The organism is Rhodanobacter spathiphylli B39 (assembly GCF_000264295.1).
GTDB lineage: Bacteria > Pseudomonadota > Gammaproteobacteria > Xanthomonadales > Rhodanobacteraceae > Rhodanobacter > Rhodanobacter spathiphylli.
This window is the reverse complement of record NZ_AJXT01000037.1, coordinates 57672-115342: the sequence shown is the minus strand read 5'-3', so window position 1 is coordinate 115342 and position 57671 is coordinate 57672. Positions and strand designations below refer to the sequence as shown.

The 57671-nt window shown below is 68.1% G+C and carries 49 protein-coding genes and 1 pseudogene (2 of these 50 cut by a window edge); 30 read left to right on the top strand and 20 right to left on the bottom strand.

The window, feature by feature from the left end; translation table 11 throughout:
- The 13 genes from UU7_RS12305 to ubiA form a co-directional block, all read left to right on the top strand.
- Positions 1–168, top strand: the 3' end of a protein-coding gene (locus UU7_RS12305; RefSeq protein WP_007808739.1) for a 2-isopropylmalate synthase. The gene continues 1431 nt to the left of window position 1, outside the view; the window shows 168 of its 1599 coding nt (coding positions 1432–1599); its start codon lies beyond the left edge, outside the window; the stop codon is at positions 166–168.
- On the top strand, positions 165–1115 hold the full coding sequence (locus UU7_RS12300) for a branched-chain amino acid transaminase (protein WP_007808737.1): 951 nt from the start codon (positions 165–167) through the stop codon (positions 1113–1115). Before UU7_RS12305 ends, UU7_RS12300 begins: the two co-directional genes overlap by 4 nt.
- A complete protein-coding gene (gene leuC / locus UU7_RS12295; protein ID WP_007808735.1) occupies positions 1115–2524 on the top strand; it encodes a 3-isopropylmalate dehydratase large subunit in 1410 nt (469 codons plus the stop codon). Before UU7_RS12300 ends, leuC begins: the two co-directional genes overlap by 1 nt.
- A 151-nt stretch (positions 2525–2675) precedes the next feature.
- A complete protein-coding gene (gene leuD / locus UU7_RS12290) occupies positions 2676–3257 on the top strand; it encodes a 3-isopropylmalate dehydratase small subunit (RefSeq protein WP_007808733.1) in 582 nt (193 codons plus the stop codon).
- Positions 3254–4432 (top strand): 3-isopropylmalate dehydrogenase, encoded by a 1179-nt coding sequence (leuB, locus tag UU7_RS12285; protein ID WP_007808731.1) that lies wholly within the window; start codon positions 3254–3256, stop codon positions 4430–4432. The genes leuD and leuB overlap by 4 nt, the downstream gene beginning before the upstream one ends.
- A 283-nt stretch (positions 4433–4715) precedes the next feature.
- Positions 4716–6419 carry a dihydroxy-acid dehydratase gene (ilvD, locus tag UU7_RS12280; RefSeq protein WP_007808730.1) on the top strand — a complete coding sequence of 568 codons (1704 nt, stop codon included), beginning with the start codon at positions 4716–4718 and terminating at the stop codon, positions 6417–6419.
- Positions 6416–7426, top strand: a complete 1011-nt coding sequence (ilvC, locus tag UU7_RS12275) for a ketol-acid reductoisomerase (RefSeq protein WP_007808728.1) — start codon at positions 6416–6418, stop codon at positions 7424–7426. Before ilvD ends, ilvC begins: the two co-directional genes overlap by 4 nt.
- Before the next feature lie 180 nt (positions 7427–7606).
- The gene (gene ilvB / locus UU7_RS12270; protein ID WP_007808726.1) at positions 7607–9433 is read left to right on the top strand and encodes a biosynthetic-type acetolactate synthase large subunit; all 1827 of its coding nucleotides are present in this window, start codon (positions 7607–7609) and stop codon (positions 9431–9433) included.
- Positions 9434–9490: 57 nt separating this feature from the next.
- Positions 9491–9739, top strand: coding sequence for an acetolactate synthase small subunit (ilvN, locus tag UU7_RS12265; RefSeq protein WP_007808724.1), 249 nt, complete (start codon positions 9491–9493; stop codon positions 9737–9739).
- On the top strand, positions 9736–11352 hold the full coding sequence (ilvA, locus tag UU7_RS12260; protein ID WP_007808723.1) for a threonine ammonia-lyase, biosynthetic: 1617 nt from the start codon (positions 9736–9738) through the stop codon (positions 11350–11352). The genes ilvN and ilvA overlap by 4 nt, the downstream gene beginning before the upstream one ends.
- Before the next feature lie 200 nt (positions 11353–11552).
- Positions 11553–12791: a hypothetical protein gene (locus UU7_RS12255; protein WP_007808721.1), complete on the top strand. Its 1239-nt coding sequence runs from the start codon at positions 11553–11555 to the stop codon at positions 12789–12791.
- A 3-nt stretch (positions 12792–12794) separates the two neighbouring features.
- Entirely contained in the window at positions 12795–13640 is an 846-nt protein-coding gene (locus UU7_RS12250) for a hypothetical protein (protein ID WP_238530940.1), read from the top strand.
- Positions 13641–13895: 255 nt separating this feature from the next.
- Positions 13896–14825: a 4-hydroxybenzoate octaprenyltransferase gene (gene ubiA / locus UU7_RS12245; protein WP_007808717.1), complete on the top strand. Its 930-nt coding sequence runs from the start codon at positions 13896–13898 to the stop codon at positions 14823–14825.
- A 7-nt stretch (positions 14826–14832) separates the two neighbouring features.
- Here the strand turns inward: ubiA and UU7_RS12240 are convergent, their stop codons facing one another.
- Both UU7_RS12240 and UU7_RS12235 read right to left on the bottom strand, forming a co-directional pair.
- Positions 14833–15540, bottom strand: coding sequence for a ComF family protein (locus UU7_RS12240; protein ID WP_007808715.1), 708 nt, complete (start codon positions 15538–15540; stop codon positions 14833–14835).
- A gap of 8 nt (positions 15541–15548) precedes the next feature.
- Complete coding sequence (locus UU7_RS12235; protein WP_007808713.1) at positions 15549–15755, bottom strand: hypothetical protein; 207 nt, start codon at positions 15753–15755, stop codon at positions 15549–15551.
- A 149-nt stretch (positions 15756–15904) separates the two neighbouring features.
- On the opposite strand from UU7_RS12235, the gene bioB reads away from it, so the two are divergent.
- The 7 genes and pseudogenes from bioB to UU7_RS12205 form a co-directional block, all read left to right on the top strand.
- Positions 15905–16942: a biotin synthase BioB gene (bioB, locus tag UU7_RS12230; RefSeq protein ID WP_007808711.1), complete on the top strand. Its 1038-nt coding sequence runs from the start codon at positions 15905–15907 to the stop codon at positions 16940–16942.
- A 150-nt stretch (positions 16943–17092) separates the two neighbouring features.
- A complete protein-coding gene (gene bioF, locus UU7_RS12225) occupies positions 17093–18304 on the top strand; it encodes an 8-amino-7-oxononanoate synthase (RefSeq protein ID WP_007808709.1) in 1212 nt (403 codons plus the stop codon).
- A 28-nt stretch (positions 18305–18332) separates the two neighbouring features.
- A complete protein-coding gene (locus UU7_RS12220) occupies positions 18333–19328 on the top strand; it encodes a sulfurtransferase (protein WP_007808707.1) in 996 nt (331 codons plus the stop codon).
- A complete protein-coding gene (gene bioH / locus UU7_RS12215; protein ID WP_007808705.1) occupies positions 19325–20098 on the top strand; it encodes a pimeloyl-ACP methyl ester esterase BioH in 774 nt (257 codons plus the stop codon). Before UU7_RS12220 ends, bioH begins: the two co-directional genes overlap by 4 nt.
- A gap of 10 nt (positions 20099–20108) precedes the next feature.
- Positions 20109–20987 carry a malonyl-ACP O-methyltransferase BioC gene (gene bioC, locus UU7_RS12210; protein WP_007808703.1) on the top strand — a complete coding sequence of 293 codons (879 nt, stop codon included), beginning with the start codon at positions 20109–20111 and terminating at the stop codon, positions 20985–20987.
- A 718-nt stretch (positions 20988–21705) separates the two neighbouring features.
- The gene (locus UU7_RS18440) at positions 21706–22398 is read left to right on the top strand and encodes a hypothetical protein (protein WP_157582210.1); all 693 of its coding nucleotides are present in this window, start codon (positions 21706–21708) and stop codon (positions 22396–22398) included.
- A 165-nt stretch (positions 22399–22563) separates the two neighbouring features.
- Positions 22564–22860, top strand: a pseudogene (locus UU7_RS12205) (malonyl-[acyl-carrier protein] O-methyltransferase BioC); the annotation flags it as partial.
- Positions 22861–22908: 48 nt separating this feature from the next.
- Here the strand turns inward: UU7_RS12205 and UU7_RS12200 are convergent.
- Positions 22909–24399: an alpha/beta fold hydrolase gene (locus UU7_RS12200; protein ID WP_007808700.1), complete on the bottom strand. Its 1491-nt coding sequence runs from the start codon at positions 24397–24399 to the stop codon at positions 22909–22911.
- Between the two features lie 93 nt (positions 24400–24492).
- Here UU7_RS12200 and UU7_RS12195 point away from each other — a divergent pair, with 93 nt between their 5' ends.
- The gene (locus tag UU7_RS12195; protein ID WP_162098650.1) at positions 24493–26067 is read left to right on the top strand and encodes a LytTR family DNA-binding domain-containing protein; all 1575 of its coding nucleotides are present in this window, start codon (positions 24493–24495) and stop codon (positions 26065–26067) included.
- Between the two features lie 18 nt (positions 26068–26085).
- Here UU7_RS12195 and UU7_RS12190 read toward each other — a convergent pair whose 3' ends face one another.
- The 7 genes from UU7_RS12190 to UU7_RS12160 form a co-directional block, all read right to left on the bottom strand.
- Positions 26086–27213, bottom strand: a complete 1128-nt coding sequence (locus UU7_RS12190; RefSeq protein ID WP_007808696.1) for an acyltransferase family protein — start codon at positions 27211–27213, stop codon at positions 26086–26088.
- 109 nt (positions 27214–27322) lie between these two features.
- Positions 27323–28066, bottom strand: a complete 744-nt coding sequence (locus UU7_RS12185; protein ID WP_007808695.1) for a LytR/AlgR family response regulator transcription factor — start codon at positions 28064–28066, stop codon at positions 27323–27325.
- Complete coding sequence (locus tag UU7_RS12180) at positions 28063–29130, bottom strand: sensor histidine kinase (RefSeq protein WP_007808694.1); 1068 nt, start codon at positions 29128–29130, stop codon at positions 28063–28065. The genes UU7_RS12185 and UU7_RS12180 overlap by 4 nt, the downstream gene beginning before the upstream one ends.
- A 46-nt stretch (positions 29131–29176) precedes the next feature.
- A complete protein-coding gene (locus tag UU7_RS12175) occupies positions 29177–29683 on the bottom strand; it encodes a hypothetical protein (RefSeq protein WP_007808691.1) in 507 nt (168 codons plus the stop codon).
- Positions 29684–29793: 110 nt separating this feature from the next.
- Positions 29794–30675, bottom strand: coding sequence for a threonine/homoserine exporter RhtA (rhtA, locus tag UU7_RS12170; protein ID WP_040673367.1), 882 nt, complete (start codon positions 30673–30675; stop codon positions 29794–29796).
- Positions 30676–30782: 107 nt separating this feature from the next.
- Positions 30783–31460: a hypothetical protein gene (locus tag UU7_RS12165; protein WP_007808687.1), complete on the bottom strand. Its 678-nt coding sequence runs from the start codon at positions 31458–31460 to the stop codon at positions 30783–30785.
- A 45-nt stretch (positions 31461–31505) separates the two neighbouring features.
- The gene (locus UU7_RS12160) at positions 31506–32093 is read right to left on the bottom strand and encodes a DNA-3-methyladenine glycosylase I (RefSeq protein ID WP_007808684.1); all 588 of its coding nucleotides are present in this window, start codon (positions 32091–32093) and stop codon (positions 31506–31508) included.
- A 79-nt stretch (positions 32094–32172) separates the two neighbouring features.
- Between UU7_RS12160 and UU7_RS12155 the strand changes: the two genes are divergently transcribed.
- Complete coding sequence (locus tag UU7_RS12155; protein ID WP_007808682.1) at positions 32173–33054, top strand: DMT family transporter; 882 nt, start codon at positions 32173–32175, stop codon at positions 33052–33054.
- Here the strand turns inward: UU7_RS12155 and UU7_RS12150 are convergent, their stop codons facing one another.
- Together UU7_RS12150 and UU7_RS12145 are read right to left on the bottom strand one after the other, a co-directional pair.
- Positions 33055–34005 carry a pyridoxal-phosphate dependent enzyme gene (locus tag UU7_RS12150; RefSeq protein ID WP_007808680.1) on the bottom strand — a complete coding sequence of 317 codons (951 nt, stop codon included), beginning with the start codon at positions 34003–34005 and terminating at the stop codon, positions 33055–33057. It lies immediately after the preceding gene.
- Complete coding sequence (locus UU7_RS12145) at positions 34002–35003, bottom strand: aldose 1-epimerase (RefSeq protein ID WP_007808678.1); 1002 nt, start codon at positions 35001–35003, stop codon at positions 34002–34004. Before UU7_RS12145 ends, UU7_RS12150 begins: the two co-directional genes overlap by 4 nt.
- 66 nt (positions 35004–35069) lie before the next feature.
- Here UU7_RS12145 and pepN point away from each other — a divergent pair, with 66 nt between their 5' ends.
- On the top strand, positions 35070–37724 hold the full coding sequence (gene pepN, locus UU7_RS12140) for an aminopeptidase N (RefSeq protein WP_050981450.1): 2655 nt from the start codon (positions 35070–35072) through the stop codon (positions 37722–37724).
- A gap of 92 nt (positions 37725–37816) precedes the next feature.
- Here the strand turns inward: pepN and UU7_RS12135 are convergent, their stop codons facing one another.
- Positions 37817–38002 carry a hypothetical protein gene (locus UU7_RS12135; RefSeq protein WP_007808674.1) on the bottom strand — a complete coding sequence of 62 codons (186 nt, stop codon included), beginning with the start codon at positions 38000–38002 and terminating at the stop codon, positions 37817–37819.
- 606 nt (positions 38003–38608) lie between these two features.
- On the opposite strand from UU7_RS12135, the gene mnmG reads away from it, so the two are divergent.
- The 4 genes from mnmG (at position 38609) to UU7_RS12115 (ending at position 45754) form a co-directional block, all read left to right on the top strand.
- Positions 38609–40486 carry a tRNA uridine-5-carboxymethylaminomethyl(34) synthesis enzyme MnmG gene (gene mnmG / locus UU7_RS12130; protein ID WP_007808672.1) on the top strand — a complete coding sequence of 626 codons (1878 nt, stop codon included), beginning with the start codon at positions 38609–38611 and terminating at the stop codon, positions 40484–40486.
- Between the two features lie 63 nt (positions 40487–40549).
- Positions 40550–41329, top strand: a complete 780-nt coding sequence (locus tag UU7_RS12125) for an RDD family protein (RefSeq protein ID WP_007808670.1) — start codon at positions 40550–40552, stop codon at positions 41327–41329.
- Between the two features lie 151 nt (positions 41330–41480).
- A complete protein-coding gene (locus tag UU7_RS12120) occupies positions 41481–43814 on the top strand; it encodes a Tex family protein (RefSeq protein WP_007808667.1) in 2334 nt (777 codons plus the stop codon).
- A gap of 86 nt (positions 43815–43900) precedes the next feature.
- Positions 43901–45754, top strand: a complete 1854-nt coding sequence (locus UU7_RS12115; RefSeq protein WP_007808665.1) for an autotransporter outer membrane beta-barrel domain-containing protein — start codon at positions 43901–43903, stop codon at positions 45752–45754.
- A 267-nt stretch (positions 45755–46021) separates the two neighbouring features.
- Here UU7_RS12115 and UU7_RS12110 read toward each other — a convergent pair whose 3' ends face one another.
- The 7 genes from UU7_RS12110 to UU7_RS12080 form a co-directional block, all read right to left on the bottom strand.
- Entirely contained in the window at positions 46022–46903 is an 882-nt protein-coding gene (locus UU7_RS12110; RefSeq protein WP_007808664.1) for a YbaY family lipoprotein, read from the bottom strand.
- A gap of 161 nt (positions 46904–47064) precedes the next feature.
- Positions 47065–48348, bottom strand: a complete 1284-nt coding sequence (gene purD / locus UU7_RS12105) for a phosphoribosylamine--glycine ligase (RefSeq protein ID WP_007808663.1) — start codon at positions 48346–48348, stop codon at positions 47065–47067.
- Between the two features lie 80 nt (positions 48349–48428).
- Entirely contained in the window at positions 48429–49802 is a 1374-nt protein-coding gene (locus UU7_RS12100; RefSeq protein WP_007808662.1) for an AMP-binding protein, read from the bottom strand.
- Between the two features lie 133 nt (positions 49803–49935).
- Positions 49936–50508 carry an L-threonylcarbamoyladenylate synthase type 1 TsaC gene (gene tsaC / locus UU7_RS12095; protein ID WP_007808661.1) on the bottom strand — a complete coding sequence of 191 codons (573 nt, stop codon included), beginning with the start codon at positions 50506–50508 and terminating at the stop codon, positions 49936–49938.
- Positions 50509–53022: a DNA topoisomerase I gene (locus tag UU7_RS12090; RefSeq protein ID WP_007808660.1), complete on the bottom strand. Its 2514-nt coding sequence runs from the start codon at positions 53020–53022 to the stop codon at positions 50509–50511.
- A gap of 121 nt (positions 53023–53143) precedes the next feature.
- Positions 53144–54310: a DNA-processing protein DprA gene (gene dprA / locus UU7_RS12085; protein WP_007808659.1), complete on the bottom strand. Its 1167-nt coding sequence runs from the start codon at positions 54308–54310 to the stop codon at positions 53144–53146.
- 80 nt (positions 54311–54390) lie between these two features.
- Complete coding sequence (locus UU7_RS12080) at positions 54391–55512, bottom strand: LysM peptidoglycan-binding domain-containing protein (protein ID WP_007808658.1); 1122 nt, start codon at positions 55510–55512, stop codon at positions 54391–54393.
- A 189-nt stretch (positions 55513–55701) separates the two neighbouring features.
- Here UU7_RS12080 and def point away from each other — a divergent pair, with 189 nt between their 5' ends.
- The 3 genes in view from def to rsmB are tightly spaced (at most 26 nt apart) and all read left to right on the top strand, a layout consistent with a single transcriptional unit that may run on beyond the window.
- On the top strand, positions 55702–56211 hold the full coding sequence (gene def / locus UU7_RS12075; protein WP_007808657.1) for a peptide deformylase: 510 nt from the start codon (positions 55702–55704) through the stop codon (positions 56209–56211).
- A 26-nt stretch (positions 56212–56237) separates the two neighbouring features.
- Entirely contained in the window at positions 56238–57164 is a 927-nt protein-coding gene (gene fmt, locus UU7_RS12070; RefSeq protein ID WP_157582224.1) for a methionyl-tRNA formyltransferase, read from the top strand.
- Positions 57161–57671, top strand: partial view of a 16S rRNA (cytosine(967)-C(5))-methyltransferase RsmB gene (rsmB, locus tag UU7_RS12065; protein ID WP_007808655.1) — the beginning only. Its footprint extends 791 nt past the window's final position; 511 of the gene's 1302 nt are visible here — the first part of the coding sequence; its start codon is at positions 57161–57163; its stop codon lies beyond the right edge, outside the window. Before fmt ends, rsmB begins: the two co-directional genes overlap by 4 nt.

Sequence of the window (57671 nt, the reverse complement as noted above, 5' to 3'; positions counted from 1 at the left end):
GGCCATGCCCAGTTGAGCGCCCGCCATGCCGGACGCGACTGGCGCGGCCACGGCGACAGCACCGACATCGTCGAAGCCGCCGCGCTGGCCGCGCTGCTGATCGTCAATCGCATCGAACAACAGGCGTCCGCCGCCCCCGCCACCCGCAACCTGGGAGCCACCGCATGAACCCTGGCCACACACCTTTCGTCTGGCACAACGGCCGGATCAAGCCGTGGGCCGAGGCCAACGTCCACGTCAGCGCCCACGCGCTGCACTACGGCTCGTCGGTGTTCGAGGGCGAGCGCGTCTACGCCACGCCGCGCGGGCCGGCCTACTTCCGCCTGGCCGAGCACACGCGGCGGCTGTTCGAATCGGCCCGCGTCTACGAGATCGAGGTGGGCTACAGCGAGGACGAGATCAACGCCGCCTGCCTGGAGCTGATCCGCGCCAACGCGATGCCGTCGGCCTACGTGCGGCCGATCGTGTTCCGCGGCGCCGGCGGGCTGGGCGTGCTGGCGAAGGCGGACGCGCCCGTCGACGTGGCGCTGATCGCGCTGAACTGGGGCGCGTACCTGGGCGAGGCGGCCGAGCGCGGCGCCGACGTCTGCGTGTCCTCGTGGAACCGTCCCGCGCCGAACACCATCCCGAGCTGGGCCAAGGCCGGCGGCAATTACCTGTCGAGCCAGCTGATCGGGCTGGAGGCGCGCCGCAACGGCTACGACGAGGGCATCGCGCTGGGCCACAACGGCCTGCTCAGCGAAGGCGCCGGCGAAAATCTCTTAGTGGTGAAGCGCGGCAAGCTGCTCACCCCGCCATCCAGCGCCGGCATCCTGGCCGGCATCACCCGCGACAGCGTGATCACCCTGGCCGCGGACCTGGGCATTGCGGTGGAAGAACGCGAGCTGCCCCGCGAGGCTCTGTATTCCGCCGACGAAGTGTTCATGACCGGCACCGCCGCCGAGATCACCCCGGTGCGTTCGGTCGACCGCAAGGCGATCGGCAAGGGCATGCCCGGGCCGATCACCAAGGCGCTGCAGCAGGCCTTCTTCGGGCTGTTCGACGGCCGCACCGAAGATCGCCACGACTGGTTGAGCCTGGTGCACAACAAAGCTACGGCACAGGAGGCTGCGTAATGGCCGAGACGCTCTTCGAAAAAATCTGGAACGCCCACGTCGTCGCCGCCGAAACCGCGGACACGCCTGCGATCCTCTACGTCGACCTGCACCTGGTGCACGAAGTCACCTCGCCGCAGGCGTTCAGCGAACTGCGCCAGCGCGGGCTGAAGTTGCGCCGGCCCGTTCGCATGCTGGCCACGCTGGATCACTCCACCCCGACCCTGCCGACGAACGACGACGGCAGCCGGCCGTATGCGAACGTCGAGGCGCAGGCCCAGGTCGCGCAACTGGAGGCGAACTGCGGCGAGTTCGGCGTCGAGCTGCACGGCTGGGACAGCGAAGACCGCGGCATCGTGCACGTGATCGGCCCCGAGCTGGGCGCCACGCAGCCCGGCATGACCATCGTCTGCGGTGACAGCCACACTTCCACCCATGGCGCATTTGGAGCCTTGGCGTTCGGCATCGGCACCACCGAGGTGGGCCACGTGATGGCCACGCAATGCCTGCTGCAGCGCCGGCCCAAGACCATGGCGATCCATGTCGACGGCCAGCTGCCGCCGGGCGTGGGCGCCAAGGACCTGATCCTGCACATCATCGGCAGCATCGGCGTCGATGGCGGCACCGGTTACGTGCTGGAGTACCGGGGCGCGGCGATCGAGGCGCTCACGATGGACGAGCGCATGACCGTGTGCAACATGTCGATCGAGGCCGGCGCACGCGCCGGGCTGATCGCCCCGGACGACACCACGTTCGCGTGGCTGAAAGGACGTCCCCGTGCACCGCAGGGCGAAGCGTGGGAGCACGCGGTGGCGCAATGGCGCGCGCTGCGCAGCGACGACGGCGCACGCTACGACCGAGAGGTGCGCATCGACGCCGGCGCGGTGAAACCCACCGTCACCTACGGCACCCATCCCGGCATGGCGATCGCGATGGACGCGCCGGTGCCGGCGGCGACGAATGCGCAGGAACGCCGCGCGCTCGACTACATGCAGAGCCGCCCCGGCCAGCCGATGCAGGGCACGCCGGTGGACGTGGTGTTCATCGGCAGCTGCACCAACTCGCGGTTGTCCGACCTGCGCGAAGCGGCCCGCGTGCTGCGCGGCCGCCGCGTCGCCGACGGCGTGCGCATGCTGGTGGTGCCCGGCTCCGAGGCGGTGCGCCGCGACGCCGAGCGCGAAGGCCTGCACCACCTGTTCACCGCCGCCGGCGCCGAGTGGCGCGTGCCCGGATGCTCGATGTGCATCGCCATGAATGGCGACCTGGCCCAGCCGGGCCAGCTGGTGGTGTCCACCTCCAACCGCAACTTCGAGGGCCGCCAGGGCAAGGGCGCGCGCACCGTGCTGGCGAGCCCGGCGACCGCGGCCGCCAGTGCGGTGGCCGGGCGCATCGCCGATCCACGCGAGTACCTGGTGGAGGTCGCGGCATGAGCTTGAGTACGACCCGCTCCGCTTTGCCCCCTCCCCTGCTTGCAGGGGAGGGTTGGGGTGGGGTCGCTCTTGCGGCAAGAGCGCTACCCCCTCCCAGCCTCGCCCTGCAAGTAGGGGAAGGAGCCAAGGCTGCCAGTTCGAGGAGATCCGAATGAAACCCGTCACCCATATCCAATCCCGCACCGCCGTGCTGCCCGACGAGAACATCGACACCGATCGCATCATCCCGGCGCGCTTCCTGACCACGACTACCCGCGAGGGACTGGGCCAGCTGTGCTTCCACGACTGGCGCTACCAGGCCGATGGCAGCGACAACCTGGCCTTCCCGCTGAACCGGCCGGAGGCGCGCGGCTGCTCGATCCTCGTCGCCGGGCGCAATTTCGGCTGCGGCTCCTCGCGCGAACACGCGCCGTGGGCATTGCTCGATTACGGCATCCGCGCGGTGCTGTGCAGCGAGATCGCGGACATCTTCCGCGGCAACGCGCTGAAGAACGGCCTGCTCGCCATCGTCATCGATGAACTGGAGCACCGCTGGCTGCTCAAGCATCCGGGCATCGAACTGGCGATCGATGTGCGCGAACAGTTCATCGCCCTGCCCGACGGCGGCCGCATCCCGTTCCGCCTGGAGCCGTTCGCGCGGCATTGCCTGCTCAACGGCGTCGACCAGCTCGGCTATCTGCTGCAGCACGAAAAGGCGATCGCCCATTACGAACAACAGGAGCAAGCAGCATGAAGGCACGTATCGTCACACTGCCCGGCGATGGCGTCGGCCCCGAGGTCACCGCCGCCGCGGTGGCCGTGTTGCATGCCGTGGCCGCGCGCTACGGGCACGAGTTCGTCTTCGACGAGCAGCTGATCGGCGGCGGCGCCATCGATGCCACCGGCGAGCCGCTGCCGTCCGCTTCACTGGCGGCGTGCCAGGCCGCCGACGCCGTGCTGCTGGGCGCCGTGGGCGGCCCGAAGTGGTCGGACCCGAACGCGCCGGTGCGACCCGAGCAGGGCCTGCTGGCCTTGCGTGCCGCGCTCGGCGTGTACGCGAACCTGCGGCCGCTGCAGGTGCATCCTTCGCTGGCCAACCTGTCGCCGCTGAAGAACGACCGGCTCCGGCATGTCGACGTGCTGTTCGTGCGCGAGCTTACCGGCGGCATGTACTTCGGCGCACGCACGCGCAGCGCCGACGCCGCCACCGACGAGTGCAGGTACACCGTGGCCGAGATCGAGCGCGTGGTGCGCCGCGCCTTCGAGCTGGCCCGCGATCGCCGCCGCCACGTCACCTCGGTCGACAAGGCCAACGTGCTGGAGACCTCTCGGCTGTGGCGCAGCACGGTGCAGCGCATCGCCGCCGACTACCCCGACGTGAAGCTCGAACACCAGCTGGTCGACTCGATGGCGATGCTGCTGCTGACGCGGCCGAACCGCTACGACGTGGTGGTCACCGAGAACCTGTTCGGCGACATCCTCACCGACGAGGCCGCCGCGCTGGCCGGCTCGCTGGGGCTGCTGCCGTCGGCGTCGCTTGGCGATCGGGCCCCCTCATCCGGCCCTGCGGGCCACCTTCTCCCGGCAACGGGAGAAGGGAGTTCGGTGCGGCCTGCGGCCGCCTCGACCCTCATGGGCCTGTACGAACCGATCCACGGCTCGGCACCCGATATCGCCGGCCAGGGCGTGGCCAATCCGGTCGGCGCGATCCTCTCCGCCGCGCTGCTGCTGCGCCACTCGCTGCAGCTGGAGGCCGAGGCGGTCGCGATCGAGGCGGCAGTGGAGCAGGTGCTGCGGCACGGCCCGCACAGCCGCGACATCGGCGGACAGGCCGGCACTGCCGAGGTGCTCGATGCGGTGCTGGCCGCGATCGAGGATCACGCCGACAACGCCGCCGCGTTCTTCTGCGGAGCGCGCGCATGCGGCTGATGCGCACCCACGCTTTCCCCGGCGGACACAGGGACGTGTCCGCGCTTTCTGCTGCCCCTGGCGTGCCAGCGGCCAGGACGGTTCGTGGTCGCCGTGATGGCGCCGCTCCCTGTCCCGTCCGGCCAACCTCCCTCTGCACGCCGGGGGCGCTTTTTTTCGGACTTCCGCGGTCCAGGCGAGCTCGCTTCGATGAGCTTTACGGCGAGCACCCGCCCCTCATCCGCCCCTTCGGGGCACCTTCTCCCCAGCGGGGAGAAGGGAATTTGTCCTTCGGAGCTTTTCCATGCGCAGTGACTTGATCAAGAGCGGCCCCGACCGCGCTCCCGCCCGCGCGATGCTGCGCGCCACCGGCCTCGACGATGCGGCGATCGCGCGGCCGCTGGTGGCGGTGGTGCACACCTGGTCGAACGTGAGCCCGTGCAACCTCAACCTGCGCGAGCTGGCGGTCGAGGCCGCCGCCGGCATCCGCGCCGCCGGCGGCACGCCGGTGGAGTTCAACACCATCGCGGTCACCGACGGCATCGCGATGGGCACGCCCGGCATGCGTTCGTCGCTGATCAGCCGCGAGGTGATCACCGACTCGATCGAGCTGGCGGTGGACGGCCACTGCCTCGACGCGATGGTGGTGCTGTGCGGCTGCGACAAGACCATTCCCGCCGCGGCGATGGCGATGGCGCGGCTGGATATCCCGGCGGTGGCGCTGTACGGCGGCACCATCGCGCACGGCACCCACGACCACCATCCGATCACCGTGCAGCAGGTGTTCGAGGCGGTCGGAGCGCACGGCGCGGGCAGGATCAGCGACGAGGAGCTGACCGCGGTCGAGCGCGACGCCTGCCCCGGCGCGGGCGCCTGCGGCGGCCAGTTCACCGCCAACACCATGGCGATGGTGCTGACCACGATGGGCCTGTCGCCGGTCGGCTTCAACGACATCCCCGCCACCCATCCGGCCAAGGGCGCGGCGGCGTTCCGCTGCGGCGAACTGGTGATGGAATGCCTGCGCGCGAACCGCACGCCGCGCGCCCTGATCACCCGCACCGCGATGCGCAACGCCGCCCGCATGGTTGCCGCCACCGCGGGCTCCACCAACGCGGTGCTGCACCTGCTGGCGATCGCCCGCGAGGCCGGCGTCGAGTGGACGCTGGAGGACTTCGAGCCGGCCTCGGTGCACACGCCGGTGATCGCCGACCTGCTGCCCGGCGGCCGCTACACCGCGGTCGAGCTGTTCGGCGCCGGTGGCAGCGCGCGGGTGGCGCAGGAGCTGATCGCCGCGGGCATGCTGGAGGACACGCCCACCGTCACCGGCCGCTCGCTGTTCGACGAAGTCACCGCGGCGCCACGCGCCGACACCCAGGACGTGGTGCATCCGGTCAGCGCTCCGCTGAAGCCGCGCGGCGGCTACTCGATCCTGTACGGCAACCTGGCGCCGGAAGGCTGCATCCTGAAGATTCCCGGCAAGAGCGGCAGTTTCGAAGGTACGGCGCGCGTCTTCGAGAGCGAGGAAGAAGCGTTTGCCGCGGTACAGGGCGACCGCATCCGCGCCGGCGACGTGCTGGTGATCCGCAACGAGGGCCCCGCTGGCGGCCCCGGGATGCGCGAGATGCTCGGCGTCACCGCGGCTCTGGTCGGCCGCGGCCTGGGCGATGACGTGGCCTTGATCACCGACGGCCGCTTCTCCGGCGCCACCCACGGTTTCATGGTCGGCCACGTCGCGCCCGAGGCGGCGCGCGGCGGACCGATCGCCCTGCTGCGCGACGGCGATCGCATCGCCATCGATGCCGGCCAGCGCGAACTGCGCACCGACGCCGACCTCGCCGCACGCCGCGCGCACTGGCAGCCACCGGCACCGAAGGTCAGCCGCGGCGCACTGGCCAAGTACGCGCTGCTGGTCGGCTCGGCCTCCGACGGCGCCACCACCCACCCCGACACCCGTGTACCCGACCGCACGCCACGCACTGAAACATCCAACCAGGGAGCTACCGCATGAGCAGCCATTCCATCCTCGCCTCTTCCCGCATCGCCGTGCTCGGCTACGGCAGCCAGGGCCGCGCGCACGCGCTCAACCTGCGCGACTCCGGCCTCGACGTGGTGGTCGGCCTGCGCCCGAACGGCCCCACCTCGCACAAGGCGAAAGCCGACGGCTTCACCGTGCTGGAACCGGCCGAGGCCGTGCGCGGCGCCGACCTGGTCGCCGTGCTGACCCCGGACATGGTGCAGCCGGCGCTGTACCGCGAGGCGATCGAGCCGAACATCAAGTCCGGCGCCGCGCTGCTGTTCGCGCACGGCTTCAACGTGCACTTCGGGCAGATCAATCCGCGCAGCGACATCGACGTGATCCTGGTCGCGCCGAAAGGCCCCGGCGCGCTGGTCCGCACCGAGTACGAACGCGGCCGCGGCGTGCCGTGCATCTGGGCCGTGCACCAAGACGCCAGCGGCCAGGCCGAGGCGAAGACGAAAGCCTACGCCGACGGCATCGGCGGCGGCCGCGCGATGATCATCAAGACCGACTTCAAGGAAGAGACCGAGACCGACCTGTTCGGCGAGCAGGCGGTGCTGTGCGGCGGCGCCAGCGAGCTGGTGATCGCCGGCTTCGAGACGCTGGTCGAGGCCGGCTACCAGCCGGAGATCGCCTACTACGAGGTGATGCACGAGCTGAAGCTGATCGTCGACCTGTTCTACGAGGGTGGCCTCAGCAAGATGCTCGACTTCGTCTCCGAGACTGCGCAGTACGGCGACTACGTCAGCGGCCCGCGGGTCGTCGACGCCGGCGTGAAGGCACGCATGAAGGACGTGCTCACCGACATCCAGGACGGCACCTTCGCCCGCAACTGGACGGCCGAATACGCCGCCGGCCTGCCCAACTACAAGCGCCTGAAGCAGGCCGACCTGGATCACCCGATCGAACAGGTGGGCGCGAAGCTGCGCGCGCGGATGCCGTGGTTGCAGCCGAACACCGCACCCGCCGCCGTCGCGCCGCTGAAGAAGGCCGGCTGAGCCACCTTGCTCCTCCCCCTGCACCGCAGGGGGAGGTTGGGAGGGGGTAACGCTCCTGACTTTGACTTGAAGATCAAGAGCACCCCACCCCGACCCTCCCCCGCTGCGCAGGGGAGGGAGCACGGCATCGAATCTTTGGGGACTTTTCCTGTGAATGCACCCGCACTGCAAGCCGAAACCATGACCGACCGGCATCCGCTGGCCGGCCAGCACATGAGCGGCGCCGAAGTGATCGTGCAGGTACTCGCCGACGAGGGCGTGGGCGTGCTGTTCGGCTATTCCGGCGGCGCGATCCTGCCGGTGTACGACGCGGTATTCCGCTACAACGCCCTGCACCCGCGCGCCGATGGCAGCGAGCCGATGCCGCTGATCGTGCCGGCCAACGAGCAGGGTGCAGGATTCATGGCGGCCGGCTACGCGCGCGCGTCGGGCAAGGTCGGCGTGGCCATCGTCACCTCCGGGCCGGGTGCCACCAACATGGTCACGCCGGTGCGCGACTCGATGGCCGACTCGATCCCGCTGGTGGTGATCTGCGGCCAGGTCGGCACCGCGGCGATCGGCAGCGACGCATTCCAGGAGGCCCCGATCAGCAACATCATGGGCGCCTGCGCCAAGCACGTGTTCCTGGTCACCGACGCGGCGCAACTGGAAGCGACCCTGCGCACCGCATTCACCCTGGCACGCAGCGGCCGGCCCGGCCCGGTGGTAGTGGACGTGCCCAAGGACGTGCAGAACGCCGCGCTCGCCTGGCGCGGCAGCGGCGAGCTGGCGCTGGCCGGCTATCGCGCGCGGCTGCGTGCGGTGGAGCAGTCGGCGCTGGGTGACGCCGAGTGCGCGGCGTTCTTCGCCGCGCTGATGCAGGCGCGGCGGCCGCTGATCTATGCGGGCGGTGGCGTGATCGCGGCGGAGGCCGCCGCTGCGCTGCGCGCCTTCGTCGACGCGTTCGGCCTGCCGGTCACCACCACCCTGATGGGACTGGGCGGCTTCGACAGCACCGACCCGCTGGCGCTGCACCTGCTCGGCATGCACGGCACCGCGTACGCGAACTACGCGGTGGAGGATTGCGACTTCGTGCTGGCGCTGGGCGCGCGCTTCGACGATCGCGTGGCCGGCGTGCCGCACAAGTTCGCCCCGCAGGCGAAGTTCATCGCCCAGGTCGACATCGATCCGGCCGAGATCGGCAAGGTGAAGCAGGTCGACTGGCACCACGTCGGTCCGCTGAAGCGCGCGCTGGAGCGGCTCACCGCTTACGGCCGCAGCCATGGCCTGCGGCCGGGGCTAGACGCCTGGCACGCCCACGTGGCCGAACTGAAACGCGTGCACGCGATGAACTACGACCGCGCCAGCGCGTTGATCCAGCCGTACGCGGTGATCGAGGCGATCAACCGCCACGCCCAGGGCCGCGCCATCGTCAGCACCGGCGTCGGCCAGCACCAGATGTGGGCGGCGCAGTATTTCGACTTCCGCGCGCCGCGGCACTGGCTGACCTCCGGCTCGATGGGCACGATGGGTTTCGGCCTGCCCGCGGCGATCGGCGCGCAGTTCGCCCATCCGGACAAGCTGGTCATCGACATCGACGGCGACGCCAGCATCCGCATGAACATCGGCGAGCTGGAGACGGTCACCACCTACAACCTGCCGCTGAAGATCGTGGTGCTCAACAACGTCGGCGACGGCATGGTGCGGCAGTGGCAGAAGCTGTACTTCAAGGGCCGTTTTGCCGCGTCGGACAAGAGCCTGCACAAGAAGGATTTCGTGCTGGCCGCCCAGGCCGACGGCTTCGGCTGGGCGCGGCGGCTGGAGCGCGTGGACGAACTGGAGCCGATGGTCGCCGACTTCCTTGCCTACCCCGGCCCGGCTTTCCTGGAAGTGATGATCGACCCGGACGCCGGTGTGTATCCGATGGTCGGCCCCGGCGCCAGCTACGCGCAGATGATCACCGGCGAGTTCATTGCGTCGCGGGTGAAGCCGGCCGTTCGCGCGGACTCACCGTCACACATGTTCTGAGCTTTCGACCTACTCCCTTCTCCCTTCGGGAGAGGGACTCACTCACGGAGCCCTGCCATGAACCACACCTTGTCCATCCTGTTGCAGAACGAAGCGGGCGCGCTGGTGCGCGTGGCCGGGCTGTTCGCCGCGCGGGGCTACAACATCGACACGCTGACCGTGGCGGCCACGCACGATCCGGCGGTGTCGCGGCTGACGCTGAGCCTGCAGTGCGACGATGCCGGTGTCGCGCAACTGCTGCAGCAGACCCGCAAGCTGGTCGACGTGCTGCAGGTGGCGCATCCGGCCACCGCACTCGCCGCATGAATGCCGTCGCGCCCCTGCCCGACGACACAGCCGACCTGCTGGCGCAGATCCGTGCCGCGCGCGTCTACGAGGTGGCGCAGGCATCCGCGCTGGAGGCGGCGCCGTTGCTGGGCGAGCGGCTGGGCCGACCCGTGCTGCTCAAGCGCGAGGACCAGCAGAGCGTGTTCTCGTTCAAGCTGCGCGGCGCGTACAACCGCATGGTGCAGCTGGATGCGGCGCAGCGCGGGCGCGGCGTGGTCGCCGCTTCGGCCGGCAACCATGCGCAGGGCGTGGCGCTGGCCGCGGCGAAGCTGGGCATCCGCGCCACCATCGTGATGCCGGTGACCGCGCCGCAAGTGAAGGTGGACGCGGTGCGCCGCTTCGGCGGTGCGATGGTCGAGCTGGTGCTGACCGGCGATTCGTACAGCGACGCCCAGGCCGCCGCGGCCCGGTTGCAGGCCGAGCGTGGCGCGGTGTTCGTGCATCCGTTCGACGACCCCGCGGTGATCGCCGGCCAGGGCACGATCGGCCTGGAGATCCTGCGCCAGCACCCCGGCCCGATCGAGGCGGTGTTCGTGCCGGTCGGTGGCGGCGGCCTGCTCGCCGGCGTCGCCGCGTGCATCAAGGCGCTGCGGCCCGAGGTGAAGGTGATCGGCGTGCAGGCGGCGGATTCGGATGCGATGGCGCGCTCGCTGGAAGCTGGCCGGCGCATCACACTGGACGAGGTCGGCCTGTTCGCCGACGGCACCGCGGTGAAGCAGGTCGGCGCGCTGACCTTCGCGCTGTGTCGCCAGCACGTCGACATGATGCTGCGCGTCGACACCGACGCGATCTGCGCCGCGATCCGCGACATCCACCAAGACACCCGCAGCGTGGCCGAACCATCGGGTGCGCTGGCGCTGGCCGGACTGAAGCACTACGTGGCCACGCACGGCGGCGGCGGTGGCGCGCTGGTGGCGATCGTCTCCGGCGCCAACATGAACTTCGACCGCCTGCGCTTCGTCGCCGAGCGCGCCGAGGTCGGCGAGCAGCGCGAGGCGGTGTTCGCGGTGACCATTCCCGAGGAACGCGGCAGTTTCCGCCGCTTCTGCGCCACGCTGGGCCGGCACGACATCACCGAGTTCAACTATCGCATCGGCAACGCCCGCCTCGCCCACATCTTCGTGGGCGTGCGCATCGCCAGCCGCGACGAGCGCGAGGCGCTGGCCGCGGCGTTCCGCGCGCAGCAGTTCGACGTGCTCGACCTCACCGACGACGAACTGGCCAAGCTGCATCTGCGCCATATGATCGGCGGCCGTTCCGTGCTGGCACGGAACGAACTGCTGTACCGCTTCGAATTCCCCGAACGCCCCGGCGCGCTGACCGACTTTCTCGCCAAGCTGCACCCGGACTGGAACATCAGCCTGTTCCACTACCGCAACCACGGCGCCGACCACGGCCGCATCCTGGTCGGCATCCAGGTGCCCGCCGCCGAGCGGCCACTGTTCCAGAGCTTCCTCGCCACGCTCAGCTATCCGCACCGCAACAACAGCGAACATCCGGCCTATCGACTGCTGTTGCGCGACGGCGCGGTCGACGATGTGCCGTTTCCGCCAGGAAGCACGGATATCCCGCATGGCGACAGGCAAATCTGATTGAGCTTGTCGGCGAAACGCCCGGCGTCGCCGAAACTGGAAACCGAAGCGTCCGTCTTCTTGCGGCGATGATATCTTCCGCCAGGGCACGGTCTTCTCGACACCTGCCCTTGCTGCTGTCCTGGTTGTTTCCAAGCTGGAAGCTGGACCACTGGCTGCGCTCCGCCTGCGCCGCCACACCATCACAAGGATCCGTGACGATGAGTCGACAATTGCTGAGCCGTGAACAGTTGCGCCAGCGCGCCGCGCAAAACCATGCATGGCATGACGCCGCGGCCAAGGCACCGCAGATCGCCGCCTTGTTCGGCACCCAGAGCCCGGCATTCCGCACGCTCGACAAGAAGCTCGTGCTTGGCGACCCAGCATTGCGGATGCTGTGCGCACTGAACGACTTCGACCGCCGCAAGGTGGCGGACGAACTGCTGGAGATCGCCAAGTACCCCAACCGGGTCGATGCCGACATTGGTCGCAGGAACTGGTTTCAACGGCTGCTTCCCACCCGGTATCCGTTCAAGGGCTACCACTACAAGATCAGCTACGCGATGAGGCCGGGCGAGCCGGTGGTGATCGTGGACATTTTCCTGGATCAAAATTTGCTGCAGCCGAAGCTGCCGGATTCCATGCAGCGCAATGCGCTGTATCGTGTGGACAAAAGCGGCACAGCGCGGTTTACGCCAGAGTTCAAGCGCTTGGGGAAACAGTCGGAAGATGTTGTGGTTGCGCTGGACGCCAGTTGGAACGGCGGAGATCCCATGCCTACCCATCGCGTCGACACCCTCCACGCGGCGGTCAACGGTATGCAGAACAACCTGCGCAAAGCCGCCTGGCTGATGGGAACCCACCTCGAAACAGCCTACGCCGACGCGGCCCAACCCTTCGACAGTTACACGCTTTTCCACAACCCCACCGACGGCGTCTGCCAGGATCTGTTCGAGTGCGCCTACGACAAGCAAAGCGTCGTTGCCTGCAGTCTCAACAGCCAGCATCTCGCGGCCGTGCTCAAGGAGGCGCAACAGCGCGGCCACCGCACGCGCTGGGTGGCGCATAGCCAGGGCGCCATCATCTTCAGCACCGCCGTCGAGTTTGCGCTGAAGCACTACGGCATGCGTCTGGACTGCCACAGCGTCTGCCTGCACGGCGCCGGCTGCAACATCAAGCGGGCCGAACTCATCTGCGCCCGCGCAGGCATCACGATCGAGCGCGTGCGCAACAACCCGTTCGACCTGGTGCCCAACCTTGCCGGCACGAACGACCTCAGCCTGGGCGGGCTGGCGCGATCATTGAAGTTCTGCGGCCTGGTGTTCGGCGACGACCCGCTTGCCAGTCCACATTCCCTGCCCTATCTGGGTCTGGACACCTATGTGGAACAATTGGCGTTCACCGGCCATCATGAGCTCGCCCGTTATGCGCGGCAGTTCCACCCTTCCGAGATGGCCTGAGCCATGACCAAGCCTCCAGCATCAGCTGCCCCCTTCATGCGTCGGCCGCGCCCTTGGTATAAACGGGCCACCGCCGCCTTCCATGCTCCGCAGGGCGGCATTCCGGTGGCCCGTGTCATTTCCCGGCAAGTCGACTGCGGACCGCTCACCCTGAGCTTCCTCGAACCATCTTCTGCCTTTGGCGAGGGCTCACCCGACCCCGATCACGTCGGCCTTGGTGATGACGCCTTCATCGGCACGAATCTCAGTGATTGGCGCACCCACCACCAGACGATCCAGTTGGGAATCAGCAACTGGGTCTATCGACTGCCGCGCTGGCACAGCTCGCGCATCTTTCCCGTCCCGCATCCGCCTTACGCCGTCATAACGGCCTACTGGCAGCTCGAGCGCGTCAAGCACGGCATCCGGCTCAAACCCAATGACGCCAATGCGCTCGAAGAGTACCTGCAGCATGACTATGTCGCCTATCTGGAGTCCGAAGGCGGGCCCAACTGGAAGGTCCGTGAAGATGCTTATAACGGCAAGACCATCACCGGCGACCCGCTGCCGCAGTATCAGATCGACGACATCCTCAGATGTCATCTGCGGAGCCCTCCCCAGAGTTACGAGGTGCTGACATGCAACGGCTTGCATTGGCTGCGCTATCTTTGGGATCCGATGCAAGGCATGCCCACCGCGCTCAACTACACCACAGCGCTGTTGCCCGATGTGCTGCTGACGGCAAGTTTCTACATCGTGCGCATGAACTCCGAGCCATGGGAAGACTGGTGGAATCTGTTCCTGGAAGACTGCGAGACGCTGGTGAAAACCATTGCCTGCCAGCGCAAGGCGCTGCCCGGTGCTGACTGAAACGATCACCTCTGACGCAGGCCAGGTTCACTCACTGCCGTTCGGCAAGGTGAACCCGATCCCGTTCCTGGCTTGCCGTTGATCCCGTTGTTGCCGTTCTTGACCCGCAACGCTGTCCATTCCCGGTTGGCACGCTAAACTCGACGGATGGCACCTCCTCCTCGCAAGCGCCAGCGGCGCAAGAACGCCGCACCACCTTCGTCTTCGCCCGCGGTGCGGCCACGGCCGGGTGCGAAGCAGACTGCGCCGAAGTCGGTGCAGCCTGCGGACAGCTCGACCCGCGCCACGCGGGTGCTGAACTGGCTGCTGCAGAAACTGCCGGCGCCGTATCGCGAGAAGGCGCTGGATTACCTGGTGCTGACCCGCATGGATCGGCCGATCGGCGCCCTGCTGCTGCTGTGGCCGACCTGGTGGGCGCTGTGGCTGGCGGCCGGCGACTTCCCGCCGTGGAAGCCGCTGATCATCTTCACCCTGGGCGTGTTCGCGATGCGCGCAGCCGGCTGTGCGATCAACGATTACGCCGACCGCAAGCTCGACCCCCAGGTGGAGCGCACCGCCGGACGACCGATCGCCTCGGGGCGGGTCACCCCGCGCGAGGCGCTGATCGTGTTCGCCGTGCTGCTGGTTTTCGCCTTCGTGCTGGTGCTGTTCACCAACCGGCTGACCATCGAGCTGTCGTTTGCCGGCGCCGCGCTGGCGGCGATCTATCCGTTCACCAAGCGCTGGACCTACCTGCCCCAGGTGGTGCTGGGCGCTGCATTCGGCTGGTCGATCCCGATGGCGTTCGCCGCGGTCGCCGGCAGCGTGCCGCCGGTCGGCTGGCTGCTGTTCATCGGCAACATCCTGTGGTCGGTGATCTACGACACCGAGTACGCGATGGTCGACCGCGAGGACGATCTCAAGGTCGGTGCGAAGTCCACCGCAATCCTGTTCGGCGATGCCGACCTGCCGATCCTCGGCATGCTGATGGGCACCTTCCTGCTGACCATGTTCTTCATCGGCCAGCGCGCCGCGCTGAGCTGGCCGTACTGGCTGGGCCTGCTGGTCGCGGCCGGCCTGTTCGGCTACCAGCACTGGCTGATCCGCGACCGCATCCGCGACGCCTGCCTCGCCGCCTTCCGCCACAACAACTGGCTGGGCCTGGCGGTGTGGATCGGCATCGTGCTGGCACTGGCGGTGAAGTAGTCCGCTCTTAGCGGTTGCCTGCCCGCGCCAGCGCCCACACGTCGACCTGCCGCACGCCGGCGCGGCGCAGCACGCGGGTGCATTCGGCCAGGGTGGCGCCGGTGGTCATCACGTCGTCGAGGATCGCCACGTGCGCGGGCAGGGTGACGCCTTCGCGCAGCGCGAAGGCGCCGTGCACGTTGCGGCGACGGGCGACGGCGTCGAGTTCGGTCTGCGCGGTGGTGGAGCGACGACGCAGCAGGGCGTCATGCGACAGCGGCACGCCAAGCTTGCTGGCCAGCGGGCGGGCCAGCTCCAGCGCCTGGTTGTAGCCGCGCCGACGCAGGCGGCTGCGATGCAGGGGCACGGTCAGCAACAGCTGGGGCAAGCGGGACGGTTGCGGTTCGCGCTGCCACAGCATCGACAGCACGCGGCCAGCGGCGAGATCGGAAGAGAACTTGTAGCGCGATTCCAGTCGATCCAGCGGCCAGCCGTAGCGGAAGGGTGCCCACGCGCTGTCCCATGGTGGCTGGCTGCGCTGGCATTCGCCGCACACTGCCGCCGGCGTGGCCAGCGGCAGTGCGCAGCGCGCGCAGCAACTGCCGTTGCGGGGCAATTCGGCGGCGCAGGCCTGGCACAGATCGATGTCGTGCTCGCCGCGGGCGTTGCACAGCAGGCAATGCAAGGGCAGCACGAAGCGCTGCAGGGTTCGCCACGGCGTGGCCAGGAAGTTCATCCGGGGGCTCAGCGCGCGGGCTTGTACAGTGCTGCGTCGAGGATCGACCACAGATGGATCAGCCAGCCCAGCAGCACGATCCACAACACCGCCGCCAGCACGAACATGATGATCGCCTTGAGCAATCGCCCCTGCACCAGCTGGCCCAGGCCGGGAATGAAAAAACTGCAGATCGCCGCGAGCACGTTGCCCGTACTGCCTTGCCCTTCACTCATCCGACCGCCCCCAGTTGGTATCGCGAAGGCGCGATGGTAGCGGGAGCGGAGTGGTCAAGTCTCGTCAACTTCATTTGATATCGTTAGGTTGACACACCTCGGAGCGGCTCCCACACTCTCGCGCTTGTTCCTGAAGCGAGTGGCATTCCATGGCCGAAACCGTCCTCCGTCACGACTGGAGCCGCGCCGAGGTGTCCGCGCTGTTCGCGCTGCCGTTCAACGAACTGCTGCATCGCGCCCACACGGTGCATCGCGAACACCACGACCCGAACGCGGTGCAGGTGTCGACCCTGCTGTCGATCAAGACCGGCGGCTGCCCCGAGGACTGCGCGTACTGCCCGCAGGCGGCGCGCTACGACACCGGCGTCGCCGCGCAGAAGCTGATGGACGTCGACGACGTGCTGGAACGCGCCCGCGCCGCCAGGGCCGCCGGCGCCAGCCGCTTCTGCATGGGCGCGGCATGGCGCGGACCGAAGGATCGCGACATCCCCAAGGTCGCCGCGATCGTGCGCGCGGTGAAGGACCTGGGGCTGGAAACCTGCGCCACGCTGGGCCTGCTCGGCGACGGCCACGCGCAGCAGCTCAAGGATGCCGGCCTCGACTACTACAACCACAACATCGACACCGCGCCGGAGTTCTACGGCGAGATCATCCACACCCGCGAATACCAGGACCGCCTGGTCACCCTGGAGCAGGTGCGCGACGCGGGCCTGAAGACCTGCTGCGGCGGCATCGTCGGCATGGGCGAGACGCGCGAACAGCGCGCCGGCTTGCTGCAGGCGCTGGCGAACCTGCCCGAGCATCCGCAATCGGTGCCGATCAACCAGCTGGTGCCGGTGCCCGGCACACCGCTGGGCGATGCCGAGCCGCTCGATCCGTTCGAGTTCGTGCGGGCGATCGCGGTGGCGCGCATCCTGATGCCGCTGTCCATCGTGCGCCTGTCCGCCGGCCGCCAGCAGATGGACGACGCGGTGCAGGCGCTGTGCTTCTTCGCCGGCGCCGGTTCGATCTTCTACGGCGAAAAGCTGCTGACCACCGGCAACCCGGACGTGGAAGCCGATCGCGCGCTGTTCCGCCGGCTCGACCTGCATCCGATGGACGTGGTCGAGAGTGCGGGTACCGTGCATGCGGACATCGGCGAAGGCGAAAGCTGCGGGCAGGGTTGCGGCTGCAGTGCGGCGGCTTGAGAGCACCCCAGCCCAACCCTCCCCTGCGACCGAAGGAAGTCCCTTTGGGGCAAGCAGGGGAGGGAGCACAGCGTGCAGCACCGGCTTGGCTCCTCCCCCTGCATCGCAGGGGGAGGTTGGGAGGGGGTGCTCTTCAACCTGTGCCGAACAATGACCACGCCCCGCCCTGACCTCCTTCACCGACTGGCCGTCCAGACGGCCGAACGCGAAAGCGCCAACCTGCGCCGCCGCCTGCGCACCATCGACCGCGCCGAGGGGCCATGGCTGGAGATCGGCGGCCGGCGCCTCCTGTCGTTCTGCAGCAACGACTACCTCGGCCTGGCGCAACACCCGCAGCTGATCGCCGCGCTCAACCGCGCCGCCCGCGAGGAAGGCGTCGGCAGCACCTCGGCGCATCTGATCTGCGGGCATCGCCGCGAACACGCCGAGCTGGAGGAGGCGCTGGCAGCCTGGACCGGGCGCGAACGGGCGCTGCTGTTTTCCACCGGCTACATGGCCAACCTCGGCGTGCTGCAGGCACTGCTCGCGCGCGGCGACCTCTGCGTGCAGGACAAGCTCAACCACGCCTGCCTGCTCGATGGCGCGAAGCTCAGCGGCGCCGAGCTGAAGCGTTATCCGCACGCCGACGTGGACGCCGCGGCGCGGCAACTCGCCGCCCACCCGAACGCAGCCGCCCTGCTCGCCACCGATGGCGTGTTCAGCATGGATGGCGACGTCGCGCCGCTGCGCGAGCTGGCCCAGCTGTGCGCGCGCGAGCAGGCCACCTTGCTGGTCGACGATGCGCACGGCTTCGGCGTGCTCGGCGACGACGGCGCCGGCAGCCTCGGTGCCGCGAACCTCGGCCAGCACGAGGTGCCGCTGCTGATGGCCACGCTGGGCAAGGCGCTCGGTTGCAGCGGCGCCTTCGTGGCCGGCTCGGCCCCGCTGATCGAAGGTCTGGTCCAGTTCGCGCGACCGTACATCTACACCACCGCGATGCCGCCGGCGCTGGCCGGGGCCGCGCTGGAAGCAGTGCAACTGGCGCAGAAGGAGGCGTGGCGACGCGAAAAGCTCGCGGCGATGATCAGGCGCTTCCGCCACGGTGCCGCCGAACTCGGCCTGCCGCTGGCGACCTCGCCCAGCGCGATCCAGCCGCTGCTGCTGGGCAGCGCCGACGCCGCACTGGCCGCGGCACAGATGCTGGAGCGGCAAGGCCTGCTGGTCACCGCGATCCGTCCGCCGACCGTGCCCGCGGGCCAGGCGCGGCTGCGCATCACGCTGTCCGCGGCACACGAGGAGGCCCACGTCGACCGGCTGCTGGCCGCGCTGGAAACGCTGCGTCTGCCGGCCGCATCCCGGGCAGCCGGCGGTGACCCCGTATAATCGCCGCCTGCTCTGCCGATTCCCCCGCATGTCGATCGTCAACATCTCCGCCTACAAGTTCATCAGCCTGGACGACCTGCCCGCGCTGCGCGAGCGGCTGTTCGCGTGCTGCGAGGCGCTGGCGCTGAAGGGCACGATCCTGCTGGCGCCCGAAGGCATCAACCTGTTCCTCGCCGGCAGCCGCGCGCAGATCGACGGCTTCATGGCCAGCCTGCGCGACGACTCCCGCTTCGCCGATGTCGCGCCGAAGGAATCGCTGTCCGCCGAGGTGCCGTTCGGCCGCCTGCGCGTGCGCATCAAGCGCGAGATCATCACCATGCGCCTACCCACGATCCGCCCCGAAGGCGGTCGCGCGCCGGCGGTCGACGCGCCCACGCTGCAACGCTGGCTCGACCAAGGCCACGACGACGACGGCCGCGAACTGGTGCTGCTCGACACCCGCAACGACTACGAGACCGACCTCGGCAAATTCCCGCAGGCCGTCGACTACCGCATCGCCAGCTTCACCGAATTCCCCGCCGCCATCGCCGCCGATCGCGCGCGCTACGACGGCAAGACCATCGTCTCGTACTGCACCGGCGGCATCCGCTGCGAGAAGGCCGCACTGCACATGCAGAACCTGGGCCTGCAGCACGTCTACCAGCTCGAAGGCGGCATCCTGAAGTATCTGGAACAGACCGACGGCAAGCACTGGCAGGGCGACTGCTTCGTGTTCGACGGACGCGTGGCCATAGACAAAGCGCTCCTGCCTTCGCCTCCTCTCCCTGCGATTGACGAGAGGGAACACGCTGAGGAAGAGGCTGATTCGAAGCGCGTACCAGTCCCTCCCCCCCGCGGGGAGAGGGCTGGGGTGAGGGGCCACGCCGAGGAAGGAGCTGATTCAGAGCCGGCTTCGATGGACTTCCCAGCGAGCACCCGCCCCTCATCCCAACCTTCTCACCCGCAAGGGGACTCCCCAAGGGTCGCCCGAGGGGGAGAAGGGGCGAACGCAACAAGCGCGATGCTTCATGAGGGCGGGGCATGAGCCTGTACATCGACCAGCGCGGCCACGGCCCGGTGCAACTCGTGCTGCTGCACGGCTGGGCGATGCACGGCGGCGTGCTGGCACCGCTGGTCGAGGCACTGGAGGACCAGTGCACGATGTACGTGGTCGACCTGCCCGGCCACGGCTACTCGCGCGACTGCGGACTGCCGCTGGAACCGCGCGCCTGCGCCGCCGCGATCGCCGCCGCGACGCCGCCGGCGATCTGGCTGGGCTGGTCGCTGGGCGGCACCATCGCACTGACCGCCGCGCTGGAGATGCCGCGCCAGGTACGTGCGCTGGCGATGCTGTGCGCCACGCCGCGTTTCGTGCGTGATGCCAGCTGGCCGCACGGCAGCGATGCCCAGCTGGTGCATCAACTGGCCAGTGATCTGGAAACCGATTACCGCGCCACGCTCGATCGTTTCCTCGCCCTGGAAACCATGGGCAGCGCCGATCCGCGCGCCGAATTGCGCCACCTGCGCGAACTGGTGTTCGCCCGCGGCGAGCCGGACCTGCGCGTATTGCAGGAAGGCATCCGCATCCTGGAAACCAGCGACCGCCGCGCCGCCCTGCCCGACCTGCGCGTGCGCAGCGCCTGGATCAGCGGCCGCCGTGACCGGCTGGTGCCGCCGCAGGCGATGCAATGGTCGGCCAGCCAGTGCGGTGGCAGCTACACCGAGATCCAGCAGGCCGGCCATGCGCCGTTCTTCGGCCATGCCGACGCGGTGGTGCAGGCACTGCAGCCGCTGCTGGCAACTTTCGTTCGATGAGCCTGATCCGATGAGTACGTTCCAACTCGATCAACAGCGCGTGCGCCGCAACTTCGGCCACGCCGCCAGCAGCTACGAACAGCACGACGCATTGCAGCGCGAGGTGCAGGCGGCGTTGCTGGAACGTCTGGATTTCTATCTGGAGACGCCCGCGCGGGTGGTTGACGTCGGTGCCGGCACCGGTCGCGGCACGGCGCTGCTGAAGCAGAAATACCCCAAGGCCGAGGTGATCGCGATCGACCTGGCGCTGCCGATGCTGCGCGCCGCGAAGCAGCACAGCAGCTGGCTGAAGCCGTTCCGTCGCGTCTGCGCCGAGGCCACCCAACTGCCGCTGGCCGACCACAGCGTCGACGTGCTGTATTCCAACCTGTGCTTCCAGTGGGTCGACGACCTGCCCGCGCTGTTCGGCGAATGCATGCGCGTGCTGAAGCCCGGCGGCTTCATGGCGTTCTCCAGCTTCGGCCCCGACACCCTGATGGAACTGCGCGCGGCCTGGGCCGAGGCGGACCAGCAGCCGCACGTGGCGCGCTTCCTCGACATGCACGACGTCGGCGACGCGATGCTCACCGCCGGCCTGCGCGATCCCGTGCTGGACGTGTTCCGCTACACCCTCACCTACAGCGAACCACGCAAACTGCTGGAAGAACTGCAAGGCCTGGGCGCCACCAACGCCGACCGCGTGCGCTCGCGCGGCCTCACCGGCAAGGCGCGCTACCAGCGCATGCTGGCCGCCTACGAAACGATGCGCGTGGACGGCCGCATCCCGGCCACCTGGGAAGTCGTCAGCGCGCACGCCTGGGGCCCGCCGATCGGCCAGCCGCGTCGCGTGCCGGGCGGAGAAGTAGCCACGTTCTCGATCGACTCACTGCGCGGCTCGCGGCGACGCTGAGCCCCTTCAGCGCCCCGGCGTATAGGACGCGGGCAGCATCACGGTGCGGCAGATGTAGTCGTCGCTGGACAGCGGACGGTCGAGCCGGGAATTTAAGGGGACGAATTTAAGGGGACGGAGGTAGTTAAACGGTTCCTGCCTGCCCATGACGGGCGCGCTCGCCAGCAGACCGCGCCAGCCTACAACCTCACGCTGGCGGCCGGTTTGTTGGTTGAGGTTCCAAGATGCCCCGCCTGCCACGAGTTGAGTTGCCCGGCATTCCGTTGCATGTGACTCAGCGTGGCGTGAATCCAGGCGCCATCTTTTCGGCCAGAGTTACGTTCAGGCGTTCAACTACCGCTACGCGCGTTGTGGCACGCTCTGGCAAGGTCGCTTCAAATCCTGCCTGGTCGATACCGAGCGCTATCTGTTGACCGTAATGCGTTACATCGAGCTCAACCCCGTTCGAGCTGCCATGGCTGCCAGCCCGCAAGACTATCGCTGGTCAAGCGTGCACACGCATCCTGGGCTGGCCTGTGATCCACTGATGGAGATGAGCGGTTTCGATGCATGGTGGAGAATAACGCCGGGAAGGGCGGCGGCCTGCCGCCCACATGGCGACCAAGATCAAGGATCGAGATTCAATTACCTCCGTCTCCTCTGATTCCGTAACCCATGAAAACCGGCAGGCAACTATCACCACGACGACAGTGACGCCTTGAAATTTAGGAGATTAGATATGCGATGGGCCATGCTATTAGTTATCGTGATTACGTGGGGATCGGGATTCAATGATCTGGAAGCGTCTCCGTTAGAGCAACGGACAACATGGTCGGAAAATGAGGCGAACCAAGAAGCCATGCTGGCCTACCTCAAGCCCATCCTAAAATCTACAGGAAGGGTGGCTCGGATTTATTACCTAGGGCCGTGTAAAAAATATGGTGATTATTACGCGGTTTCGTTTCCGCATGTTCGCGTACTGCCGCCATCTCGAAGCAGCACCGCGATTTCCGCGGTTCGGGATATTTTTCGGAATGACGACAACGTTAATATTTCAGATGGCCCGGATGGGATTATTAGAATCGTAATAGGGCGGCCACCCGTTGCACTTCTCAAAACGAAACTTGCTGCCCTGACCTTCGATCAGTCCCAGCGGTATACCGAAAGCCTCGCTTTATGGCGCATCATGGACAACAAGGAAGTAGATGATGTTGAGCGGAAGCTTCATTTTTACCCGGACGGCCCACCTCTTCGTATATCTCTGGGAGAAAATTCGATCGAGGGTACGCCTCACATTCCTGCCTCGATGACCAATTTGACCGTTGACCAAGCGCTTGACTCTGTGGCGAAAAATTTCGGGGTTATGGTGCTGTACGGAGTTTGTACAGAGGAACATCTTTACACGATTTACCATGTGGCATTAAATCCATGAACTACTAAACATTCTTGCTGAAAAAGCCTCAGCATCAGGCTTTGCTTTGCCGCATGACCATCCGGGCATTGCAGAAGATGGCTGGTAATCAACACCCCGTGACGTGTTAAAGCAAGACATGACCCTCTGACGGTGTTGACACGGACGGCGAAATGGTGACCCTCTGACTGTTCCCGCTACACCCTCACCTACAGCGAACCACGCAAACTGCTGGAAGAACTGCAAGGCCTGGGCGCAACCAACGCCGACCGCGTGCGCTCGCGCGGCCTCACCGGCAAGGCGCGCTACCAGCGCATGCTGGCCGCCTACGAAACGATGCGCGTGGACGGCCGCATCCCGGCCACCTGGGAAGTGGTCAGCGCCCACGCCTGGGGCCCGCCGATCGGCCAGCCGCGTCGCGTGCCGGGCGGAGAAGTCGCCACGTTCTCACTCGATTCGTTGCGTGGCTCGCGACGAAAGTAGCGCGAAGCCGGCCTTCGGTCTTGCCTGAGGCCGGCACGACCCACCGCTTCATTTCTTCGACGGCGGCAGCACCGGCTTGAAATCAGGCAGCGGCGCGATGATCTGCGTTGATGCCGCCGGTTCGCCGCGCATGAAACGCTCGATCGCCGTCGTGACCTGCGGTGTCGCCATGAACAGGTTGTGGCCGGCATTGACCACCGTGATCGCCTGCAGGTGGTCCAGGCCTGCGGTAGCTTCGCGGTGGCTGTCGGGATAGGTGCGCCCATCCAGGGTTCCGCTGAGCAGCAGGGTTGGCACGTGGCTGTGCGGCGCCGTGCGGAACGCATCGCCAAGATCGAGCTGCGGAAGCACGCCGCCGAGTTGCGGCATCGGGAAGTTGAGAAGGTCGCCGAGCAGCGCGGTGCGGGCCTGCTGCTCGACCAGCGCCAGGCGCTTTTCGTCGATGCCGGAGGCCACATCCATGGCCAGCGGCATCGCCTGCATTTCCAGTGGCGCGCCGGGTGAAAAGTACTTTTGCATGATGCCCGCGATCGGCTGGTAGTTGCCCGCGTCGGCGGCGCGATAGACCGCGAGCATCTGCACCGCGCCTTCAGGGTCGGAGATGGCTCCGGCCTCGATCATCTGCAGGGTGCGACGCTGCAGCAGCACAGCGGCGTCCTTCCCGTTGGCGTCCTTCAGGTGCAGCATGACCGGCTTGGCTTGCAGCGCGCCATGGACGCGCGCGATCAACGCCTTGATATCGGGATAAGCCGCCTGGGCTTCAGGGTTGGTGTCCACCGCGGCCTGCAGGCGATCGAAATAGGCGTCGGTGCGCGCTGGCAGCTTGACGGTCTGGTCGAGCCCTTCGACGCTGGCGATCACGACGCGGTCCAGATGGGGACTCATCGACTTGAGCGCAGCCAGTGCCAGATGGGTACCGTAAGAAATGCCCCAGAGCGTGATCTTCCCGGCCCCCAGGTGGCGACGCAACGCGTCCAGGTCGCGGACGCTCTCGTTGGTGTTGTAGCCGCGCAGGTCAACTCCCCTGGCTTTCCAGAACGCCGCGCATTCGAGCGCCGCGGCGCGGTAGGCGGCGGCGAAGGCCTGGTCGGTGAGGGCTTGGGATTCCGAGGGCGTCTTCGACGCCTTGCACACCGGCGTGTCATCGGAGGCACCGGTACCACGCTGGTCCAGGGCGATCACGTCACCGAACTGGCGCATGGCCATGAACAGCGGAAAGCGTCGGTGTTTCGCCGTCTCGATACCGGAGCCGCCCGGGCCACCGGCCAGATAGACGATCGGCGCCCCTGGCTTGCTGGTAGTGGCCGGGAAGCGGACATAGCGCAGGGTCAGCATGCGGCTGTGCGGATCGGCGCGGTTCTCCGGCACCTGGAACGAACCGTGGATCGCCTCGGTGGTCTGCCCGTCGACGCTCTTGAAGACGAAGGTCTGGGCGACCGCCTTGGGTGTTGTCGCACTGGCTGCGCCGAACAGGCAGAGGCAGGCAACGGCAATGAGTGCCTGTTTCAGGCCGGCGCGTTTTACGGGGGCATGCGTCATGGGAAGGCTCCAGGTCGTTGATGGAATGGAGCCAGCCTAAGCGCGCCGGATGCCTCGACCGCTGGCCGATCTGCCAACGGCGGCGTCGGTTCGGTGAGCGGCGGCCATCGTCCTGACGGCGGCACGGTATATTCGCCCGACGGTATGTCGACTATTTCCCGCCTCGCGCTTTTTCTTTGCCTGTGTCTGCCCTGGCTGCCGTTATCGGCGGCGGCGCAATCGACGCAGTGGATCGACGTGGACAACGTCATCACTTGCCAGGCGCAGCAAGCCGAAACCGCACCGCCGGATTTCTCTGCTCCGGGCTGCCGGACCGAGAAGATCCCGACGGTCGATCCCCAACACGGCACGCTCTGGCTTCGGGCAACCGTTGCCGTTCCCCGCAGCATGCTGGAACAGTCGCCCCCGCTGGGCCTGTTCATTTCCGGCAAGGCGGCGAGTACCGCGTGGGTGAACGGCCGCTTGATCGGCAGCAATGGCCGGCCCGGAGCCGGTCGGCGCAGCGAGACGCCGGGCCGGATGGATGCGGTGATCCCGATTCCGTCAGGCCTGCTCCACGCGGGCGCCAACGAGATCGCCCTGCAGCTGTCGGGGGTCTCGGGATTCCTTCGCCTGGACTCACCCATGCAGGCGTTGATGATCGGCACGTATACCGACCCGACGGACCTGATTCTCCGCGCCTATTGGCCTTCGCTGGGTACCTTCGGCATCTTCCTGCTGGGCGCGTTGTACTTCGGCGTCGGGACATTTCGCGGGGGCGACCGTGCGGGCGCGGCGCTGCTTTGCCTGATCTCGCTGTTCGCCGCCGGGCAATTGCTGGCCGAAGCCTCACGCGGCTTGTTGGCCTATCGCTATCCGTTCCACGATCTGCGGCTGGTGCTGATCGTTCTGTGCTCACTCGGGTTCGGGCTGTGCCTGACCGCCCATGTCATTCGCAGGTTCCAGCCGCGACGACCGTGGCTGTCGTTCGCGGTGGTCGTGTTGGTGACCGTGGCAGGGGTGGTGCTGACCGCTTCCTATGACGGCAAGGCCCTGCTTGCGATGCTGTGCCCGGTGCTGTCTTGCGCGCTGGGCACCGCATGCTGGTCGTGGAAGCACAAGCCAGGGGCTGCCGTGTACTGCGTTGCGCTGGTCGTGTTCGGCGCACTCAGCCTCTTCCTGGGTGGAAAGTTTCTCGACGTCGCCTTCTTCTACCTGGTCGCGGCACTGCTGCTGTTCCTGTTCGCACAGCAGGCCGCCGTGCTTGCCCGTGAACAGAAGCTGGGGATCGCGCTGGCCAGTCACGCGCGGCAGCTCGAGGCCGCACTGGACCAGGCGCGCACCCCAAAGCAGCTGCCATCGCAGACGATCCGGATTGTCGACACCGGTCGCATCGAGCTCGTTTCAACCGACCAGATCACCCATTGCAGCGGCGCGGGAGACTATGTCGAACTCGCCTTCGCCGACGGCAGCAAGCGATTGCACAACGGCAGCCTCAACGAGATGGAAAGGGAGCTGCCGTCTGCTTTCCTGCGCGTGCATCGCTCGCATATCGTCAATACCGCCTTCGTCGAGTCGCTCCGCCGGGAATCTTCCGGCGTAGGCCAGCTGCGCATCAGCACGGGAGCCGTCGTGCCAGTGAGCCGTCGGATCATGCCGATGGTGCGACGGACCATCGGTTCGGATTAGTGCGAAGGCCGCGACGCATCATGAGGTGATGGAAGCCCGCGCGGCGCCGATCGGTTGGCGGGTATCGATGCGCTCACGCCAGCGCAGGAACGGCCGCTCCACCGCGTAATGCAATGCAGCGCCCACACTCAGCACCCCGGCGGCGTACAGCGCGAACGCTGCCATTCCGTGCACGTGCCAAGGCCCCACGACCCACGTCGCCACCGCATGCAGCGCCAGTTTGTGGCTCAGATAAAGGCTGTAGGAAGTTCGCGCCAGCCAGCCCGCACCGGGAATCGACCAATGCGCCGGCCATGCCGTGGCAGAAGCGACGCATAGCGCCAGCGCAATCGACAGCAGCGGGTAGCCCAGCACGGACGGCCAGAAGCCGAGGCGATCGTGGAACAGCCAGAGCGCCAGAGCGAAGACGGCGATGCCCGCCACAAGCAGGAGGCTGCGACGTGCCTGCCAGCGACGCCACAGCTGCGGCCGGCCGATCCGCAGCGCCGCCAGCGCCACGCCCGCCAGCAAGCCATCCAGCCGCGCCCATGTGGGGTAGTAGATGCCTTCGACAAAACGCAGGCCGAACGCCGGACCGTCCTGGTCGCGCACCGGCGCCATGTCGTGCAGCCAGACGTAGCCGCGTACGATCATGCCGAAGGCGACCACCGCCAGCCCCAAGGCCACCATGCGGTGCGTGGACGGCCGGCGCGTCATCCAGAACGCCAGCCACGGGAACAGCAGGTAGAAATGTTCCTCCACGCACAGCGACCATGCGTGCGAGAACGCCTGGTTGTGCTGGTAGTCGATCAGCAGGTTGAGGGTGAAGCTGAGGAACTGCCATGCCGGCTGCAGGCCGGGCGCTTCGCGCAACGTCGGGATGGCAACATAGATGGCCAGCACCACCAGGAACGCCGGCAGGATGCGGAACGCCCGGCGGCGATAGAAATCCCGCCACGCCAGCGGCTCGCCCCGCGCCAGCGGCGCCAGCAACTGGTAGCCGATCAGGTAGCCGCTGAGCACGAAGAACAGGTCCACGCCCATCCAGCCGTAGTTCGACAGCCAGGAAAAATGCTCGCCGACGCCGCCCACGATGTAGGAGTGGAACAGCATCACCCAGACGATCGCCCAGCTGCGCAGCAGGTCCAGTCCGGGGAGTCGCTGCATGAGGTTTCCTGGTATCGGGGTGAAACGTGGAAGGTTGCGAGTCTGACCAGACGGCCCGCGTCGATAAGGGCAAAACCGGGGCAACCGGCGGGCAATCGTGTGGCGGGTGCTAGGCGGGTTCGCCCGTCAGCAAGGCCGCCCGCAGCGCATCGACATGAGTGCGGCTGGCACGCAGCACGGTGCCGTCGCGCAGGCGCAGCAGATGATCGCGGTTGGACAGCGCCTGCATCTCGGCCACCCGATCCAGCCGCACGATGGTCGAGCGGTGGATGCGCGCGAACTGCGCCGGGTCGAGCCGGGTGCCCAGCCGTTGCAGCGGCTCACGCAACAGGTGCATGTGCGCGCCCACGTGCAGGCCGGCGTAGTCGCCCTGCGCCTCGATCCAGTCGATCTCTTCGGCCAGCACCAGTTGCACGCGGTGACCGAGGCGCACCTGGAAGCGCGTGGCATGACACGGCGCCTGCACGCCAGCGCCCTCACCCCGACGCAAGGCCAGCATGTCGCGCGCCCGCTCCAGCGCATCGGCGAAGCGCTCCTCGTCGACCGGCTTGAGCAGGTAGTCCAGCGCGCGCAGTTCAAAGGCGCGCAGCGCGAACTGCTCGTAGGCGGTCAGCAGCACGGTCAGCGGGCGCTGCTCCGGTGCCAGCGCTTCCAGCACCTCCAGGCCGCTCAGCCCCGGCATCTCCACGTCGATGAACAGCAGGTCCGGCGGCTGCGAGCGCAGTGAGGCCAGCGCCGACGCGCCATCGCCACACTCGCCGATCACGCTGACGTCGGCATGGCCGTCCAGCCGGGCGCGGACGCCGGCACGCGCCAGCGGCTCGTCGTCGACGATCAGCACACGCAGGCTCACGCGGCGACCGTCATCGGGCGGAACGGCATCGTGATCCGCACGCTGCAATCCCCGTCCGCTGCCAGCGCAAAGTCGAACTCGTGCGCGCTGCCGTAAAGATGGGCCAGCCGCTCGCGCACGTTGTGCAGGCCGATCGCCGGCCGCGGCGTGGCCCTCGCATCGACCGCTGAGGCCACGCCGTTGTTGTCGATGCGCAGCTGCAGCTGCCCGCCCACGCGCTCCACCTGCAACTTCAGCCGGCCGCCGTGGCTGCGCGGCGCGATGCCGTGGCGTATCGCGTTCTCGACCAGCGGTTGCAGCAACAGCGCCGGCACCGCCGCCTGCAACAGGTCGGCGCCCACGCGCAGATCCACCGTCAGTCGCGAACCCAGGCGGATCTTCTCGATGTCCAGGTAGTGGCCGGTCAGGGCCAACTCCTCGGCCAGCGGAATCTCGTTCACCTCGCCGCGTTCCAGCGTGGCGCGCAGCAGGTCGGCCAGCCGCGCCAGCATGCGGTTCGCATCCGCGCCGCGCTGTTCGGCGACCAGGGTGGAAATGGCGTTGAGCGTGTTGAACAGGAAGTGCGGGTGCAACTGGTAGCGCAACGCGCGCAGCTCGGCGTCACGGGCCAGCGCCAGCGCTTCGCTGACGCGGCTGCGCTCGGCCTGCAACGCCTGGTAGCGATCGACCACCGCATGGATCGCACAGAACGCGATCAGCGCGAGCCAGCAGCCATCCAGCCCGCCGAACAGACGATGCCAGTCGTAGGCCGGCACGGCCTTCCAGTGCACGGCGAGCAGCAGGGCGATCGCGTTGTTGGCGATCGACATCAGATAGGTCAGCGCCAGCAGGGCGAACACGGTCAGTGGCCAGCTCACGCGACGCTGCAGCGAGCGTTGCACGACGGCCAGCGGCAAGGTCCACAGCAGGTAGGCGATCGTATAGACGCCGCGAAACGCCAGCGCATGCTCGTGGCCGATCTCCGGCAAGGCCATCACCGTCATGCACAGCACCAGCGGCGCGCCGGCCAGCCACGGCAGCCAGATGGAGGCCGCCCCATCGCGGGCGGCGGCGACACGCATCATGCGGACTCCTGAGAAACGGCGCGCGAGCCGCACCTTGCCCGCCACTTTAGCGCGTGCGATCCGGGTAACTCGAATAGGCCATCGCGCTGATCTTCCAGCCTTCGCCCGTATGCACCAGTTGCCAGGTTTCGCTGCCCACGTTGTTGCGCTTGCCATCGACCAGGAACACGAAATCGAAATACACCGACGCCACCGCGCCGTCGGTCTGGATGCGCACGTTGGAAAACTGCTCCTCGATCGGCTGCTTGCTGTCGCCGATGAAGGCCGCGAAGTGGCGATGGTCGTCGGCGTGGACGCGCGACAGATCCGGCTTTCTCGCCTTGATGTGCCGGTACGCATCTTCGCCCAGCACCTCGAACCAGGAACCGCCCTCGGCCACGAACATGCCTTCGAGCGCGGTCTTGTCGTGGGCGATGATCGCGGCTTGGAAGTGCTTCACCAGCTGGCCGATCTGCGCCTGCGCCGCGGCATCGTCCGTTGCCCGCGCCGGGCCAGTCACGCCGGCGCAGGCCAGGCCGGCCAGCAAACCGGAAACCACCATGATCTTCCGCATGCGTCTCTCCTGAAGTGGGGTCGAGACCGCATTGAAGCCGGCGGCATGCCGCTGCGGCGAGCGTCGTGCGACGAGCCGTGCGCTGCCGTCGACGAGACGAAGGCGGACGCTCAGTTGGGCGGCGGCTCGGCCACCGGCCGGCGCACGCTGAGCGCCGTGCCGGCCGCGGCGACGATGATCGCCACGATCGCCAGCCACTGCAGCACGCTCAGGTGTTCGCCGAGGAAGCCCACGCCGGCGAGTGCCGCGATGGCCGGTTCCAGGCTCAGCAAGGTACCGAAGCTGCGCGTGGGCAGGCGGGTCAGCGCCAGCATCTCCAGCGAGTACGGCAGGGCCGAGCTGAGCACGGCCACGCCCAGCGCCAGCGGCAGCAACGCGGGGGCGAACAGTGCGCTGCCGGCGTGCGCGACGCCGAACGGGATGGCCAGCAGCGCCGCGATGCAGCTGCCCAGGGTCACCGTGTCCGCGCCGTGCGCCGCGCCCGCCTTCTGGCCCAGCACGATGTACAGCGCCCAGCCCACGCCGGCGGCCAGCGCGTACATCACGCCCATCGGATCGAGCGCGTGCGCCTGCCCGCGCAACGGCAACAGCAGGGCCAGTCCCGCCAGCACCAGGGCGATCCACGCAAAATCCAGCCAGCGACGCGAACCGAACAGCGCCAGCGCCAGCGGTCCGGTGAACTCGAGCGCCACCGCGATGCCCAGCGGGATCGTGCGCAGCGACATGTAGAACACCAGGTTCATCGCGCCGATCGACAGCCCGTAACCCCACAGCGCACGCACGTCGCGCACGCGCCGCGGCGAACGCCACGGCCGCCGCACCAGCAGCAGGATCAGTGCGCCCAGACCCAGCCGGCATGCGGTGGCGCCCTGCGCACCGATCAGCGGAAACAGCTGCTTGGCCAGCGCGGCGCCGCACTGGTACGACACCATGCTGACCAGCAGCATGGCGACGGCGAACAACACCGGGGCGTAGTCGGAACGTGGGGACACGGGTGGGGCCGACGGGGCAACGACGGCCATGATGCCTGCAGCGGGGTCGGTCGCCTACTGCCGGCACCGCTCGCCGCGTGGCTCACATCAGCGCCGGCACCACGCCTTCAGTGACGCGGCTCGTGGTCGTCATCGCCGCCGCTCGCGCCGAGGCCCATGCCGCCCGCACCGCCGCCCATGCCCTTGCCGCCGCCTCCCCTGGCGCCATCCTTCGCACCGCCGTCGCCCTTGCCGCGCGATGCAGGTATCCGGGTCGGCCCCTGCTGCGGGATGGCCAGGCCGGAGGGTACCGGTTCCAGGTCCAGCACCCGGCGGATGAAGTTGCGCAGCGACGCGACCAGTTCGGCCATGTGGGCGGGACGCCCGGCCACCATGTCCGCGGCGGCCTTCGCCGCCAGCTGCACCTGTTCTTCGGTGCCCAGCAGGATGATGTCCGACAACGCCGCCTCGACCGCATCGCGGATGCGGCGCGAACGGTCGCTGCCGGCGCCTTCGTGACCGATCGGTTCAGCCGCCGAAGTGCCGTCCGGCTCGGCCCGGCGGCGCAGGTCTCGCAGGTGGCTGGGGTCGACCGCGAGGTTCCCGGTGAACGAGCCGCCCAGCGTCTTGTACGCCGCGATCAGCGTGCGCAGGCGTTCGTTGATCTGCCGGTTCTCGCGCTCGCGCCGCTGCTGGATCGTCTGCATCGCCAGCAGGCGGATGCCGACGCCGATCAGGGTGATCACCGCCAGCCCGAGCAGCGTCGTGAGCAGCCCGTGCCACGAACTGAAATCCAGATTGCGCATGCGAAGACTCCGGGGATTCGAAGGTTCAGCCTGTGGCCCGGCGACTCAAGCTTCCGTGCAGGCCCTGTGCCGGAAGCAGCCCACCAGGTGATCGTTGATCATCCCGGTGGCCTGCAGCAGCGAGTAGCAGATGGTGGTGCCCACGAAGCGGAAGCCGCGCTTCTTCAGCGTCTTGCTCATGCGGTCGGACAGTTCGGTGCTGGCCGGCACCTCGGCCTGCTCGCGCCAGCGATTGCGCAGCGGCTTGCCGTCGACGAAGGACCACAGCCAGACGTCCAGACTGCCGAACTCCCCGATCACCTTCTGCGCGGCGACGGCGTTGTCGCGGACCGAGGAGACCTTGAGGCGGTTGCGGATGATGCCGGGGTCGAGCAGGCATTTTTCCAGCTCGCGATCGGTCATCGCAGCCACCCGGGCGATCTCGAAATCGTGGAAGGCCTTGCGGTAGTTGTCGCGCTTGTTGAGCACGGTGCGCCACGACAGGCCGGCCTGGGCACCTTCCAGGCAGAGGAACTCGAACAGGCCGCGGTCGTCGTGCAGCGGCGTGCCCCATTCGGTGTCGTGGTAGTCGCGCATCAGGGCGTCGCCGGCGGCGGCCCATTGGCAACGGTGCGGTTCGGTGGTCCTGGTCATGGCTGGCTTGTGCTCACGAGGTGCCGCACAAGCTAACCCAGCCCGCTAGACTTGTCGCCCCATCCGCGCCCGGTTTCCCATGTCGCCCTCGCCCTCACGCGGCGCGCTGTCCGCGCTGTTCGTCACCATCCTGATCTGGGCGTACAGCTGGGTCGTGATGAAACAGGTGCTGGCGTATGCCGGCCCGTTCCATTTCGCGGCGCTGCGTTACCTGCTCGGCGCTGCCGTGCTGTTCGGCGCGCTGCTGCTGTCGCGGCAATCGCTGCGGCCACCGCCGCTGTTGCCCACCCTGCTGATCGGGCTGTGCCAGACCACCGCGTTCCAGGGGCTGGAGCAATGGGCGCTGATCGGCGGTGGCGCCGGCCATGTCGCCCTGCTCGCCTACACCATGCCGTTCTGGGCGGTGCTGCTGGCCTGGCTGGTGCTGGGCGACCGGCCCACGCGACGCCACTGGATCGGCGTGGGGCTGGCGGCGATCGGGCTGCTTTGCATCATCGAACCGTGGCATGACCTGGGCAGCGCGCTGAGCACCACGTTGGCGATCGCCGGCGGCGCGGCCTGGGCGGCCGGCACGGTGCTCAGCAAGCGGATGTTCCAGCGGCACGCGCCGTCGGTGCTCAACCTCACCGCGTGGCAGATGCTGCTGGGCGGCGTGGCGCTGGGCGCGATCGCGCTGGCCGTGCCCGAGCGGGCGATCGAGTGGAACGCGGCCTTCGTCGCGGGGCTGGCCTACAGCGTGCTGCTGGCTTCCAGCCTGGCCTGGTGGCTGTGGTCGATCGTGCTGCAGCGGCTGCCGACCACGGTGGCCAGCATTTCCAGCCTGGGCGTTCCGATCGTCAGCGTGCTGCTGGCCTGGCTGATCCTGCACGAGCAGCCGTCGATGATGGAGCTGCTCGGCATCGTGTTCGTGCTGGCCGGGCTGGTGGCGGTCAGCGGCGTGGGTGCGAAACGCCGCGCCTGATCACCACGGCAACGCGGCGAGATCCACGTTGCCACCGGTCAGCACCACGCCGACGCGCTTGCCGGCGAAGCGTTGCGGCTGCTGCAGGATCGCCGCCAGCACGGTGGCGCTGGACACTTCGACCACCTGCTTCAGCTCGGACCACAGCAACTGCATCGCCGCGATGGTCTCCGCGTCGCTGACCGTGATCACCTCGACATGATGAGCGCGCAGCGCGTCGAGGTTGCGCTCGCCGACCAGGGCGCGCAGGCCGTCGCAGACGGTATCGGGCACCACGCTGGTGACCCGCGTGCCCTGGGCCAGCGAGCGCGCCGCGTCGTCGGCGCCCAGCGGCTCGGCGCCGAACAGGGCCAGCGCCGGGTCGATGCCGTGGGCGGCGATCGCCACGCCACTGGCCAGGCCGCCGCCGCCGACCGGGGTGATCAGCGCGTCCAGCGCGCCGGCCTGCTGCAGCAGTTCGAGGGCGAGCGTGCCCTGCCCGGCCATCACCCGCGTGTCGGCATACGGATGCACCAGCTCGGCGCCGGTGTCGCGCTGTACCTCGGCGCACTTCGCCTCGCGGGCCGCCTGGGTCGGCGCGCAGCGATGCAGGATCGCGCCGGCGCGCTCGATCGCCTCCAGCTTGGCGCGCACCGCGCCCTCGGGCACCACCACGTGGGCGGCGATGCCGCGGGTGGCCGCGGCCAGCGCCAGCGCGTTGCCGTGGTTGCCTGAGGAATGGGTGACCACGCCGCGCGCCGCCGTGGCGTCGTCGAGCGACCACACGGCATTGCAGGCGCCGCGGAACTTGAACGCGCCGCCACGCTGCAGGTGCTCGCCCTTGAAGTGCAGCTCGGCGTTGGCCAGCGCGTCCAGCCGGGCGCTGCGCAGGATCGGGGTGGGTCGCGCGTGCGGTGCGATGCGTGCGGCGGCATCGCGGATGTCGTCGAAACGCGGCAGGGCATCTTTCACGATTCGATCTCCACGCCACAGCGGAAGATGCGCTCGGCGCCGGGCCCCAGCCGGATCGCCGCGGCGCATTCGGGACGGTTGAACGCGTCGGCCATGCATTCCATCGGCTCCAGCGCGATCGCGCGGCGCGCATCGCGACTCACCGTGTCGGCGGTGAACGCATGCATCACGCCGCGCTCCTGCCATACCGCGATGGCGAAGCCGCTGGCCGGGTCGACCAGGCGGGTGCGGATGCGGCCATCGGCGTCGGCCGCCAGGTCGGTGTAGCCCTGGTCGAGGATGCTGTCGTCGAGCAGCCGCGGCCGGCGGAAATCCAGCGCCGGCGCAGCGTCCAGCGGTACATATGCCTCGGCGCCGGCCAGCGCGATCAGGTCGGCGCCGGTGCGGATCAGGGTCTGCGCGGGAATCTGCAGCTGCCAGTCGTCGACCTCGCCATCGGCCACGCGGAAGTACGGGTGCCAGCCGAAGAAGCATGGCGCCGCGCTGTCGCCGACGTTGCGCATGACGGCCTCCAGGGTGAGCCCGGCGTAGTCGAGAACAAACGTCACCGCCAGGTCGATCGCGTGCGGATAACCCGGTTGCGGGCGGATCGCGCTGGTGCGCAAGGTGACCCGGGCGGCATCGTCGTCCGCACCGAGATCGGCGACCTCGAACACCGCGTCGCGGACGAAGCCGTGGCGGCTGGCCCGATCGGCGCCAGTGACGCCCGGATCGAGATCCTGCGGCTGGCCGTCGAAGTCGTAGCGCGCATCGGCGATGCGGCCGGCGAACGGCACCATGATCGCGAAGCGCGAACCCGGCCGGTGCACGATCTCGCTGGCGTCTTCATAGCCGGCGGCGAGGTCGCGGGTTGTGCCGTCGACATCGGCCTCGAAGCTGAGCAGGGCCGCGCCACGTCGCGCGATGCGGATGCAGCGACCGCCGTCGACGTCGGTCAGCACCACGATGTCCTGATCGCCAAGGCGGCTGAGCCGGGCGGTGTAGCGCGTCGCACCCATGGGATTTTCCTGTGGTTTAACAGGTGCATGGTATCCTTTTCGTTCCCCACGCCCCATCTCTCCCCCATGCATGCACTCCCCGAGCAAGCCGCCCCGGCCTTGATCCGTCTTTGCGACTACCGTGCGCCAGCCTGGCGCGTGGAGACGGTCGAGCTGGATTTCGACCTTGGCATCGACGCCAGCGAACTGCGTTCGCGCCTGCGCCTGCGCCGCGACCCCGCGCAGGATGCGCCGCTGCGCCTTGACGGCGAAAACCTGCAACTGCTGTCGATCAGCCTCGATGGCGTGCCGTTGCCGGCCACCGCCTACCGCTACGCCGGCAACGTGCTGGAAGTCGACGGCGCCCACGACGGCAGCGTGCTGGAGACCCGTGTGCGGCTGCGCCCGGCGGCGAACACCGCGCTGGAAGGCCTGTACCTGTCCGGCTCGCGCGAGGCCGGCTTCCTGCTGACCCAGTGCGAGGCCGAGGGCTTCCGCCACATCACCTTCTTCCCCGACCGGCCCGACGTACTGTCCAGTTACACGGTCACCCTGCGTGCCGATCGCGAGCGGTTCCCGGTGCTGCTGGCCGGCGGCAATCCGGATGGCGCCGGCGAGCTCGAGGGCGGCCGGCACTGGGCGCGCTTCGTCGACCCGCATCCCAAGCCGAGCTACCTGTTCGCCCTGGTCGCCGGCCGGCTTGAAGTGCTGGAGCGCGACTACGTCACCGCCGACGGTCGCGCGGTGCAGCTGAAGATCTGGGCCGAGGCCGACGCGATCGACCGCTGCCACTACGCGATGGACGCGCTGGAACGCTCGATGCGCTGGGACGAGCAGGCCTACGGCCGCAACTACGACCTGGACGTGTTCCACGTGGTCGCCACCCATGACTTCAACATGGGCGCGATGGAGAACAAGGGCCTCAACATCTTCAACGCGAAGTGCCTGCTGGCCGATCCGGATTCGACCACCGACGACGAGTACCGCCACGTCGAAGCGGTAGTCGCCCACGAGTATTTCCACAACTGGAGCGGCAACCGCGTCACCTGCCGCGACTGGTTCCAGCTGAGCCTGAAGGAAGGGCTCACCGTGTTCCGCGAGCAGAGCTTCTCGGCCGACATGAACTCGGCGCCGCTGAAGCGGATCGAGGACGTGTCGCTGCTGCGTCGCGCCCAGTTCCCCGAAGACGCCGGCCCGCTGGCGCATCCGGTGCGCCCGGCGCAGTACAGCGAGATCAACAATTTCTACACCGCCACCGTCTACGAGAAGGGCTCGGAGCTGGTGCGCATGCTGGCCGGTGCGCTGGGTCAGGACGGCTTCCGTCGCGGCATGGACCGGTATTTCGAGCGCAACGACGGCCGCGCCGCCACGATCGAGGACTTCCTCGCCGCGCTGGGCGAAGCCAACGGCACCGACCTCACCCCGTACCTGGCCTGGTATGGCCAGGCCGGCACGCCGCGACTGAAGGCTCACGGCCAGTACGACGCAGCCGCGCATACCTACACGCTGAGCCTGGGCCAGCGCGCGCCTGGCGGCAACGGCGCCGAGGCACGGCCGCCGCTGCCGATCCCGGTGAAGCTGGCGCTGTTCACCCGCCACGGCGACATGCTGCCCCTGCATCTGGACGGCCAGACGTCCGGATCATCGAACGAGATGGTGGTGGTGCTGGATCAGGCCGAGCGGGACTTCGTGTTCACCAACGTGGTCACCGCGCCGGTGCCGTCGCTGCTGCGGGGCTTTTCCGCGCCGGTGGTGCTGGAGTGCGACTACGCGCCGGACGAGCTGGCCCTGCTGCTGGCCCACGACATCGACGGCTTCAACCGCTGGGAAGCCGGCCAGCAACTGGCGGCGCGCGCCTACGAGAACCTGCGCGACGGCAACGCGTCCGACGCCTTGCTGGCCTGGTGCGATGCGCTGGCCTCGCTGTTCGGCAACGCCACGATCGACGACGCCTTGCTGGCCGACCTGCTGACCCCGCCGGGCGAGGTGGAACTGGCCGAGCGCGAGTCGGCGATCGATCCGCAGCGCATTCACCAGTTGCGCCAGGAACTGCAGCAGCGGCTGGCCGCGCGCCTGGGCGCCGACGCCCTGCGCCAGCGCTACGCCGCGCTGGCCGCGCACACCAGCATCGCGCTGGATGCCGTCAGCCAGGCGCGTCGCAGGCTCAAGCGCCGCGTGCTGGAATTGCTGGCTTTGCTGGACCGTGACGGCGCGGCCGAACTGGCGGCTGCACAGTTCCGCGACGCGCCGGGGATGACCGATCGCCTCGCCGCGCTGTCCGTGCTGGTGCGCGGTGGCGCGCCGCAGGCGTCCACGGCCCTGCTCGAATACCGCGCACGTCATGCCGGCGATGCGCTGGCGCTGGACAAGTGGTTTGCGGTGCAGGCGCAGTTGCCGGGCGAGCCCGCGCTTGAGCGCGTGCAACTGCTGGAGCGCGACGACGCGTTCACGCTGAAGAATCCGAACCGGGTGCAGTCGCTACTGGGCGCGTTCGTGCGCAACAACCCCAGCGGCTTCCATCGCATCGATGGTGCCGGCTATCGCCTGCTGGCCGAGCGCCTGGTGTCGCTGGATGCGTTGAATCCGCAAGTCGCGGCGCGACTGGCCACGGCATTCAATGGCTGGCAGCGGCTGGAGTCGCGGCGGCGCGAGGCGGCGCGTACGGTGATCGTGGAGCTGGCGGCGCATCGCGGGCTGTCCCGCAACCTCGCCGAAATCATCGGCAGCGTGTTGAATCACTGACCGTCGACGGGGTGCCGCGCAGTGGGGCTGCCCCGGTATCTCGCCCTGCGGTGCGTGGTGGTGTCACCACGCACGTGGGCGGGGTCTTTCATTCAGACGGCCAGATGATCGAGCGCGTCCAGCAGGCTCTGCATGCGCGATTCCAGGTCGGGCTGCAGCGCGTCACGCTCGCTGTCATTGCGGTCGTACAGCTCGTCGATGTCCATTTCGACCTGACCCAGTTCGACCAGCAGGTCATGATGCGGATAGACGGGCTGGAAATCGAAGCTCATGTCCATGACATATCCCCTTCGTGGTTGGTAGCGAAATGGATGCAACCGCCATGCCATGTGTGATGTGCATCACAGTTTTTCCGGGCATGGATCACACGACTGACGCAGCACGTCATCAGCTGCCGTGATCGGACACAAAACTCCTTTTCAGTCACCCTTTGTTCACGCATTTTCGGTGAATATCGACCCGCACCACGAGACGGCAGACGCTGCTTTCGTTTCAGCGAATTTCCGGTTTCTGGCGTTCGGCAATACGGTCATCCTGGATTCCCCCTGTTCCTGAGACCGCCGAGCGCCAGATCTAAAAGCACGAGGCCCCGCGGCCACCACCGCGGGGCCTCGTCATTTGGTCGATCCGGAGGCATCAGAGCGGTTCGGATGGCACAAAAGACGACGGCACCCCGAGGGGTGCCGTCTTGCTTCCTTTCCCGGTACGCGATCGAACCCCTGTCAGTTCGATCTCGGCGCGCGTAGTCGCGCAGCGTCTGCCCTGGAAAGTGCTGCCGTATTCAAAGCAGGAAGCGTGCCATCCGTCGGGTCGGGCGCTCAAACCCTTGATGGCGTTACCATGTCGCCCCGTTTCGTCACTTTTTGCACGCTCAGGTCAGTTTGATGCACCACCCGACCCGTTACGACGTCATCGTGATCGGCGGTGGCCACGCCGGCACCGAAGCCGCGCTGGCCGCCGCCCGCACGGGCGCGCGCACCCTGCTGCTCAGCCACAACATCGAGACGATCGGACAGATGAGCTGCAACCCGGCCATCGGCGGCATCGGCAAGGGCCACCTGGTCAAGGAGATCGACGCGCTGGGCGGTGCGATGGCGCATGCGGCCGACCGCGCCGGCATCCAGTGGCGCACCCTGAACGCCTCGAAAGGTCCGGCCGTGCGCGCCACCCGCTGCCAGGCCGACCGCGCCCTGTACAAGGCGGCGATCCGCTACATGGTGGAGACCCAGCCCAACCTCGAACTGTTCCAGCAGGCGGTGGACGACCTGATCATCGAGGGCGGCCGCGTCTGCGGCGTGGTCACCCAGATGGGCCTCACCTTCAGCGCCCGCAGCGTGGTGCTGACCGCCGGCACCTTCCTCGCCGGCAAGATCCACATCGGCCAGGCGCAGTACGCCGGCGGCCGCGCGGGCGATCCACCGGCCAGCACGCTGGCGCAAAAGCTGCGCGAACTGCCGGTGGCCGCCGACCGGCTGAAGACCGGCACGCCCCCGCGCATCGATCTGCGCAGCATCGATTTCGACGGTCTCGACGAGCAACCCGGCGACACGCCGGCACCGGTGTTTTCCTACCTCGGCTCGCGCGAGGAGCACCCGCGCCAGGTCAGCTGCTGGATCACGCATACCTCCGAGCGCACGCACGAGATCATCCGCGGCGCGCTGGACCGCTCGCCGCTGTACACCGGCCAGATCGAGGGCGTGGGTCCACGCTATTGCCCGTCGATCGAGGACAAGGTAGTGCGCTTCGCCGAGAAGTCCTCGCACCAGATCTTCATCGAGCCGGAAGGGCTGGACACCTTCGAGATCTATCCGAACGGCATCTCCACGTCGCTGCCGTACGACGTGCAGCTGGCCCTGGTGCAGTCGATCAGGGGTTTCGAGCACGCCCACATCACCCGCCCCGGCTACGCGATCGAGTACGACTACTTCGACCCGCGCGGATTGAACCCGTGGCTGGAGACCAGGGCGATCCCCGGCCTGTACTTCGCCGGCCAGATCAACGGCACCACCGGATACGAGGAAGCCGCGGCGCAAGGCCTGATCGCCGGCCTCAACGCGGCGCTGTCCGTGCAGGGCAAGGCACCGTGGTATCCGCGTCGCGACGAGGCGTACATCGGGGTGCTGATCGACGACCTCACCAGCAACGGCACGATCGAGCCCTACCGCATGTTCACCTCGCGCGCCGAATACCGGCTGCACCTGCGCGAGGACAACGCCGACCTGCGCCTCACCGAACGGGGTTTCGAGCTGGGCGTGGTCGAGCAGACGCGCTTCGATGCCTTGCGCGCCAAGCGCGACGCGGTGGAGCGCGAACTGCAGCGGCTGGGCTCGCTGTGGATCTCGCCGACGAATGCGCTGGGCGCGGCCGTGCAGCGGCAGCTCGGCATCACGGTCACCCGCGAGACCAGCGCGACCGACCTGCTGCGCCGTCCCGAACTCGACTACGCTAGGCTTGCCGAGGTCGCCGAACTGGGGCCGGCGCTGACCGCCGAGGACGTCGTGGCGCAGGTCGAGGTGCAGGTGAAGTACGCCGGCTACCTCGAGCGCCAGCGCGAGGAGATCGAGCGCCAGCGACGCCAGGAGCACCTGCCGATCCCGGCCGGGTTCGACTACGACAAGGTGCGCGGGCTGTCCGCCGAAGTGCTGCTGAAGCTCAAGCGTTCGCTGCCGGCCACCGTCGGCCAGGCCGCCCGCGTCAGCGGCGTGACGCCCGCCGCGATTTCGCTGCTGCTGGTGCACCTGAAGCGCCGCAACGCGGCCTGAGCTTGCGGCAATCGCGGCCGGTCATGGCATCATGCCCACTTTGACCAGCATGGGGAGTGCGCAATGGAAATCTGGATCGGCCGCGACGGTGAACGACATGGCCCCTACAAGGAAGAAGACGTGCGCCAGTGGCTGCGCAGCGGCCAGGTCAGCCCGGCCGACCTGGCCTGGTACGAAGGCCTCGCCGACTGGCAGCCGCTGTCGGTGCTGTTTCCCGACGCGGTAAGCGCGGCACCCCCTGCAGCCGCCGCGGGCAGCAATCCGTACGCCGCGCCTGCCGCACCGCTGCTGCCGCAGACCACGGCCGCCGCGCTGGAAGACTATGCGGGCTTCTGGAAGCGCTTCGCCGCCTACATCCTCGACGCGATCATCCTGTACATCCCGCAGGTACTGATCGAGAAGGCGTTCGGTGGCACCGCGGCGAAGGCCGCGCTGCAGCAGGCGATCCTGGATGGCGCCGGCAACCCGGACGCGATGATGGCCGCCAATGCGCATTACTACGGCACGATGTGGCCGGCGATGCTGCTGATCATGGTGGTGGGCATCCTCTATTTCGTGGTTTGCGAAAGCTCGGCCTGGCAGGGCACGGTGGGCAAGCTGGCGCTGGGCATCCGGGTCACCGATCTGGACGGCAACCGGATCAGCTTCCTGAAGGCACTGGGCCGCTATTTCGCCAAGTTCCTCAGCGCGATCATCCTCGGCGTCGGCTTCCTGATGGCCGGTTGGACCCAGCGCAAGCAGGGCCTGCACGACATGATCTGCGGCACCCTGGTGCTGAACGGCCGCGCCAGCGAGTTCAACGGCGCGCCCGCCGCCAGGAAGAACAACTCGTTCAACGCGTGATCCCGGGCTGAATCGCACGGCAGCGGCGCCGCGGTCGATCCGCGGCGCCGTTTTGTTTGGCGGGCAGCACCCTCGGGGTCACTTGTTATCATCGGGGGTCAGTCCCGTTTATCCGGCGCCACGCGCCGTTGCAAGGAATCGAAAGTCGCTCATGCAAAGCATCGAACAACGCATCGCCACCGATATCGCCGCCAGCACCGCTCAGGTCCGCGCCGCGGTCGAACTGCTCGACGGCGGCGCCACCGTGCCGTTCATCGCACGCTACCGCAAGGAGGTCACCGGCGGCCTTGACGACACCCAGCTGCGCCTGCTGGAGGAACGCCTGCGCTACCTGCGCGAGCTGGAAGAACGCCGCGCGGCGATCCTCGCCAGCGTCGAGGAACAGGGCAAGCTCGATGACACGTTGAAGGCCGACCTGCTCGCCGCCGACACCAAGGCGCGGCTGGAAGACCTGTACCTGCCGTTCAAGCCCAAGCGCCGCACCAAGGCGCAGATCGCCCGCGAGGCGGGGCTGGAGCCGCTGGCGCTGGGCCTGCGCGACGATCCCACGCTGACCCCGGAAGCGTTCGCCGAGTCCTTTGTCGACGCGGAGAAAGGCGTCGCCGACGTGCGCGCGGCGCTGGATGGCGCCCGCGCGATCCTGATGGAATCGATCGCCGAAGACGCCCACCTGGTCGGCGAGCTGCGCGACTGGCTGTGGACGCAGGGGCAGATCCGCGCGACCGTGGTCGAGGGCAAGCAGAACGAGGGCGCGAAGTTCCGCGACTACTTCGACCACGTCGAGCCGATTGGCAAGATTCCCTCGCACCGCCTGCTGGCACTGATGCGCGCCCGCAACGAAGGCGTGATCGAGATCGAACTGGCACCTGCCGCCGACAGCGAGCAGGGCCACGCCGAAGCCGAGGGCCGCGTGGCGGCACATGCCAACATCCACAACCGCGGCCGCGCCGCCGATGCCTGGCTGCGCGAAACCGTGCGCCTGACCTGGCGCGTGAAGCTGCACTTGCACCTCACCCTCGACCTGTTCGGCCGCGTGCGCGAGGCCGCCGAGGACGAGGCGATCCGCGTGTTCGGCGACAACCTGAAGGACCTGATGCTGGCCGCCCCGGCGGGCGCGAAGACGGTGATGGGGCTGGACCCCGGCATCCGCACCGGCTGCAAGGTCGCCGTGGTCGACGCCACCGGCAAGGTCCTCGCCACCGACACCATCTACCCGCTGGAGCCGAAGCGGCAGTGGAACGAATCGCTGGCCTCGCTGGCGCGGCTGTGCAAGCAGCATCGCGTCGACCTGATCTCGATCGGCAACGGCACCGGCTCGCGCGAGACCGACAAGCTGGCAGGCGAACTGATCAAGGGCCTGGCCAAGGCCGACGCCTCGCACACCATCGCCAAGATCGTGGTGAGCGAGGCGGGTGCCTCGGTGTATTCGGCGTCCGAAACCGCCGCCAGGGAATTCCCCGACCTCGACGTCACCCTGCGCGGCGCGGTGTCGATCGCCCGCCGCCTGCAGGACCCGCTGGCCGAACTGGTGAAGATCGAGCCGAAGGCGATCGGCGTGGGCCAGTACCAGCACGACGTGAACCAGATCAAGCTGGCCCGCACGCTGGATGCCCGCGTCGAGGATTGCGTCAACGCCGTCGGCGTGGACGTCAACACCGCCTCGGCCGCCCTGCTGTCCCGCGTCGCCGGCCTCAGCGCCAGCGTCGCCGAGAACGTGGTGAAGCACCGCGACGCCAACGGCCCGTTCGCCAACCGCAAGGCGCTGCTGAAAGTGCCGCGGCTGGGCGACAAGGCATTCGAGCAGTGCGCGGGTTTCCTGCGCGTGCCGAACGGCGACAACCCGCTGGACGCCAGCTCGGTGCATCCGGAAGCCTATCCGGTGGTCGAGCGGATCATCGCCCAGTGCGGCCGCGCGGTGCGCAACATCATCGGCGACACCGGCTTCCTGCGCGGGCTGAAGGTCGAACAGTTCACCGACGAGAAGTTCGGCGTGCCGACCGTGCGCGACATCCTGAAGGAACTGGAGAAGCCCGGCCGCGACCCGCGCCCGGAGTTCGTGGCGCCGAGTTTCGCCGAAGGCGTCGAGGACGTGAAGGACCTCCGGCCGGGCATGATCCTCGAGGGCCGCGTCACCAACGTGGCCGCGTTCGGCGCCTTCGTCGACATCGGCGTGCACCAGGATGGCCTGGTCCATGTCTCGGCACTGTCGCATACCTTCGTCAAGGACCCGCGCGACGCGGTGAAGGCCGGCGACATCGTCAAGGTGAAGGTGATGGAGGTCGACCTGCCGCGCCAGCGCATCGGCCTCAGCATGCGGCTGGACGACGAGCCCGGACAGACGCGCGAACGCGGCGCCGGCGCAGCGGACGGCCGCGGACCACGCGATGGCCGTTCGCCCAGCCGTGGCGCAGGACTGCCCAAGCCCACGCCGCCTCCCGCCAGCGGCGCCTTCGCGGACGCTTTCGCGAAAGCCCGCAAGAACTGACGTCGATGGTGCAGCCGCAGGCTTTCCGTTACTTTAGTGAATATCTACGCGGCCCCTGCCGGGGCCGCTACTCCAGGAGTCCATGCATGCTTCGCACACGTCATCTGGCCGGCGCGATCGCCGCCGCCATGCTGCTGGCCAACGCCGCGCAGGCCACCGATCGCTCCACCTTCAACCATGTCGTGGTGTTCGGCGACAGCCTCAGTGATGCGGGCAACCTGCCCAACACCGCCGGCGCCTACGACAAGTTCACCACCAATCCCGGCCAGGTTGCCGTGCAGAACGTGGCCGACCAGCTGGGCCTCGACCTGCAGCCGTCCCGACTGGGCGGCAGCGACTACGCCTACGGCGGCGCCGGCGTCACCACCAACAGCGATCCCGCACCGCAGATCCAGACGATCACCCAGCAGGTCAACGGCTATCTGGCCAACGGCGCCAGGGCCGATCCGCACAGCCTGTACATGATCTGGGGCGGCGCGAACGACATCTTCTATCACTCCACCCAGTACGGTGTGGGCGTGGTCATCCCCGGTTACGGCGAAACCCTGCAGCAGGCGACGACGAACATCAACGCCGCAGCCACCCAGGAAGTGGCGCTGATCAACCAGCTCAAGCAGGCTGGCGCGCAACACCTGGTGGTGTTCAACCTGCCCAACATCGGCGCCACCCCGTCGGCCCGGGCGAACGAGGCGCTGGTGCCCGGCATCAGCGGCGTGCTCACCGACGTGTCGCAGTCCTACAACCAGATCCTCAATGCCGGCCTGGGCGACCACACGCTGGCGGTGAATGCCTACGCGCTGTTCGACCAGGTGCTGGCCGATCCGGGCAAGTACGGTTTCGTGAACGTCACCACGCCTGCCTGCACCACGTCCAGCTCCCACGACTGCGACGGCACGACTCTGGTCGCCGCCGGCGCGGACCAGAACTACCTGTTCGCCGACGGCGTCCACCCCACGACCGCCGCGCACCGGATGCTCGGCCAGGTCGTGTCGTCCGAACTGGCCGCGCCGCAACAGATCTCCCTGCTCGGCGAAGCGCCGTTGTCCGCGATCAGCGCCTACGGCCGTGCCCTGCACAACCAGATCCTGCAGGACAGCCTGGGCGAAGGCACCCGCGCCTTCGTCAACATCGACTACGCCCAGCAGCGTTTCGATGCCAGCCCCAGCTCGCCGTCGGTGAACAGCGACAACGCGCACTTCACGCTGGGCTACGACGTGCGGGTCAACGAGAACCTGTCCGCCGGCGTGGCGCTGGGCATCGCCCGTGACACCGCGCACATGAACGGCGGCGGTGGCTACCACCTGGTCGACTACTCGGGCCTCGGCTACGTGACGTGGCAGGCCGGCGGCGGCTACGTGGGCGGCATCGTCCATTACGGCCAGTCCAACTTCAAGCACATCGAACGCAATTTCCAGGTCGGCGCGGCGCGCATCAGCGAAGTCGGCAACACCGACGGTTCGCACCTGGGCGCGAACATCAACGGCGGCTGGTGGTTCAGTTTCGACGACATCCGCACCGGCCCGTTTGCCAGCCTCGAATGGCAGGACGCGAAGGTCGACGGCTACGCCGAGATCGGCAGCGACGCCACTGCCATGTGGTTCGGCAAGCAGCGCCGCCGCGCCTTGCTGGGCAGCATCGGCTGGCGACTGCAGGGTCAGTGGCAGGTGGCCAACCTGGTCATGTCGCCCTATGCCGAACTGGCCTGGACGCGCGACAGCAAGGCTGACTCCGTGCGCGCGGTCACCACCGGCCTGAACAGCATGAACGGCTCGTTCTCGATGGTCGGCTTCATTCCGGACAAGGCCTGGGGCACGGCCGACCTGGGCCTGTCCGCCCAGCTCACCCCGAAGGTCACCAGCTGGATCGGCTACAACGCCCGCTTCAGCGATACCAGCCAGCGCTACAACGCCTTCAACATGGGCTTCCGGATCAAGTTCTGAGAGGTTGTGTTTTTTTTTCAACCCCGGAGCCCGGCCATGGCGAGGGCATGGATGCCCGAGTTGAGGCAACGCAGGAGCAGTTGCCCGATGGCCGGACGTGGATCGGTCACGCGAATGACGGATTCACGTGAGCACGTCCCGGCATGTACCGGACTTGCGATGGAAGAAAACCACAGGAAGTGGGTTTCTTCACAGGCTCCGAGTTTTCGCAAGGCACAAAAAAGCCGCCGGTCTCCCGGCGGCTTTTCTTTTGGACGTCCGGACGGCTTACTTGTTCTTGCCGCCGGTGGCGAGGCTGAGAATCGACAGCGCGTCCTTCTTCATGGTGGCGGCAGCGGCGTCGTCGAGCGGCTGCACGTCGGCGCCGACCTGGTGCTGCTTGAGCACCAAGGTGCCGTCCTCGCTCCAGCCGGCCCGGTCGGTTGCGCTGGGCTTGCCGTCGCGGTTCGCCTTGGTTTCCTGCACGATCACCCACGGCTTGCCGTTCTTGTAGGCATAGTCGGTGCTGGTGTAGCCCTTGTCGCCGTAGTCGACTTCCTCGCGGATGTACTTCACTTCGCCGGCCTGGCGGAACAGCTGCCAGCCGCGCGAGTCATTGGCCTCGAGCTTGGTGCCATGGCTGATCTTCATGCCGCCGATCTGCGCCTTGACCTCGCCGAATTCGGCCAGCAGCTTCTCCGACGGGGTCTGCTCCGACTGCAACTGGATCGCCACCGCGTCGTTGTTGCTGCCCTTGGCCAGCACCGGCGCCTGGATCGGCATGGTGTACTGGCGATCACCGTCGGTGATGGTGGCCTGGATCACGTACAGGTCGTTCGGCTTCACGTCAGCCGGGTTGAAGCTGAGCGTGAACGACTGCGGGAACGTGCCGGCCGGCGAGGTCTTGCTCGCCAGCGGCGCCGAACCCACCGCGTTGGAGGACACGTCGACCAGGTTCAGCACCAGGCTGGCCTTGTCCGACGGCGTCGGCGAGCCGGCACGCAGCGAAATCGTTCCGCTCACCTGGCTGGGCGTCTTCGCCACGGCGCCCGCGGTGTTCGCCGAAGCGGGACCGGCGGAGTCCGCCTGCGTGGACGAATTGGAAGCGTTGTTGCAACCGGCCAGGGCCAGTGCAGCAACCGACATCAGCGACAAAACCGTCTTGCGCATCGGGGAAACCTCTTCAAGCGTGAAATCAGGCACGTGTCCGTTCAGGCGCTCGGCGCCACGACTTTTACGCGGGGGAAGTTCCAAGCATAGCCCAAAAAACGCGACCCGGAAAAGTCAAGCCATCCAATGGCCTACCATGCGCCGGCGTACTGGCTGCAGGATCACTCGCGGTGCAGCGCCCGATGGGCAATGTCACGGCGGCAGAACGCGCCGTCATAGCGGATCCGGCTGACCGCGGCATAGGCGCTTTCGCGAGCCGCGCCGATGTCCTTGCCCAGCGCGCACACGGTCAGCACGCGGCCGCCGGCGCTGACCACGCGCCCGGCATCATCGAGCCGCGTGCCGGCATGGAACACTTTCACGTCGCCGCCTTCGGGCGCGTCCAGTCCGCTGATCGCGTCACCCAGGCGCACCCTACCCGGATAGCCACCGGCGGCCATCACCACGCCGATCGCGGGGCGTGCATCCCAGCGCGCCGTGGTGGTGGACAGGCGGCCATCCAGCGCCGCGTCGATCAGGTCGACCAGGTCGGACTTCAGCCGCAGCATGATCGGCTGGGTTTCCGGATCGCCGAAGCGCACGTTGAACTCGATCACCTTCGGCGCGCCGGACTTGTCGATCATCAGGCCGGCGTAGAGGAAGCCGATGAACGGTGCGCCCTCGATCGCCATGCCGCGCAGGGTCGGCTCGATCACTTCCTTCAGGATGCGCTGCTCGACTTCCGGCGTGACCACCGGCGCGGGCGAGTACGCGCCCATGCCGCCAGTGTTGGGCCCGAGGTCACCTTCGTCGCGGCGCTTGTGGTCCTGGCTGGAGGCCATCGGCAAGGCATGACTGCCGTCGCTCATCACGATGTAGCTGGCTTCCTCGCCGTCCAGGAACTCCTCGATCACCACCCGCGCCGAGGCGTCGCCGAAGCTGTGCGCGCCGAGCATGTCGTGCAGCGCCAGTTCGGCATCGGCCAGGGTCAGCGCCACCACCACGCCCTTGCCTGCGGCCAGACCGTCGGCCTTGATCACGATCGGCGCGCCCTGCTTGCGCACGTAGGCAAGCGCGGGAGCCAGTTCGGTGAACACCGCGTAGTGCGCGGTGGGAATGTTGTGCCGCTGCAGGAAATCCTTGGCGAACGCCTTGGAGCCTTCCAGCTGCGCGGCGATCGCGCGCGGGCCGAAGATGCGCAGGCCGGCGGCGCGAAACTTGTCGACCACACCGGCGACCAGCGGCACCTCGGGGCCGACCACGGTCAGGCCGATCTTCTCGCGCCTAGCCAGCTGCAGCAGTCCGTCGATGTCGTTCATCGCCACATCGGCGTTGCGCACGCCCGGCTCGCGCGCCGTGCCGGCATTGCCGGGGGCCACGATCACCTCGTCGACCTGCGCCGACTGCCGCAGCTTCCACGCCAGCGCGTGTTCGCGCCCGCCACTGCCGATCACCAGAACCTTCATGCCTGCACTCCCGCACGCCACACGACGCAGCGGCGCATTGTAACGGCTGCGGCGGGATCGCCGTGAGGCATGGATGGCGTTCAGTCGCGGGCTTGCAGGAGATCCAGCAGGGCGGCTCGCGGCAACTTGCCGGTCTCGTTGCGCGGCAGCGCGTCGACCCGCTTCAGTGGGCGCGGCAGGAACAGCGGGTCGATGGCCCTGCGCAGGGCATCGAGGATGACCTGTTCGTCCAGTCCGGGCGCGACCACCAGGGCGGCGATCCGGTGCACGCCGAGCGCATCGCCGTCGCCATGCTGGAACACCACGCCGTCGCGCACGCCGGGGATCGCCAGCAGGCGACGGGTGAGGTCGGCCAGCGAGGCACGCTTGCCGGCGATTTCCAGCATGTCCGCATGCCGACCGCACAGGCGGAAGCGACGACCGCCGCCGGACAGGCTGACGATGTCGGCCAGGGTGACCGGCGCGCCGAGCTGGGGCGCCTCGATCGCGGTGCCATCGGGCTGCGGGTGCAGGATCACGTCGTCATACAGCGACCAGTCCTCGTCCACGGTGGGGCGGCGGCTGGCGAACACGCAGGTTTCGGTGGAGCCGAACACCTCCAGCAGCGGCGCGTCGAAGCGCTGCTCGGCCGCCCGTGCCAACTCGATCGGCAAGGGCGCGGTGGCCGACACCATCGCCGCGATCGGCGGCAGGCCGATGCCCGATTCGATCAGCGCACGCAGGTGCACCGGCGTGGTCACCAGCACCCGCGGTTGCGGCACCGTGGCCAGCGCCGCCGCGACATCGCCGGGAAAGAACGGACGGCCGGTGTGCACACCCACATTGCCCAGCAGGGGCAGCAACACCGACATCTCCATCCCGTACATGTGCTGTGGCGGCACCGTGGCGACCACTTCGAAGCGGTCGCCGACGGTGGCATGCAACCGCGCCAGGTTGCCCGCGTTGCTGGCGTGGAAACTGCCCCAGGTCTTCCGGTTCGCCCCGGGCACGCCGGTGGAGCCGGAGGTGTAGCCGATCGCCACCACCTGATCGGCGGGAATCGCGGGCCAGCCGGCCTCGACCTGGGCAGGCGGCAGCGCGTCGAACGACGGCAGCTGGCGATAGTTCGGCGGCGGCGGATCGAGCCGCTGCTCGCCCAGGGCATGACATCCCGGATGGGCCCGCATCACCTCGTCCACCGCCTGCGGCGCACGCGAGGAAGGCAGCAGGTTGGTCTGGCCGCGCAACACCACCGCGCAGAACGCCACCAGGAAGGCGTAACGGTCCTCGCACAGGTTCACCGCGGCCGTCGCGTCGGGCAGGAAAGCCGCCACCGCCCGGACATCGGCCAGGAAATGCGCCGCGCTGATCGCCTGGCCATGCCGCCAGGCCACCACCCGGGCCGGATCGGCGGCCACCAGCAGGGGAAGCAACGGCGAAAGCTCGCGCTGGCGCGGGTCGTGGACGATAACCAAACTGCTGTCTCCCTGATCTTCGATACGTTGCGCCCGCGAGCATCGCGCGGCCATGTGAACAGCGACGTGAACGCGGTCGCGCAGATCCGCGACGGTTCGACCCGACCTGCCTGGCATGCGCTCCCCCGCACGCTCAGCCGCGGATGATAGCGCCCGACAGCACGTCGCGAATCACCGTGGGGCTGAGCTGGCCGCCCAGCGGGGCTTCCAGCACGCCGTCCAGCGCGTCGCCAAAATAGCCCGCCACCTGCGCGGCCCCCCGCGCCGGCGGCTGGCCGTGGGGATTGGCGCTGGTCGACACCAGCGCACCGCCGTAGGCGCGGCACAGCGCCGCTGCCGGTTCGTGCGCGGTCACCCGCAGCGCGATGCCGGCATGGTTGCCAGCCACCCAGTCGGGGACTTCGGCCGAACGCGGGAAGATCCAGGTGTACGGCCCCGGCCAGCTGGCCAGCACTTGCTGCAACATCGCCTGCGGCACGGAGGCCCGGTCGATGTAGCGCTCCACCTGGCCGAAGTCCGCCGCAATCAGCAGCACTCCCTGGGTCGGCGGGCGCTGCTTCAGCGCAAACAATCGCTCGAACGCGACCCGGTCATGCGGATCGCAGCCGAGGCCGAAGACCGCCTCGGTCGGATATGCCAGCACGCCGCCGCCGTGCAGCAGCGCGGCGGCGGCATCCAGGTCGGCGAGCGTGAAACGCTGCAGCACTCAGGCCTCGGCGCCATCGCCGGCGGTCTTCTTCGCGACCGTCTTTTTCGTGGCGGTTTTCTTCGTCGCGGTCTTCGTGGTCGCGGCTTTCCTGCTCGCAGTCTTCTTCACCGCCGCCTTCTTCGCCGCCGTTTTCTTCACCGCCGTTTTCTTGGCCGGAGCCGCCTTTTTCGCGGCCGCCTTCTTGCTCGCGGTCTTCTTGCCGAAGCGGCCCTTGCGCACCGGCGCCGCGGCCAGCAGCTCAAGGCACTGGGCTTCGGTCAGTTCCTTCGGCTCCTGCTCCTTGGGAATGCGCGCGTTCTTCTCGCCGTCGGTGATGTAGGCGCCGTAGCGGCCGTTCAGCACCTGCACGCCGTTGCCGAAATCGAGGATCAGCCGGTTCGCCAGCATTTCCAGCTTTTCTTGGACGATCTGCAGCGCGCGGGGCAGCTCGATGGTGTACGGGTCGTCCTCGGGCTTCAGCGAGGCATAGGTGCTGCCCTGCTTCACGAACGGCCCGAAGCGGCCGATCGCCACGCTGACCTCGTCGCCGTTTTCCGCCTGGCCCAGCTTGCGCGGCAACTTGAACAGCTCCAGCGCCTCGGCCAGCTCGATGGTGTGCATGCTCTGGCCGGGACGCAGCGAGGCGAACTGCAATTTCTCCTCGCTGTCCTTGTCGCCAATGGCGGCATACGGCCCGAACCGGCCCAGTCGCACGAACACCGGCTTGCCGGTCTTCGGATCGGTGCCCAGTTCGCGCGCGCCGGTGGCCTCGCTGCGGTCGACCGACTCGGCCTTCTCGTCGACCTGCTGCTTGAACGGCTTCCAGAAGCGCTCCATCAGCGGCACCCAGGCTTCCTCGCCACGACTGACCGCATCGAGCTCGTCCTCGAGCTTGGCGGTGAAGTCGTAGTCGACGTACTGGGTGAAATGCTGGGTGAGGAACTTGCTGACCGCGCGACCCACGTCGCTGGGCTTGAAGCGGCGGCTGTCCAGGTACACGTACTCGCGGTTCTGCAACACCTGGATGATGCTGGCGTAGGTCGACGGACGGCCGATGCCGTGTTCTTCCAGGGCCTTGACCAGGCTCGCCTCGGAGTAGCGCGGCGGCGGCTCGGTGAAGTGCTGGTCGGCGACGATCTCGTGCAACGGCACGGCCTCGCCTTTCTCCAGCCGGGGCAGGCGACGGCCTTCGTCGTCGTCATCGGCGTTCTTCTGGTCGCTGCCTTCCTCGTAGACCGCGAGGAAGCCGGGATCGACCACCGTGGTGCCGGTCGAACGGAACGAGGCATCGCCGCCGGCGACGTCCGGCAGGGCGAACTCCACCGACACGGTGTTCAGGGTGGCGTGGATCATCTGGCAGGCGACGGTGCGCTTCCAGATCAGCTCGTACAGCTTGCGCTGGTCGTCGTTGAGGAACGCAGCCACCGACTTCGGCGTGTGCATCGCCGAGGTCGGGCGGATCGCCTCATGGGCTTCCTGCGCGTTCTTCGACTTGGTCTTGTAGACCTGCGGCGCATCCGGCAATGCGTGGCCGCCGAAGTCGCGGGCGATCAGCTGGCGCAGTTCGGCCATCGCGTCGTCACCGAGCATGGTCGAGTCGGTACGCATGTAGGTGATCAGGCCGACGTTGCCCTCGCTGCCCAGCGCCACGCCCTCGTACAGGCCCTGCGCCACCTTCATCGTGCGGCTGGTGGTGAAGCCGAGCTTGCGCGCGGCTTCCTGCTGCAGGGTGGACGTGGTGAACGGAGCCGCCGGGCGACGCTTGCGCTCCTTCGAGCTGACCTCGCTGACGACGAGGCGACCACGGGCGGCCGCCTTCAGCGCCTCGCGGGCCGCATGCGCAGCGGTTTCGCTGGTCAGGTCGAACTGCTCGAACTTCTTGCCGTTGAGGCGCGACAGCCGCGCGCTGAAGTCGCCGTCGACATGCTTCAGCTGGGCCTCGACGGTCCAGTATTCGCGCGCCTTGAACGCCTCGATCTCCTCCTCGCGCTCGACGATCATGCGCAGCGCCGGCGACTGCACGCGGCCGGCGGACAGCCCGCGCTGCACCTTGCGCCACAGCACCGGTGACAGGTTGAAACCGACCAGGTAGTCCAGCGCGCGACGCGCCTGCTGGGCGTCGACCAGGTCGTGCGACAGCTGGCGCGGCGCGGCCACCGCCGCCTTGATCGCCTTCGGCGTGATCTCGGAGAACACCACCCGGTGCAACTGCTTGCCCTTGGTCAGGCCGCGCTCGCCGAGAATCTCGCTGATGTGCCAGCTGATCGCCTCGCCTTCGCGATCCAAGTCGGTCGCGAGGTAGATGTCGTCGGCCAGCTTGGCGGCCTTGGCGATCGCGTCGACGTGCTTCTGGTTGCGCTCGATCACCTCGTACGTCATCGCGAAGCCGTGCTCGGTGTCGACCGCGCCTTCCTTCGGCTTGAGGTCGCGCACATGACCGTAGGAGGCGAGGACCTGGAAATCCTTGCCGAGGTATTTGTTGATCGTCTTGGCCTTGGCCGGTGATTCGACGATGAGCAGGTTTTTTGCCATGAAGCGGGATATCCGAAAGTGAACCACCGGCGCTTCCGTGCCGGACATATATATAGTTGAAACCACGCGCCGCTGGCGGCTGTCAAGCCCGCCGCGCGGCGCGCAGCCACGCCGGCGAGGCTCAGCCGTCGGGCAGGCGCTGGTAGCGGTTGCCGGCCAGGCTCTCGACGCGTCGCTCCAGTTCCAGCATCAGCAGCATCGACGAAAGCGCGCCGGCAGACTGCCCGGTACGCTGCACAAGTTCGTCCAACGTCGCCGGTGCATGACCAAGTTCCGTCAAAAGCCGCCGATAATCCGGATCGCCACAAGTGCCGGAACGATCGATTCCCGAGGTTCCGACGGCTCGCGGATCAGCATCATCCGATCCCGCCGAGTCCAGCCGGGCAGCCAGCTGGCCGCCAAGCATGCGCGCTGCAGGCGCCAATGTCTCGACAATTTCCGTCGCCGTCTCGACCAGCCGGGCGCCGTCGCGGATCAACTGGTGGCATCCGCGGGCCAGCGGATCATGGATGGAACCGGGCAGCGCGAACACCTCGCGACCCTGCTCGGCCGCCAGGCGGGCGGTGATCAGCGAACCGGACTTCAACCCCGCCTCGATCACCAGGGTACCCAGCGCCAGCGCGGAAATGATCCGGTTGCGGCGGGGGAAGTGATCGGGGCGCGCCGCCGTGCCGGGCGGAAACTCGCTGACGATCGCGCCCTGGGCCGCGATCCGCCGGGCCAGCGCATGGTGCTTGCGGGGATAGACGCGATCAGGCCCGGTGCCGATCACCGCCACCGTCCTGGCGCCGGCATCGAGGGCCGCAGCATGGGCGGCGCCGTCGACACCGTCGGCCATGCCGCTGGTGATCGCGAAGCCGGCGTCGGCCAGCGCCGTGGCAAACGCCCGGGCATGAGCCAGCCCCTTGGCGCTGGCGCTGCGGGCTCCCACGATCGCCACCTGCGGATACAGCAACAGGTCGCTGTCGCCCACCACAAAAAGCGCGGCCGGCGGCTGCGGGATGTCGTCCAGCAGGGGCGGAAAGTCTGCGTCCGTGCAGCGCAACAGGCGATGGGCCGGCTCGGCCAGCCAGGCCATGTCCGCATCCAGCAGCGCGGCATCGGGCCGGGCCAGCCAGGCTTGCGCAGGCTCACCCAGTGAGGTGGCCTGGCGTTGCAACTGCGCCAGCGCGGCATGCATGTCTCCGCCGGCCGCATCCAGCCGGGCCCGCAGCCCGCCCGGCCCAAGCCCCGGCGTGCGCAGGGCGATCAGCCACGCGCGTTGTTCCTGCAGATCGTCCCTGGTCATGCGTCGAGTTTACGGAGCACCCGGCAAAGAAAACGGCGCGGTGGTAACCGCGCCGTCGTGTAGGAAGATGCCGCTGCGGCTTATTGCGGCGCGGTCAACCGGCTGCCGATGCTCACCGGACGCAGGCCATCCATCACCAGACCGTAGCTGACCCGGTCGAAGGTGCGGAACACCATCACGTGGCCGACGTACTCGTCGGGCAGCTTGACGGTCTCGCCGAAACCGCGGTTCATGCTGTTGCTGGCCACGTCGTCGTGGATCGTCTCGCCCGGCTGGAAGATCGTGAACGTGCTGCCGTTGTCGATTCCGTCGCGGGCACCCACCGACAGCATGATGACCTGGCGGGGGCCGGCGGCGGCCATCGCATCGGCAAAGCCGATCACCTTGGCATCGGCGGGCACCGACTTGGGCGCATGCGGGTAGTAGTAGGCGTCGTACGGCTTGTCGTCGATCGGCATGATGCGATCGCCGCTGCGCACTTCCTGGGTCGCGTTGAGCAGTAGCAGGGTGGCCGGATCGCCGGTGCGCAGCGTCTCGGCGGTGCCGATCACGCTGACTTCGACACCGAGGTCGTCACCCTTGCCGTAATGGCCGTCGTTGCGCGAATCCTCGCTCCACGGCGCCTTGACCATCGCCGCGTTGCTGTCCATGTCGTGGGCGACCAGGTCGGCGCTGGAGGCGTCATCCTGGTTGAAGCCGCGGAACACGTGGCTCGGCCGCACGATGGCCCAGCGCTGGCCGGGCTCGCCCTGCAGGCCGCGCACGTACAGGTTCTGGCCGACGGCACCACGCAAACGGGACTCTTCGAGGCCCACCACGTAAGGCGCGGAACTGACCGCATTCGAATCCATCACGCGCATTTCCTTGAGGAACATTTTCAGTTCGGACAGGGGAATGGCGGGAATTGCGTCGCCTTCGCGATGGACGCTGGGCTGCAGGCCCACGCGGGGTCCATTGATGAAGGACAGGTTCAGCACGTCGCCGGGATAGATCAGATGCGGGTTGCGCACCTGGGGGTTGGCCTGCCAGATCTCCGGCCACAGCCACGGCTTGGCGAGGAATTTGGCGGAGATTGCCCACAAGGTGTCGCCGCGGCGAACGGTGTAGCTGTCGGGGTGGTCGGCGCGAAGTTGCGCTCCCGCGGCATAGACCGCCACGGTGACCAGCATGCCCGTCAGCAACACGATAATTTTCTTGATCATTGGTGGGAATCCCCCTTCCCCAGATGCTCGGTCGAGTGTAACCGAATGGTTAACCCGCGCAACAGGTGCGAGTTGGCAAAAATCGTCTGCACTCGGATGCTTGCCGACGTACAATGAGACACATTCTAGATGGCTCCGAGGGTGGCTTTTTACCAAATCGCCCGCATTTTCGGCGCCGAGGTAAAAATCATGTCCGTCTTGTCCATTCTTGAATTCCCCGACCCGCGCCTGCGCACCCGCGCCGAACCGGTGACCGTGTTCGACGCGAAACTGAAGCAGTTCGTCGCCGACATGCTCGAAACCATGTACGCAGCCAACGGCGTCGGTCTTGCCGCCACCCAGGTCAACGTGCATCAGCGCGTGCTGGTGGCCGACATGAGCGACGAACGCAACCAGCCGCTGGTGCTGATCAACGCCCGCATCGTCGAGAAGGACGGCTCGCAGGTCTATCAGGAAGGCTGCCTGTCCTTCCCCGGCCTGTACGCCGACGTGACCCGCGCGCTGGCGGTCAGGGTGCAGGCGCAGGACGCCGACGGCAAGGACATCGTCATCGAGGCCGAAGGCCCGCTGGCCGTGTGCATCCAGCACGAGCTGGATCACCTGGAAGGCAAGGTGTTCGTCGACTACCTGTCACCGCTGAAACGCAGCCTGCTGCTGAAGCGGCTGGAGAAGCACCGCAAGCAGGCGGTCGGTGCTTGAGCGGCGCCGAGCCTGATCGTCGGGGTCTGCGCATCGTCTTCGCCGGAACACCCGACTTTTCCGTGCCCTGCCTTGAAGCCTGCCGCGACAGCGGCGCCGAGGTGGTGGCCGTCTATACGCAACCCGACCGCCCCGCGGGACGGGGCCGCAAGCTGACCCCCAGTCCGGTCAAGCAGGCCGCGCTGGCCGCCGGCATCCCGGTCGAACAGCCCGAGTCGCTGAAGTCCGCCGAGGTGCAGCAGGCGCTGGCGGCCTGGCGGCCGGACCTGCTGGTGGTGGTCGCCTACGGCCTGATCCTGCCGCGCAAGGTGCTGGCGATCCCGCGGCTCGGTTGCTGGAACGTGCACGCCAGCCTGCTGCCGCGCTGGCGTGGCGCGGCGCCGATCCAGCGCGCGATCCTGGCCGGCGACGCCGAGAGCGGCGTCGACCTGATGCGGATGGAAGCGGGCCTGGATACCGGCCCGGTGATGTTGCAACGGCGCACGCCGATCAGTCGCGACGACACCGGCGGCTCGCTGCATGACCGGCTGTCGCAGCTCGGTGCCGACGCGCTGGCCGAAGGCCTGCGCCGCACCCTGGCCGGCGAGATCCTGCCGGCCACGCCGCAGCCCGAAGCGGGCGTGACCTACGCGCACAAGCTGGACAAGGCCGAGGCGAAGCTCGACTTCAGCCGGCCCGCGATCGCCCTGGAACAACAGGTGCGGGCGTTCGACCCGTGGCCGGTGGCGGAAGGCGAGATCGCCGGCGAGACGCTGCGGGTATGGGCCGCGCAGGCGATCGCCCAGGATCATCAGGCGCCACCCGGCGAGGTGCTTGGCGCGGGGCGGCTGGGCATCGACCTGGCCTGCGGCACCGGCGCGCTGCGCATCACCGCCGTGCAACGCGCCGGCGGCAAGCGCATCGGGGCGGTCGATTATCTGAATGCCCGGCCCGAACTGCGGCGCCTGCCATGAAGGTCGACACCCGCGCACTGGCCGCCAGGGGACTGGCTGAAATCGCCCTGCGTGGCGCCTCGCTGCGCGAGGTCATGCAACGCGACGCGCCGAAGCTGGCCGATCCACGCGATCGCGCCCTGCTGATGGCGCTGCTCAGCGAGGGCGCGCGCTGGTGGCTGCGTTTCGACGCTGCCGTCGACGGCCTGCTGGAAAAATCGCTGCGGCACAAGGATCCGGCCGTGCATGCGCTGCTGGTGCTCGGCCTGGTCCAGCTGGAAATCCTGGAACTGCAGGACTACGCCGCGGTGGCCGCCACGGTCGAAGCCGTGCGGGCGCTGAAGCGGCCGCAACTGGCCGGCCTGGTCAACGCCGTGCTGCGCCGCTGGCAGCGCGAACGCAGCAGCCTGCTGGCCAGGCTCGACGCGAAGGCGCAGACCCGCCACGCCCATCCGCAGTGGCTGGCCGACGCATTGCAGCGTGACTGGCCCGCACAGGCCGAAGCCGTGATGGCCGCGGACAACGGCG

Excerpts from the sequence above, each read along its gene's own strand:
- UU7_RS12300 (WP_007808737.1), top strand. The coding sequence starts at position 165 with ATGAACCCTGGCCACACACCTTTCGTCTGGCACAACGGCCGGATCAAG.
- leuC (WP_007808735.1), top strand. The coding sequence starts at position 1,115 with ATGGCCGAGACGCTCTTCGAAAAAATCTGGAACGCCCACGTCGTCGCC.
- leuD (WP_007808733.1), top strand. The coding sequence starts at position 2,676 with ATGAAACCCGTCACCCATATCCAATCCCGCACCGCCGTGCTGCCCGAC.
- leuB (WP_007808731.1), top strand. The coding sequence starts at position 3,254 with ATGAAGGCACGTATCGTCACACTGCCCGGCGATGGCGTCGGCCCCGAG.
- ilvD (WP_007808730.1), top strand. The coding sequence starts at position 4,716 with ATGCGCAGTGACTTGATCAAGAGCGGCCCCGACCGCGCTCCCGCCCGC.
- ilvC (WP_007808728.1), top strand. The coding sequence starts at position 6,416 with ATGAGCAGCCATTCCATCCTCGCCTCTTCCCGCATCGCCGTGCTCGGC.
- ilvB (WP_007808726.1), top strand. The coding sequence starts at position 7,607 with ATGACCGACCGGCATCCGCTGGCCGGCCAGCACATGAGCGGCGCCGAA.
- ilvN (WP_007808724.1), top strand. The coding sequence starts at position 9,491 with ATGAACCACACCTTGTCCATCCTGTTGCAGAACGAAGCGGGCGCGCTG.
- ilvA (WP_007808723.1), top strand. The coding sequence starts at position 9,736 with ATGAATGCCGTCGCGCCCCTGCCCGACGACACAGCCGACCTGCTGGCG.
- UU7_RS12255 (WP_007808721.1), top strand. The coding sequence starts at position 11,553 with ATGAGTCGACAATTGCTGAGCCGTGAACAGTTGCGCCAGCGCGCCGCG.
- UU7_RS12250 (WP_238530940.1), top strand. The coding sequence starts at position 12,795 with ATGACCAAGCCTCCAGCATCAGCTGCCCCCTTCATGCGTCGGCCGCGC.
- UU7_RS12240 (WP_007808715.1), bottom strand. The coding sequence starts at position 15,540 with ATGAACTTCCTGGCCACGCCGTGGCGAACCCTGCAGCGCTTCGTGCTG.
- UU7_RS12235 (WP_007808713.1), bottom strand. The coding sequence starts at position 15,755 with ATGAGTGAAGGGCAAGGCAGTACGGGCAACGTGCTCGCGGCGATCTGC.
- bioB (WP_007808711.1), top strand. The coding sequence starts at position 15,905 with ATGGCCGAAACCGTCCTCCGTCACGACTGGAGCCGCGCCGAGGTGTCC.
- bioF (WP_007808709.1), top strand. The coding sequence starts at position 17,093 with ATGACCACGCCCCGCCCTGACCTCCTTCACCGACTGGCCGTCCAGACG.
- UU7_RS12220 (WP_007808707.1), top strand. The coding sequence starts at position 18,333 with ATGTCGATCGTCAACATCTCCGCCTACAAGTTCATCAGCCTGGACGAC.
- bioH (WP_007808705.1), top strand. The coding sequence starts at position 19,325 with ATGAGCCTGTACATCGACCAGCGCGGCCACGGCCCGGTGCAACTCGTG.
- bioC (WP_007808703.1), top strand. The coding sequence starts at position 20,109 with ATGAGTACGTTCCAACTCGATCAACAGCGCGTGCGCCGCAACTTCGGC.
- UU7_RS18440 (WP_157582210.1), top strand. The coding sequence starts at position 21,706 with ATGCGATGGGCCATGCTATTAGTTATCGTGATTACGTGGGGATCGGGA.
- UU7_RS12200 (WP_007808700.1), bottom strand. The coding sequence starts at position 24,399 with ATGACGCATGCCCCCGTAAAACGCGCCGGCCTGAAACAGGCACTCATT.
- UU7_RS12190 (WP_007808696.1), bottom strand. The coding sequence starts at position 27,213 with ATGCAGCGACTCCCCGGACTGGACCTGCTGCGCAGCTGGGCGATCGTC.
- UU7_RS12180 (WP_007808694.1), bottom strand. The coding sequence starts at position 29,130 with ATGATGCGTGTCGCCGCCGCCCGCGATGGGGCGGCCTCCATCTGGCTG.
- UU7_RS12175 (WP_007808691.1), bottom strand. The coding sequence starts at position 29,683 with ATGCGGAAGATCATGGTGGTTTCCGGTTTGCTGGCCGGCCTGGCCTGC.
- UU7_RS12165 (WP_007808687.1), bottom strand. The coding sequence starts at position 31,460 with ATGCGCAATCTGGATTTCAGTTCGTGGCACGGGCTGCTCACGACGCTG.
- UU7_RS12160 (WP_007808684.1), bottom strand. The coding sequence starts at position 32,093 with ATGACCAGGACCACCGAACCGCACCGTTGCCAATGGGCCGCCGCCGGC.
- UU7_RS12155 (WP_007808682.1), top strand. The coding sequence starts at position 32,173 with ATGTCGCCCTCGCCCTCACGCGGCGCGCTGTCCGCGCTGTTCGTCACC.
- UU7_RS12145 (WP_007808678.1), bottom strand. The coding sequence starts at position 35,003 with ATGGGTGCGACGCGCTACACCGCCCGGCTCAGCCGCCTTGGCGATCAG.
- pepN (WP_050981450.1), top strand. The coding sequence starts at position 35,070 with ATGCATGCACTCCCCGAGCAAGCCGCCCCGGCCTTGATCCGTCTTTGC.
- UU7_RS12135 (WP_007808674.1), bottom strand. The coding sequence starts at position 38,002 with ATGGACATGAGCTTCGATTTCCAGCCCGTCTATCCGCATCATGACCTG.
- mnmG (WP_007808672.1), top strand. The coding sequence starts at position 38,609 with ATGCACCACCCGACCCGTTACGACGTCATCGTGATCGGCGGTGGCCAC.
- UU7_RS12125 (WP_007808670.1), top strand. The coding sequence starts at position 40,550 with ATGGAAATCTGGATCGGCCGCGACGGTGAACGACATGGCCCCTACAAG.
- UU7_RS12120 (WP_007808667.1), top strand. The coding sequence starts at position 41,481 with ATGCAAAGCATCGAACAACGCATCGCCACCGATATCGCCGCCAGCACC.
- UU7_RS12115 (WP_007808665.1), top strand. The coding sequence starts at position 43,901 with ATGCTTCGCACACGTCATCTGGCCGGCGCGATCGCCGCCGCCATGCTG.
- UU7_RS12110 (WP_007808664.1), bottom strand. The coding sequence starts at position 46,903 with ATGCGCAAGACGGTTTTGTCGCTGATGTCGGTTGCTGCACTGGCCCTG.
- purD (WP_007808663.1), bottom strand. The coding sequence starts at position 48,348 with ATGAAGGTTCTGGTGATCGGCAGTGGCGGGCGCGAACACGCGCTGGCG.
- UU7_RS12090 (WP_007808660.1), bottom strand. The coding sequence starts at position 53,022 with ATGGCAAAAAACCTGCTCATCGTCGAATCACCGGCCAAGGCCAAGACG.
- dprA (WP_007808659.1), bottom strand. The coding sequence starts at position 54,310 with ATGACCAGGGACGATCTGCAGGAACAACGCGCGTGGCTGATCGCCCTG.
- UU7_RS12080 (WP_007808658.1), bottom strand. The coding sequence starts at position 55,512 with ATGATCAAGAAAATTATCGTGTTGCTGACGGGCATGCTGGTCACCGTG.
- def (WP_007808657.1), top strand. The coding sequence starts at position 55,702 with ATGTCCGTCTTGTCCATTCTTGAATTCCCCGACCCGCGCCTGCGCACC.